Raw genomic sequence first — 57,671 nt, forward strand, 5'->3', positions numbered from 1 at the left:
ATCGGGACGAGCAACCGCAAAACTACCCAGAGCGCTCGTACGGTCACATCGGCGCGAGCTGATCCAGCCGGCGCAGGATCACGCCCTCCCGTCGCCGGCACGGGACCTGCCGGCGACCCGCGGCGGCCCGGGCATCGAGAACGGGGGACCCGACGACTCCGGCGCCGCGTCCCACCAACGGTACTCCGGGTATCGATGATGTGCCGCCCCGCCCCGAGCCAGACGCGCCGGTGACCCGTCACCTCTCGGCGGGCTGCCTCGTTCCACACCTACGCCCCGCCGGTGTCGGCTGTCACCGCACGGCAGGGCCGGTGGTGGTGACGCCGGACACGGCGTCAGGCTCGGTCCGGTCGAACGGAGAACTCCGACGAGGTGGCGGTCGTGGCCGAACTCATCTCTGATGTCGCGTCGCCCATGTGGGCGTACGCGCTGCTGCTGATCCTGCTGATCGTCGACGCCTTCGTCCCGGTGGTGCCGACCCAGCTCGTCATGATCACCAGCGGGGCGCTGACCGTGTACGGCGGGCTCAGCCTGCCGCTGACCATCGCGGTCGGGGCGGCCGGTGTGTTCATCGGGGACCTGGCCTGCTACCTGATCGGCCGCAGCACGCCGACCCGCCGCCCGGCACGCGCCACCACACCCGGGCGGGCACGCCGGGCCGCCACCCGGGTCACCCGTGGGCTGCGCGAGCCGGGGCCACTGGTGATCCTGCTCTGCCGCTTCGTGCCCGGCGGACGGATGGCGGCCTGCTTCTCGGCCGGGCGCAGCCGCTACCCGTACCGCCTGTTCCTGCCGTACGAGGCGGCGGCGGCCCTCGCCTGGTCCAGTTACGGCGCGCTCGTCGGTCACCTGGGCGGTACGGCGCTGACCCACTCCGCGTGGCGGCTGCTGCTGATCGGCGGGGTGGCCGCGACGGGATTCGCGCTGGCCGGGTGGGCGATGACCTGGATCAGCAACAACCGGCAGACCCGCGCCGAGGCCACCGCCGACTCCACCGGCACCTGACGCGCAGTTCGGAGCGTTGACCCCCGTCGCATATAAGTCCGGTTTTTCCGTTGGCGGACGAGCGGTTCCAGGAGCACCTGATCAACTTGAAGGAAGAGCAGCCATGAGCGGTGGGGCGAACTGGCGCGACGTCAAGGCGAAGGCCCGAAGTATCGACCCCTCGTGGGACGACAGCGAGCGTGTCGCCCGGCGGGGACAGCTCCGAGAGAAGATGCTGGCTTCGGTCAGCGGCGCGCAGCTGGCGGAGATCCGCAAGCAGCTGGGTATGACCCAGGCTCAACTGGCGGAAGCGGCGGGCTTGTCTCAGGCGCGGATCAGCCAGATCGAGAATGGCGAGAGCGTCAACCTGGAGATCCTTCGCGCCTATGTGACCGGACTGGGCGGACACCTTGATGTGGTCGCCCGGATCGGGAACATCCGCCTCGACGTAGCCTGACGCGGTTCTCGGGGGTCCGGTAGGGGACGACCCGGGTAGCGAAGTGGGTGGTGGTCCCGGATCCGTCTGGGGCGGTTGCGGCGACAGGCTGGCCGTATGGCTGGAACGCGGAGAAGCGGCCTGCTGGCCCTCGGCGGGATCGTCCTGGCGGCGGTACTCGCGGTGAACGGTCACCTCGAGGTGAGCGACGACCTGGATCCCTGGTCGCTGACCGTCAGCGACTTCGCCGTCTCCGACCGGGGCGGCGTGATCGACACCGCGATGGCGGTCCTTGCGGCGGCAAGTCTCGTGCTGCTGCCCGCGCTGCGCCGCTCCGGCGCGGGCCGGGCCCCGCTCGCCCTGCTGACCGCCTGGTCGGCCGGGCTGCTGGCCGCCGCCGTGGTGCCCACGAACGAGCCGGGTACGCAGATGGACACCGCCGCGTACGTGCACCGGTACGCCTCGGTGCTGTCGTTCCTGGCCCTGCCGGTGGCCGCCTGGCTGCTGGCCCGCCACCCGGTCAGCGACGCCGCCGCCTGGCTGCGCGGCCTGACCGTAGCCAGCCTGCTCCTGGCCGGCGCGATGATCTGGTCCGCCTATCCCGGCGACCGCGCGCTGCTCGGCCTGATCGAGCGCGCGCTCATCCTCACCGAGACGGCCGTCATAACCACCCTGGCGGTGCACGCCACCCGCCGCACCCCGGCCGAGACCGGCGATCATGCAGTTGCGGCCCGCACAGAACGGGCATACCGGCTGGATCGGGGGCCACAACTGCATGATCGACGAGCGAGGGCCGCTACTCCAGCTCGTGGAGCATGAGCTGACGGGCGGCCTCGGTGATGGAGCCGGACAGGCTGGGGTAGATGGTGATGGTGTGGGCCAGCTCGTTGACGGTGAGGTTGTTCTCCACCGCCATCGTGATCGGCAGGATCAGCTCGCTCGCCTTCGGCGCCACCACCACGCCGCCGATCACCTGACCGCTCGCCGGCCGGCAGAACAGCTTGACGAAGCCGTCGGCCAGGTCGTCCATCTTCGCCCGGGCGTTGCCGGACAGCGGCAGCATCACCTGGCGGGCCGGGGTCTTGCCGGCGTCCACCTCGTCCTGCGAAACGCCGACGGTGGCCAGTTCCGGGTCGGTGAAGACGTTCGCGGCGACGGTACGCAGCCGCAGCGGCCGGACCGCCTCGCCCAGCGCGTGCCACATGGCGATCCGGCCCTGCATGGCAGCGACGCTCGCGAGCGGCAGCACCCCGGTGCAGTCACCCGCCGCGTAGATGCCCGGCACATTGGTACGGGAGACGCGGTCCACAGTCACGTAACCGCCCCGGGCCAGCTCCACGCCGTACTCGGCCAGGCCCAGGTCGGCGGTGTTCGGAATCGAGCCGACAGCGATCAGCGCGTGCGAACCGGTGACCTGACGGCCGTCGGAGAGCACCACCTCCACCCCGTCGCCGGCCCGGCGGACCGCCTCGGCGCGGGAGTTGTTCAGGATGCTCATGCCCCGGGCGCGGAACACCCGCTCGATCGCCATCGCGGCGTCGGCGTCCTCGTGCGGCATCACCCGGTCCCGGCTGGAGACGAGTGTGACCTTGACGCCCATGGCCAGGTACGCGCTGGCGAACTCGGCGCCGGTCACGCCGGAGCCGACCACGATCAGGTGCTCGGGCAGCTCGGGCAGGTCGTACACCTGGCGCCAGGTCAGGATGCGCTCACCGTCCGGTACGGCGGTGGGCAACTGGCGGGGGGTCGCGCCGGTCGCGACGAGCACCGTCGACGCGGCGATCGAGTAGTCCGCACCGCCGCCGGCCGGGGTGACGATCACCCGGTGGGTGTGACCGAGCGTGTCCTCACCCAGCCGCGCGGTGCCGGCCACGAACTCGACGCCGGCCTTCACCAGCTTGGTGTGGATGTCGGCGGACTGGGCCAGGGCGAGCCGCTTGACCCGCTCGTGCACCGCCGAGGCGTCGACGGTGACCGCCTCCAGGCCGTCGGAGTGCACCCCGAACTCCTCGGTGTCCCGGTAGCCGGTGACCACCTCGGAGCTGGCGATGAACGTCTTGGAGGGCACGCAGTCGGACAGCACACAGGCGCCGCCGGCGCCTTCCGCCTCGACCACTGTGACATCGGCGTCCAGCTGCGCGGCGACCAGAGCCGCCTCGTACCCGGCCGGCCCGCCGCCGATGATCACGATCTGGCTCACAGAGCCGTCCCTTCGTCGAAACTCACAGTGACTTTCTTCTCCCCGCCGGGTTCGACACGCACTGTCGTATTCTCCCCCACCCGTCGGCCGGGCTATGGTCGTCGCCGTGGGTCTCTACGCTGCTTACGGCTCGAACCTGGATCCCGCCCGCATGCGCGCCTACTGCCCGCACTCGCCGATGGTGGGCACCGGCTGGCTGGAGGGGTGGCGGCTCACCTTCGCCGGCGAGGACGTCATCGGCTGGGAGGGCTCGGTCAGCACCGTGGTCGAGTCCCCGGGTGACCGGGTGTTCGTGGCGCTCTACGACATCCACCCGTACGACGCCGCGCAGCTCGACGAGATCGAGGGCGTGACCGCCGAGACGTACCGCAAGCTGACGGTCCGCGTCTCGACGCTGGACGGAGACGTGACAGCGTGGGTCTACGTGTTCGACGGGTACGAGGGCGGACTGCCCACCGCGTGGTACCTGTCGGAGCTGGCGAACGCCGCGGAGAAGGCGGGCGCGCCGGACGACTACGTCACCGAGCTGCGGTCCCGCCCCACCGGCACCGCGTCGGCGTAGCGCGTCTCCCACACCGACAGTGTGCGCCGCGCGGCCGCAGCCGCGCTCGGCGGCCCCGGTACGGGGGTGCCGGGTCACACCCGCGAGGCGGGCACACTCCGCTCGTACATGTCGACCCAGCGTTCCTCCACCAGCCCGACGGAGCGGTAGAGCGTGACCGGCGCGGTCGGGTTGGCCAGGTCGACGCCGAGCCCCGCCCCGGCGCGGCCCTTCGCCGCGTAGACCGCGAAGGCCCGGCGCAGCAGCGCCGCGCCCACCCCCCGGCGCCGGTACGCGGGCAGCACCGACAGCGTCCGCACCCACCCCCGGTCCTGGTCGAGCGCCTGGTCGGAGGACTGGAGCGCGCCGGCCGGCTCGCCGTCGACCTCGGCCAGGAACCACTCGTCCCAGACCTTGCCGTACGACGGCAGCAGATCCCGCCACTGCTCGAAGTCGAGCGGGTCGTGGTCCGGGGTGTCCCGGAACGCGGTGTCATAGATGCGGTGGAACAGCCGCAGGTCGCTCTCGTCGCCGGCGCGCAGCGGCCGGACGGTCACCCCGGGCGGGGGCGCCGGTTCGGCGGGCAGACCGGCCAGCGACCGGGTCATCCGGATGTAGCGCTTGAGCCGGGTGAACCCGGCCTCGGTCAGCTCGCCCGCCCAGCGGGTCTCCGGCGCGTACACCCCGGCGCGGGCGGTCAGCGCGGGCAGGCCGCGCTCGGCGGCCCGCTCGGCGACCCGTTCCAGCAGCCGGGCCAGCAGCGGGGCACGCAGGTCGGCGCCGCGGTCGGGGTCGACGAGCACGTCCACCCACTCCCGGCCCACGCCGCTCGGGTTGGCCAGGATCGACCAGGCCACCGCCGTACCGTCCGGGTCGGTGACCAGCCAGGAGTCGCGGGCCGGGTCGACGAACGGCGCGGTCAGCGCGGACCGCACGTCCTCGTCGTCGAAGTCGGGGTGGCCGACGGCGAACGTGTCGGCGGCGTGCACCACCGCCAGGATCGCGGGCACGTCGTCGAGGGTCGGGCGGCGGGCCGACCAGCCGGCGGGAAGCGTCACGGGCCAGATCCTGGCAGCCGGACCGGGCGCATCGCCTCCCATTTATCCGCCGCGGGCGCGCTGCCGCGCGGCACCGAGCAGACCCAGCAGCTCGGCGCCCTCGGCGGTGCTCAACGCGCGGAACGCCGCCGAGGCCAGCCGGTCGGTCACCGCCTCGGCCCACAGTCGGCGCCGTACCAGCGGCCCGACCGGCGGGTACGGGGGCGCCCAGCCGCACGCGGCCGCGCCCGCCTCGCCCTCCGGCCCGGCCAGCACCGCCTCCAGCGGCGTCAGTCCGGCCGCGCGCACCGCCAGGAGGTACGCCCCGGCGAAGTGCTCGCGCAGCAGCAGCATGCCGACCGCCGCCCGCGCGCCGGGTGACGGTTCGGGCACCGGCATGGCCCGCCAGGCGGCGAACAGCGGCATGCCGCTGGCGTCCGCCGCGTCGACCGCCCGGCCCAGCAGCGCGGCGAGCCGCGCCGACTCGGCGCCGTCACCGAGCCGGGCGGTGCCCCACCGGCAGCACTCGGCCAGGTTGGCGGCGGCCACCTCGATCGGCGGGACGGTCCGCGCGGCGGCGTCCCAGCCGTCGGTGACCGCCTCGGGCGCGATGAAACCGAGGGCCGCGGCCACCGTCTCGGCGCGGACGTCACCGAGGGCTCCGGCCCGCCCGGTGATGTAGAAGGCCCACCCGGAGATGCCGAGCAGCCGCGCCCGGCGCAGCGTGGACGGGCAGCGGGCGAACGCCTCTCCGAGTTCCAGCACGAGCGGCTTGCAGGCGGCGGCGAGCTGTTCCGGAGTCATCGGCGGCCCGCCACCGTCACTCCACCGTAGCCATTCATCACGCTCAGTCTGCCGGGTGCTCACCGGTGTCGGCATCCCCCTCTTCGGCGTCGAGCGCCTCCAACACGGCCTCCACCTCGCCGGCCCGGCGCCGAGCCGCGGTGACCGCCCGTTCCGCGCCACGGCGGGCCAGCCGGGCCCGGCTCAGCTCCTGCTCGGCCACGGCCCGGCGACGCTCCAGCTCGGCCAGTTCCGTCTCGATCCGGTCCAGCGCCGCGGCGCCGTCCCGCTCGGCCGCCTCGGCGGTTCCCAGCTCCTTCTCGGCCCGGTCCAGGTCCGCGCGGGCCCGGGTCAGCTCCCGGGTCGCGGTCCGCCGTCGCCCGGCCCGTTCGGCCCGCGCCGCCCGCTCGTCGCGGGCCCGGCGCGCGTCGGCCCGCTCGGCCGCCCGATCCGGTACGACAGGCGTCTCCCCGCCCTCGGTCACGAGCCGCAGCTGGGGGCGGGGCACCTCGCCGAACCCGGCGTAGTGGCTGGCCCGCAGCAGGCGTCCGGCGCGTACCTGCTCGGCCACCTCGGTGTCCGACAGCGCGGCGTTGAGTGTCGCCTCCACCTCGCCCAACGGCAGTTTCCCGGCCGGTGGCGCGGCGGGTTCGGCGGCGGCGAGCCGGCGTACCTCGGCCACCAGCGCGCCCACGACGGCGCGGCGCTGCGCGGACAGTTCCCGCAGTTTGCCGCCGCGCAGGTCGCGTTGCGCGGCGCGCAGCGCCCCGGCCAGCTGGGTGAGGTCGGCGACCAGCTCGGGACGGCGGATGGCCAGCAGGTTGACCAGCCAGGCCGCCACCGTCGGCCGGCGCAGTCTGCCGATCTCCCGGGCGGTACGCGGGTCGCCGGACTGCCGCGCCTGCGCGACGGCGGCGTCCCGGGCCGCGACGAACCGGTCCGGCGGGGTGGCGTAGAGCCGCCGGATCACCTCCGCGGGCACCTCGGCCATGGTCAGGCGTCGATCCGGGTGCCCGGCTCCAGACGGCGGTAGTCGGTCTTGGACAGCGCCGTGTACTGCCGGTCCAGCACGCCGAGGCCGTTGTCGTTCAGTAGCCCGTCGTGCAGCGCGTACGCCCGGCGCGGCGCGACCGCGCGGATGAAGTCGACCACCTCGGAGAACTTCGACCAGGGCGCGTGGATCGGGGCGAAAAGCGTGTCCACCCGCACGTCGTCGGGGACGAACAACGCGTCGCCCGGGTGGTACACCACGTCGGCGAAAAGGTAGCCGAGGTTCTGGATCACCGGGATGTCCGGGTGGATGACCGCGTGCTGCCCGCCGTACGCCCGCACCGGCACCCCGGCGACGGTGAACGACTGTCCCGGCTCGACCGTGACGAGCGCCTCGGCCGCGTCGCCGAGCACCCCGGCGAGCGAGGCCGGGCCGTGCACCGGCACCGGCCGCCGCTCCAGCGCCCGGGTCAGCGCGCCGACGTCCACATGGTCCGGGTGTTCGTGGGTGATCAGCACCGCGTCCGCACCGTCCAGCGCCGCCGGATCGCTGAAGACACCCGGGTCGACGACAAGCACCGCACCGTCGTGCTCCAGCCGGAGGCAGGAGTGGGCGTACTTGGTCACCTGCATCGTGATCCCTCGCTTATCGAATCGTGATGTCCTCAGCGCAGTCTGCCGGAACCGGCGCGACCACGCGTCACGTCCGAGGTATCGGTCCCGGCGGGCGGGGCCGTCGAGGATCGGAGTACGGGGCATGGGTGGACGGCGACTCCGGGGCGTGGCCCTGGTGGCGGTGGGGCTGATAGCGGCGCTGGGCGTGGGCGCGTGCAGCGCGGGCGGAGACGGTGGCAGCGACTCGGCCGCGCCAGCCGCCGACAGAGGCGCGGGGAGCGAGCAACTCGCCGAGGGCGGCGCGGACAGCGACCAGGCCGCTCCCGGCGGCACCGGCGGCGCGGACCTGCGGGTCGACCAGCGGTCCATCATCTACACCGGGACCATGCAGGTGCGGGTGGACGATGTGGAGGCCGCCGCGCGGGAGGCGACCACCGCGGTGACGGCGGCCGGCGGGTTCGTCGGCGCCGACCGGCGGTCGAGCCGGGCCGCCGAGGCGCGGGCCGCGCTGACGCTGCGGGTGCCGGCGGACCGGTTCACCGCGGTGATCGACCGGCTCGCCGGTCTCGGCCGGCAGGAGCGCCGGGAGATCCGCACCGAGGACGTCACCGAGCAGGTGGTCGACCTGGACGCCCGGATCGCCACCCAGCGGGCGCGGGTGGAGAGCGCCCGCAAGCTGCTCGCCCGCGCCACGTCGGTCGACGAGCTGGTCCGGCTGGAGAACGAGGTGGGCACCCGGCAGGCGGACCTGGCGTCGCTGGAGGCCCGCAAGCGCCGGCTGGCGGACCTGACCGCGCTGTCCACCATCACCGTGACGTTCCTCGGTCAGGACGCCAGCACCGCCGACGAGGAGGCCGACCTGGGCTTCCTGGCCGGGCTGGGCGGCGGCTGGTCGGCGTTCCTGGCCTCGGCCCGGGTCCTGCTCACAGTGCTCGGCGCGGTGCTGCCCTTCGCGGTGGTGATCGGCGTACCGCTGTGGTTGCTGCTGCTGTGGCGGCGCCGGGTGCGGGCCCGGAGGACGCCGCCGCCCGGCCCGGGCGCGATGCCGCCGCCCGGCCTGGGCCCGATGCCGCCGGGCCCGGCCGGGCCGGCCGACGGTCCGGTCAGCGCGCCGCCGCCAGTGCCCGCAGCGCGGTCTGGACCATGAGGCGTACGCCGGCTTCGATCGCGCGCTCGTCCACGTCGAACGAGGCCCGGTGCAGGTCCACGTTGGGCCCGCTCCGGCCGACGCCGAGGCGGGCGAGCGCGCCCGGCACGTGCTCCAGGTACCAGGAGAAGTCCTCGCCGCCCATGCTCTGCGGCGTCTCGGCGATGCCGTCGGGGCCGAGCGCCGCGGCGGTGGCGGCGGTGAGCACGCCGATGGCGCCGGCGTCGTTCGTCACCGGGGGCCGGCCGCGCAGGTATTCCAGGTCGACTGTGGCGCCGGTGGGCGCGAGCACGTCTCGCACCACCTGAGCGACGATCTCGGGCGCCCGGTCCCAGGTGTCGCGGTCCATCACCCGCAGGGTGCCGGCCGCGCACGCCTCGGACGGGATGACGTTGTAGCGGGTGCCGGCCGAGGCGTGGCCGAACACCAGCAGCAGCCCGCTGTTGGCCGGCACCCGGCGGCTGATCAGCGTCGGCACCTCGGTCACCAGCCGGCCGAGCGCGTCCACCAGGTCGACGGTCAGGTGCGGGCGGGCGGTGTGCCCGCCGGGCCCGGTGAGCCTGACAGTGACGTTGTCGGCGGCGGCGGTGATCGGGCCGACCCGCAGGCCGACCTTGCCCACCGGCAGGTTCGGGTCGCAGTGCAGCGCGAAGATCTGCACCACGTCCTCCAGGCCGCCGGCCTCGATGACCTCCAGCGAGCCGCAGGGCAGGATCTCCTCGGCGGGCTGGAAGATCAGCCGGACCCGGCCGTCGAGCCGGCCGGTGTCGGCGAGCTGGGCCAGCAGCATGCCGACGCCGAGCATCACCGACGTGTGCACGTCGTGGCCGCAGGCGTGGCAGACGCCCTCCACGGTCGACCGGTACGGCACGTCCTTCGGGTCGCTCAGCGGCAGCGCGTCGATGTCGGCGCGGAGCGCGATCACCGGCCCGTCCGGGCGCCCGTCGATGTCGCAGATGACGCCGTTGCCCTTCGGCAGCAGGCGCGGCTTGAGACCGGCGAGGGACAGCTCACGGTGCACCAGCGCGGCCGTCTCGAACTCCTCGCCGGACAGTTCCGGGTGGGAGTGGAGGTGACGGCGCGTTTCGATGAGGCCGGGTACGCGCAGCGCGAGCAGATGGTCGAGCTCGAAGGGCAGGGGCTGGTAACCGGTCGGCGCCTCGGGCCGGGACGACGCCAGCGGGCCGCCGGAAGGCAGCGTCAACGCACTCGTCACGTCGAATTCTCGATCACTAGAAGTGGATGGATCTTCGGGTCGGACAGCAGACAGCCTAGACCTCCGACGGTGACGCTGCGCAACATCTTTCGTGTAGCGGTCGGACCGCGCAGCGTCACGAATGCCCTGGTGGGAGGGCTTGAATATCTGCGGGACAGCAGGTAGATCGCGGTCAAACGCCGTCATCCGCCCCCCACCTCCTACAACGCGTAACCGTTTCAGCGGCCCCCAAATACCCGTCAGCCGTTCCGAATTGTCGCATTAGTCGTGGCAATTAACTGCCGCTCCGACAATTGCCCGACAACTGTCGGCTGCCGGAGGACTCCCGACGGTGACACGACCGCCCGACAGCCGCCCGCACACGCTGTCCGTCCCCGTTCACCCGATCGGGTTACCCGGATCGCCGGATCGCACACGCGCGACGGCGGCCCACGCCACGCACCGCAGTGCGCGGCGGGGCCGCCGCCGGACGGTTCAGAAGCGGTCGCTGGGCCGGTAGATCCCCCACACCTCGCGCAGCGTGCCGCAGACCTCGCCGACGGTGGCGCGGGCCCGCAGCGCCTCCTTCATCGGGTAGAGCACGTTGGCGTCCCCCTCGGCGGCGGCACGCAGCTCGGCCAGGGCCCGCTTCACCGCGCCCGAGTCCCGCTCGGCGCGCAGCCGGGCCAGCCGCTCCCCCTGCGCCGCCTCGATCGCCGGGTCCACCCGCAGCGGCTCGTACGGCTCCTCCTCGTCGATCTGGAACCGGTTGAGGCCGACCACCACACGCTCGCCCGAATCGATCTCCTGGGCGATCCGGTACGCGGACTGCTCGATCTCCCGCTTCTGGAACCCGGCCTCGATCGCGTCCACCGCCGAACCGTGGTCGAAGACCCGGTCCATCAACTCGGTGGCCGCCGCCTCCACCTCGGCGGTCATCGCCTCCACCACGTACGACCCGGCGAACGGGTCGACGGTGGCGGTCAGGTCCGTCTCGTACGCCAGCACCTGCTGCGTGCGCAGCGCCAGCCGGGCCGCCTTCTCGGTGGGCAGCGCGATGGCCTCGTCGAAGCTGTTCGTGTGCAGCGACTGGGTGCCGCCGAGCACCGCGCCGAGACCCTGCACCGCCACCCGGACCAGGTTCACCTCCGGCTGCTGGGCGGTGAGCTGCACACCGGCGGTCTGGGTGTGGAACCGCAGCATCATCGACTTCGGGTTCTTCGCGCCGAACTCGTCGCGCATCAGCCGGGCCCAGATGCGCCGGGCCGCGCGGAACTTGGCGACCTCTTCCAGCAGCGTGGTGCGGGCCACGAAGAAGAACGACAGGCGGGGCGCGAAGTCGTCCACGGCCAGCCCGGCGGCGAGCGCCGCGCGGACGTACTCCACGCCGTTGGCGAGGGTGAACGCGACCTCCTGCGCGGGCGTGGCGCCGGCCTCGGCCATGTGGTAGCCGGAGATGGAGATGGTGTTCCACTTCGGCACCTCGGCGCGGCAGTACGCGAAGGTGTCGGCGACCAGCCGCAGCGAGGGCTTCGGCGGGAAGATGTACGTCCCCCGGGCGATGTACTCCTTGAGGATGTCGTTCTGGATCGTGCCGTTGAGCGCCGCCCCCGGCACGCCGTTCTCCTCGGCCACGAGCTGGTAGAGCAGCAGCAGCACCGAGCCGGGCGCGTTGATGGTCATCGAGGTGGAGACCTTGTCCAGCGGGATGCCGCCGAACAGCGTGCGCATGTCCTCGATGGAGTCGATGGCGACGCCGACCTTGCCCACCTCGCCGTGCGCGATCGGGTCGTCCGAGTCGTACCCCATCTGGGTGGGCAGGTCGAACGCGACGGACAGGCCCATGGTCCCGGCGCGCAGCAACTGGTGGTAGCGCGCGTTGCTCTCGGTCGCGGTGCCGAACCCGGCGTACTGTCGCATCGTCCAGGGCCGGGACGTGTACATCGTCGGGTAGACCCCGCGGGTGTACGGGAACTCGCCCGGCTCACCCAGCCGGGCGTCCAGGTCCGCCGGAAGGTCTGCCGCCGTGTAGACGCCCTGGATCGGGAAACCCGACTCGCTTGACCGCGCATCGCTCATTACCGGATGGTAAGACGAGCAGACCGCCAGGTGGGTGAGGGATACCGCACACCTCACGGCGGCGTCCCACCGGAGGTGAGCGAGCGACCACATACCGTCGAGTAGGTAAACGCCCGCCGCGTCGGGTTTCGCATCGGGCGTCGGAACCAGCAAGATAGAGGGGTTGTGTCCCAGCCCCCTCGATATCCCCCGGTGGCTTTTCTGTGACTCAGATTCCGACGTGGAGCGGCGGACCGGCCAGTCCTCCCACTGGACGCGCGGCGCCCGGCACCACCATCGGTGGTCGCTACTCGCTGCGCTCCCCGGTGGGCAACGGAGGCATGGGCACGGTCTGGCGGGCCACAGACACGTTGCTGCGCCGTGATGTGGCGGTCAAGGAGGTCGTCCTCCCGCCGGGGCTCGCCCCGAGCGACCGCGACGCGCTCTACGAACGGACACTGCGGGAGGCCCGCGCCGCCGCCGCGATCCAGCACCCGGCAGTGGTGCAGGTCTACGACGTGGTCACCGAGGGTGGCCGCCCCTGGATCGTGATGGAGCTGCTGGACGCCCGCAGCCTGGCCGACATGGTGATCGAGGACGGGCCGGTCGCGCCGCGCGCCGTCGCCAAGATCGGGATCGCGCTGCTCGGCGCCCTGGAGGTGGCACACGCGATCGGCGTGCTGCACCGCGACGTCAAGCCGGCGAACGTGCTGATCTGCACCGACGGCCGCTGCGTCCTCACCGACTTCGGCGTCGCCCGGATGCCCACCGACGTGCAGCTCACCACGCCCGGCATGGTGCTCGGCTCGCCGCACTTCATCTCCCCCGAGCGGGCCATGGGCCAGGAGTTCGGGCCGCCCAGCGACCTGTTCTCGCTCGGCGTGACGCTCTACACGGCGGTCGAGGGCCGGCCACCGTTCGACAAGGGCGACCCGATCGAGACCATGCACGCGGTGGTCGAGGACCCGCCCGCCACGCCGCAGCGCAGCGGCCCGCTCACCGGCGTGCTGATGGGGCTGCTGGAGAAGGACCCGGCCCGCCGGATGGACGTGCACCGGGCCCGCGCCAACCTGCGCGAACTGCTCGCCGGGCCGCTGACCAGCACCGCCACCGCCGTCAACTCGGTCACCGACCCGTACGCGGTGGTGCCGGTGCCGCGCCCGACCACGCCGCCGGCGATCGCGGCGGAGCCGAAGCCGAGCGGGCAGATCGGCGGCCGGGCGATGATCGGCCCGGAAGAGTCGCTCACCGACCGGCTCGCCGCGCTGCGCCGCGGTGAGCGGCCCACGGCCGAGAAGCCGGCGACGACGGCCGCGCTGGACGAGACGAGCGCCGACGCGCTGGCCGGTCCGCTGCACACGCCGACCGGCGCGATGTCCGGGCCGGGCACGCCGGAGGCCGCCCAGCGCATCTCGCCGGACGCCACGGTCCGGCTCGGCCAGGGCGCCGCGGACGCGACCCAGGCGGTGCCCACCGCCGTGCCGGCCACGTACGGCCGCACCGTCGACGCCACCCAGCCGGTGTACGGCGGCAACCAGTGGTCGGTGCCCGGCACCGGCCAGCCGTGGACCACCCCGTCCACCGCCCCGGACACCGCCGGTGGCGGCGGCGCGAAGGGGCTGCTCGGCCGGGTGAAGGCGTGGCCGCGCAAGGTCCAGCTCGCCGCCGCCGGTGGCCTCGCCGTGGTGCTGCTGCTGGGCGTGATCGCGCTGACCAGCGGCGGCGACGACGCGCCCCCGCCGATCGTGGGCACGCTGCCGTCGAACTCGGCCGCCGCCTCCCCGGTGGAGATGCAGGAGCAGACCGTCAAGGGCGTGACCATCCAGGTGCCGAAGGGCTGGCAGCGGCAGACCGGCGGCCTCTACGTCGACTACGTCGACCCGGAGGACGAGGGCCGCAAGGTGCGGGTCATCGCCGAGCCGTGGGGCGGCACCTCGATCAGCTGGGCCGAGTTCGCGTCGCGGAACCTGAAGAAGAACAGCGCCAAGAGCAAGAACTGCCCCGCCCCCTACACCGAGGTGTCGGTCTCGGAGCAGCCGCTGGCCGGGCAGACCGGCGGCCAGCTCGAATACACCTGCGGCGAGGGTGAGTCCATGCGCCACGGCATCTGGCGGGGCCTGGTCAAGGACGGCAAGGTCTACTCGTTCTACCTCTCCTCGACCGACGCGCGGTTCGCCGAGAGCAAGCCGATCTTCGACGCGATGGCCGGCTCGTTCCAGCTCACGGCGGCCAACTGAGTCGAGGCCGACGGCCAGTGGTGATCCGCCGCCGTGCTTTCATGAGGCAATGGCGGCGGAAACCACTGACCTTGACGACCTTCGCGTACGGGCCGAGCGCTGGCTCGCCGACGACCCGGACCCGGCCGACCGCGACGAGCTGCGCGCGGTCCTCGACGGGCTGCCCGGCACGGCGGCCGACCTGGCCGACCGGTTCGCCGGTCCGCTGACCTTCGGCACCGCCGGGCTGCGCGGCCCGCTGCGCGCCGGGCCGAACGGCATGAACCTCGCCGTGGTCACCCAGGCCGCCGCCGGGCTCGTCGGCTGGCTCGCCGCCCAGGGCGGCGAGGGCCCGCTGGTGATCGGGTACGACGCCCGGCGCGGCTCGCGTGCCTTCGCCGAGCGCACCGCGCAGGTGGCCACAGGTGCGGGCCGTCCGGCGCTGCTGCTGCCCCGGCCGCTGCCCACGCCCGTGCTGGCGTTCGCGGTCCGGCAGCTCGGCGCGGTCGCCGGAGTGATGGTGACGGCCAGCCACAACCCGCCGCAGGACAACGGCTACAAGGTCTACCTGGGCGCACGGCTCGGCGGTGAGCTGGGCGCGGGCGCGCAGATCGTGCCGCCCGCCGACGCCGGGATCGAGGCGGCCATCCGGTCCGTCGGCCCGCTCGCGGCGGTGCCGCTCGGCCCGGCCGGTCAGGTGCTCGGCGACGACCTCGTGGCCGCGTACGTCGAGCGGGCCGCCGCCGTGGTGGATCCGACCGGACCGCGCGACCTGAGGGTGGCGTACACGCCGCTGCACGGGGTGGGCGCCGCGGTGCTGACCGCCGCGTTCGCGCGCGCCGGGTTCGGCGTGCCCGGGGTGGTGCCCGAGCAGGCCGAGCCGGACCCGGCGTTCCCGACCGTGAGCTTCCCGAACCCGGAGGAGCCGGGCGCGGTGGACCTGCTCGTCGCGCTCGCCGACCGCACCGGCGCGGACCTCGCCATCGCCAACGACCCGGACGCGGACCGCTGCGCGGTGGCCGTACGCGACGCCGGGTCCTGGCGGATGCTGCGCGGCGACGAGGTGGGCGCGCTGCTCGCCGACCACCTGATGCGGCGCGGCGTGACCGGCCTGTACGCCACCACGATCGTGTCGTCGGCGCTGCTCCGGGCCATGGCGGCGGCCCGGGGCCTGCCCTACGACGAGACGCTCACCGGGTTCAAGTGGATCGTGCGGGCCGGTGGCGGCCGGGAGCCGCTGGTGTACGGCTACGAGGAGGCGCTGGGCTACTGCGTCGCCCCCGAGCACGTGCGGGACAAGGACGGCATCACCGCCGCGCTGACTGTCGCCGAGCTGGCCGCCGGTCTCAAGGCCGAGGGCCGTACGCTGCTCGACCGGCTGGACGAGCTCGCAGCCGAGTTCGGCGTGCACCACACCGAGCAGCTCTCGGTGCGGGTGGAGGACCTGCGGGTGATCGCGGACTCGATGGCGCGGATCCGGGCGGCCACCCCGACCGCGCTGCTCGGGCAGCCGGTGACCGAGGCGTCCGACCTGCTCCCCGACGCGGACGTGGTGATCCTGCGTACCGGCGCGGCCCGGGTGGTGATCCGGCCCTCGGGCACCGAGCCGAAGCTCAAGGCGTACCTGGAGGTGGTGGAGCCGGTGAGCGGCGGCGACGTGCCGGCGGCCCGGCAGCGAGCGCGTGCCGCGGTCACGGAGCTGCGCAACGAGATCGCCGCCGCCCTAGGCCTCTGACCCCGGTGTAAGGAAGGGCCCCTTGTTAACGCCTGGCGTTAACAAGGGGCCCTTCCTCTACCGGAGGCGTTAAGAGGGGGCCCTTCCTTACCGCTTGCCGAGGGCGGCGTCGACGGCCTGGCCCAGCGCGGCGATGACCAGGCTGATCGACGGGCGTACCACGCTGTCGTCAAGGCTCACCGTGCCGGAGAACCCGGCCCCGGCGGCGATCTCCTCCAGCCGCCGGCCGGCGTCCTCGGCGGCCGGGCCGGTCAGCCCCAGCGCCGGTTCCATCCGCAGCACCGCGACGAGCGTGGCGAGCGCGGCGGTCCGCTCGTCCGGGAGCTGCCCGCTGGTCAGCGCGTCGGCGAGCCGCCCCCGGATGTCCGCCTCGACCGAGGCGTCGGCCACCGGGTAGCGGTGCACGTGGATGAAGCCCAGCTCGGTCTCGTCGACGTCCCGCACCACGCCCCGCTCGCAGAGGTCGGAGAGGATCCGGTCGCGCAGCCCGTGCCGCAGTCGCTGCACCCACGACGACGGCGTGTGCGGGGTGTCGGCGGCGATCTTGGCGAGTACGGCGTCCGCGATCGGCTCGCCGGTCGGCGCGGGGTCGACCACCGCCAGGTTCCCGTCCGCGTACGCGACCCGTCCGGCCAGGGCCAGCTCGACCAGCACCGCGGCGGCCATGCCCAGGTCCAGGCTGATCCGCGGCATGGTGGCCTTGCCGGTTTCGTCGTCATACGCGAGGAGCAGCAACTCCTCGGCGAGCGCAACACCAGTCATGGCCCGGAACGCTAGCGCCTCCCCGCACCCCCGCGCATCGACTCGCCGGGTGGGTCCGGCGCCCGGTGCGGAGGGCCGTCCCCCGCACCGGACCGGTCTCAGAAGCGGGGCATGCCGCCGAACTGGCGGTCACCGGCGTCACCGAGGCCGGGGACGATGAACTTCGAGTCGTTCAGACCCTCGTCGATGGAGGCGGTGACCAGGCGCAGCGGCAGGCCGGAGCGCTCCAGCCGCTCGATGCCGACCGGCGCGGCCAGCACGCAGAGCACTGTGATGTCGGTGCAGCCCCGGTCGGCGAGCAGCCGGCAGCAGTGCTCCAGCGAGCCGCCGGTGGCGAGCATCGGGTCGAGCACCAGCACCGGCAGTCCGCTGAGGTCGCGCGGCAGCGACTCCATGTACGCGCGGGGCTCGTACGTCTCCTCGTCGCGGGCCAGGCCGACGAAGCCCATCGACGACTCGGGCAGCAGGCCGAGCGCGGCGTCGGCCATGCCGAGACCGGCCCGCAGCACGGGCACCAGCAGCGGCGGGTTCGCCAGCCGGCTGCCCTCGGTGGCGGTGACCGGGGTCTGGATCGAGTACTTCTCGACCGGGAAGGAGCGCGCGGCCTCGTACACCAGCATGGTGGTGAGTTCGCGCAGCGCGGCCCGGAACGACGACGAGTCGGTCCGGGCGTCCCGCATGGCGGTCAGCCGCGTCTGGGCGAGCGGATGGTCAATGACGTGTACGTCCACGATCGCTCAACCTACCGTTTGGCGGCGCGGCGCAGGGCGGGTGCGGTACGACCAGCGACACCGCTCACGTATGACGCTCACGACCCGTGGATCGTGAGCAAGATCACCCGACTCGCTGGTGCGTACTATTCGGGGCATGACGGCGACAACGACGTCGGCCCGGTCGGACCTCACCGAGCTGGGACGATCCGAGACCGCTCTGCGGACCTTCCTGCACGGCCTGCCCGGCGTGGACCAGGTCGGCGCGGAGCAGCGGGCGGCAGCACTCGGCACCCGCTCCATCAAGACCACCGCCAAGGCCGAGGCGATCGACCTGGCGATCCGGATGGTCGACCTGACCACCCTGGAGGGGGCGGACACCCCGGGCAAGGTGCGGGCGCTGGCCGCCAAGGCGCTGCGCCCCGACCCGGCCGACCCGAGCTGCCCGCACGTCGGCGCCGTCTGCGTCTACCCGTCGATGGTCCCGTACGTGGCCGAGGTGCTGCGCGGCAGCGGCGTGCACCTGGCCAGCGTGGCGACCGCGTTCCCGTCCGGCCAGGCCCCGCTGGAGATCAAGCTCGCCGACGTGCGGGCGGCGGTCGAGGCGGGCGCGGACGAGATCGACATGGTGATCAACCGGGGCGCGTTCCTCGCCGGGCGCTACCAGGAGGTCTACGACGAGATCGTGGCCACCAAGGATGCCTGCGGGGCAGCCCACCTCAAGGTCATCCTGGAGACCGGTGAGCTGGCCACGTACGACAACGTGCGGCGCGCGTCCTGGCTCGCCATGCTCGCGGGCGGAGACTTCATCAAGACCTCCACCGGCAAGGTGCCGGTCGCCGCCACGCCGCCGGTGACGCTGGTGATGCTGGAGGCGGTACGCGACTTCCGCGCCGCCACCGGGCGTCAGGTCGGCGTGAAGCCGGCCGGTGGCATCAAGACCACCAAGGACGCGATCAAGTACCTGGTCATGGTCAACGAGACGGCCGGCGCCGACTGGCTGAGCCCGGACTGGTTCCGGTTCGGCGCGTCCAGCCTGCTCAACGACCTGCTCATGCAGCGCACCAAGCTGACGACCGGCGTCTACGCCGGCCCCGACTACTTCACCCTGGACTGAACGCGATGTTCGAATACGCACCCGCCCCCGAGTCCCGCTCGGTGGTGGACATCAAGCCCTCGTACGGGCTCTTCGTCGACGGCGCGTTCGTCGACCCGGCCTCCGGCGGCAGTTTCAAGTCGGTGAACCCGGCCTCCGAGGAGGTGCTGGCCGAGATCGCCGAGGCCGGCGCCGAGGACGTGGACCGCGCGGTCCGCGCCGCGCGCAGCGCGTACGAGAAGGTCTGGGGTCCGATGCCGGGCCGGGACCGGGCCAAGTACCTGTTCCGGATCGCCCGGATCATCCAGGAGCGCTCGCGCGAGCTGGCCGTGCTGGAGTCGCTGGACAACGGCAAGCCGATCAAGGAGTCCCGCGACGTCGACCTGCCGCTTGTCGCCGCGCACTTCTTCTACTACGCGGGCTGGGCGGACAAGCTCCCCCACGCGGGCTTCGGGCCGGAACCGAAGCCGCTCGGCGTGGCCGCGCAGGTCATCCCGTGGAACTTCCCGCTGCTCATGCTGGCGTGGAAGATCGCCCCGGCGCTCGCCGCCGGCAACACCGTGGTACTCAAGCCGGCCGAGACCACCCCGCTGACCGCGCTGCTGTTCGCCGAGATCTGCCAGCAGGCCGACCTGCCCGCCGGCGTCGTGAACATCGTCACCGGCGCCGGTGACACCGGCCGGGCGCTGGTCGAGCACCAGGGCGTGGACAAGGTGGCGTTCACCGGCTCCACCGAGGTCGGCCGCGCCATCGCCCGCGCGGTGGCCGGCACCCGCAAGAAGCTCACGCTGGAGCTGGGCGGCAAGGCCGCCAACATCGTCTTCGACGACGCCCCGATCGACCAGGCCGTCGAGGGCATCGTCAACGGCATCTTCTTCAACCAGGGGCACGTCTGCTGCGCCGGTTCCCGGCTGCTGGTCCAGGAGTCGGTGGCCGACCGGGTGCTGGAGTCGCTCAAGCGCCGGATGGCCCAGCTGCGGGTCGGCGACCCGCTGGACAAGAACACCGACGTGGGCGCGATCAACTCGGCCGCGCAGCTCGCCCGCATCCGGGAGCTGTCCGACGCCGGGTCCGCCGAGGGCGCGGAGCGCTGGTCGCCGCCGTGCGAGCTGCCCGAGCGCGGCTTCTGGTTCGCGCCGACCATCTTCACGGGAGTCACCCAGGCGCACCGGATCGCCCGCGAGGAGATCTTCGGCCCGGTGCTGTCCGTGCTCACCTTCCGCACCCCGGCGGAGGCCGTCGAGAAGGCGAACAACACGCCGTACGGGCTGTCGGCCGGGATCTGGACCGACAAGGGTTCCCGGATCCTGTGGGTGGCCGACCGGCTGCGCGCGGGCGTGGTGTGGGCCAACACGTTCAACAAGTTCGACCCGACGTCGCCGTTCGGCGGCTACAAGGAGTCGGGCTACGGTCGCGAGGGCGGCCGGCACGGGCTGGAGGGGTACCTCAGTGTCTGAGCGGGTCGCGGTACGCAAGACGTACAAGCTCTTCATCGGCGGGAAGTTCCCGCGCAGCGAGTCGGGACGGTCGTATCTCGTGCAATCCGCGAACGTGTCTCTTGCCTCCCGGAAGGACGCGCGGGACGCGGTTGTGGCCGCCCGCGCCGCGGTGAAGGGCTGGGCCGGGGCGACCGCGTACAACAGGGGTCAGATCCTCTACCGGGTCGCCGAGATGCTTGAGGGCCGGCGCGAGCAGTTCGTCGCCCTGGGCGTCCCGGCCGACGAGGTGGACGCGGCGATCGACCGCTGGGTCTGGTACGCCGGGTGGTCCGACAAGCTGCCCCAGGTGTACGGCGGCGCGAACCCGGTGGCCGGGCCGTACTTCAACCTGTCCGCGCCGGAGCCGACGGGCGTGGTCGCGGTGGTGGCCCCCGAGGAGCCCGCGCTGCTCGGCCTGGTGAGCGTGATCGCCCCGGCGATCGTCACCGGCAACACGGTGGTGGTGGCCGCCTCCCCGGCGGCGCCGCTGGCGGCGGTGACGCTGGCCGAGGTGCTCGCCACCTCCGACCTGCCCGGCGGGGTGGTGAACATCCTCACCGGCCGGCTGACCGAGACCGTGCCGACGCTCGCCGCGCACATGGACGTGAACGCGATCGACCTGACCGGCGTCGCCGACGCCGAGCTGGCGGCCGACCTGGAGGTCAGGGCGGCGGAGAACCTGAAGCGGGTGCTGCGGCCGGCGCCGGCCGGCCACGACTGGTACGCCGACCCCGGCGTCACCCGGATGACCACGCTGCTGGAGACCAAGACGGTCTGGCACCCGAAGGGCGTCTGACCGCACGCCGGGGGTCGGAAGGGATCTACTACCGGGGGTAGGATTGCCGGGTGACTCGGCTGGGGGACCTTGAGCGTGCGGTGATGGACGTGCTGTGGGACGCGGCACCCGCCTCGTCGGGCGGCGTGACGGTGCGCGAGGTCGCCGACGCCCTGGACGGCCGCGAACTCGCCTACACGACTGTGATGACAGTGCTCGACCGGCTCGCCGGCAAGGGCATGGTGCAGCGTGAGCGGGAGGGTCGCGCCTGGCGCTACCGTCCCGCCGCCACCCGCGAGGCACACATCGCCCAGCTCATGCTCGAAGCCCTCGACCTCGGCGGCAGCCGGGACGCCGCGCTGGTGCGCTTCGCCCGCTCGGTGACCGGCACGGAGGCGGACGTCCTCCGCGCCGCGCTCAGCGCCGAGGCCGGAGCGACCGGCCCCGCGACCGTCGAGGACGGACCGGTCGGCCGGGTCGAGGATCCCCGGCCCGGCCGGCCGGCGCTCGACGAGGCGACGGACCGGTAGGGCGGCTGCCGTGGCGTACGCCCTGCACTTCGCCGCGATCATCCTGGCCTGCTGGCTGACCGCGCAGGTCCTCGCCGTCGCGCGCTGGACCTGGCGGGCGCCCCGGGTGGCGATCGTCTGCTGGCAGGCGGTCGGGCTGGCGCTCGGCCTGTCGGCCATGGGGCTGCCGATGGCGCTGGGGCTCGACGCGTACGACCGGGCGACCGCGTGGGCGCTGCTGGCGCTGGCCGACGACCTGGCCCACGGCACGCTGCCGGCCGGGGTGGGCGCGGTGCACCTCAGCCTGGTGGGCGTCGGTCTCGGCATCGGCGTGGTGCTGCTCACCACGACGGTACGCAGCCTGCACGGCGCGGTACGCGCCCAGCGCCGGCACCGGGAGCTGCTGCACCTGGTGGCCCGGCACGACCCGACGGTGCCGGGCGCGCTGGTGCTCGACCACCCGAGCGCGGCGGCGTACTGCCTGCCGGGGGTGCGGCCCCGGGTGGTGGTGAGCGCGGGAACGCTCGATCTGCTCGATCCGGCCGAGCTGGCGGCGGTGCTCACCCACGAGCGGGCACACGCCCAGGAGCGGCACGACCTGGTGCTGCTGCCGTTCACCGCGCTGTGCCGGGCGCTGCCCTGGTTCCAGTGGGTGCGGGACGCGCACGCGCGGGTGGCGCTGCTGGTCGAGATGCGCGCCGACGACAAGGCCCGGGAACTGCACGCGGACGCGCCGCTCGCCGGGGCGCTGCGCCGGTTCGCCGCCGCCGAGCACCGGGTGCAGCCGGCCGGCACGCTCGGACTCGGCGACCGCGACCTGGACGTACGCGTGCAGCGGCTGCTCGACGCGGACCGCCCGCCGCGGGTGCTCGGCGCGATGGCGCTGGCGGTCGCGGGCACGCTCGTCTCCCTGCCGTTCGCCCTGTTCCTGAGCTGACCCCGACCCCTACGGGACTTCTCCGGGTTCGCGCACCTCTATAGGTAGCGATGCTACGTGTAGCTTGGCTACGACAAGAGAGCCAACCCATGGGAGGACGACAGTGGACCCGCTGCTCCTCGCCCGCCTCCAGTTCGCCACCACCACCTCGATCCACTTCCTGTTCGTGGCGGTCACGCTCGGCCTGGTCACGCTCCTGGTCGGGTTGCAGACGGCCGGCTACCTGACCGGCAAGCCGGTGTACGAGCGGCTGACCCGGTTCTGGGGCCAGCTCTACGTGATCAACTACGTGCTGGGCATCGCCACCGGCATCGTGATGGAGTTCCAGTTCGGGCTGAACTGGAGCGGGCTGTCGCGCTACGTCGGCAACGTGTTCGGCGCGCCGCTGGCCATCGAGACGCTCGTGGCGTTCTTCCTGGAGTCCACGTTCCTCGGCATGTGGATCTTCGGGTGGCACCGGCTGCGGCGCGGCGTGCACCTGGCGCTGCTCTGGGGCGTGGCGATCACCGCGTACGCCTCGGCCTTCTGGATCATGGTGGCGAACGCCTGGCTCCAGAACCCGGTCGGGTACGAGGTCCGCGACGGCGTCGCCCACCTCACCGACTTCGGCGCGCTGCTCACCAACCCCACGTTCGGCATGGCGTTCGGCCACGTCATCTCGGCGAGCCTGGTCACCGGCGGCATGCTGATGGCCGCGGTGAGCGCCTGGCACCTGCTGCGGCGCACCAGCGACTACGCGCTCTTCCGCACCTCGCTGCGGCTCGGCCTGGTCACCGCGGCGCTGGCGGTCAGCATGCTCCAGGGCTTCGGCTTCGCCCAGTTCGGTCCGGTCGCGCAGCTCCAGCCGACCAAGTTCGGCGGCGGGCCGGACCGGGACGCGCTCGTCGCCGACTGGACCGCGCGGTTCGGCCCCGGCGACTGGGAACCGCCGGTGTTGTCGAACGTCGGTCTCGGCTTCATGATCCTGATCGGCTTCACGCTCAGTGCCCTCTGGCTCCTGCTGCCGCTGCTATGGCGGGACTGGATCATCCGGCTGAAGGTCCCGCTCTGGCTGATCCTGCTCGGCCTGCCGCTGCCCTTCGTGGCGATGCTGCTCGGCTGGATCGCCCGCGAGGTGGGCCGCCAGCCCTGGGCCGCGTACGGGCTGCTGCCCACCGCGCAGGCCGTCTCGCCCGTCTCACCAGGGCTGATGCTCACCTCACTGATCGGGTTCAGTCTGCTGCTCGGCGCGCTCGCGGTGACCAACTGGACGCTGCTGGCCCGGCACGCCGCCCGGGGCGCGCACGATCCCGCGCTCGGCCGCCCGCCCGCGCCCGACACCGACGCCCACCACCAGTCCGTGTTCGTCTGAGGGAGCCCGCCGTGGAACTCGCCTGGTACGCCCTGCTCGGCCTCTTCTTCGCCACCTACCTCGTGCTCGGCGGCTACGACTACGGCGTCGGCCTGCTGCTGGCCCGGCGCGGCCCGGCACCGGGGAGCCGGGCCACGCTCGCCGCGCTCGGGCCGTTCTTCCTCGGCAACGAGGTCTGGCTGGTGGCGGCCGTCGGCATCCTGTTCGGCGCGTTCCCCCGGCTGGAGGGCGAACTGCTCTCCGGCTTCTACCCGGCCGTGCTCGCCGCGCTGGCCGGTGTGGTGCTGGTGACCGCCGGGGTGCAGTTGCGCAGCCGCCCGGTCTCCGCCAGCGCCCGCGCCGCCTGGGACCGGGTGGTGGTGGCCGGCTGCGTACTCGCCGCGCTGGGCTGGGGCGCGCTGCTCGCCGGGCTGCTCCAGGGCCTGCCGGTGGGCGCGGACGGCCATGTGGTCGGTGTCGGTCATCTCGCCACCCCGTTCGTCGCCGCCGCCGCGCTGGCGCTGCTCGCGCTGGTGGCGGTGCACGGTGCGACGTTCCTCACGCTCCGGCTGCCCGCCGCCGAGGCCCCGGCGCTCGCCCGGCTGGCGAGCGGCCTGGTGCCCGCCGCACTCGTCGCGGTCGGCTCCGCCACCGTCCTGGGCCTGCTCTCCGATCGGGTACGCGCCGCGGTGGCGCGGCCGGCGGTGGCCGTACTCCTGCCGTTGGCGCTCGTGGCGGCGCTGCTGACGGCCCGCGCGGCACTGCGGCGGGGCCGGGCCCTGGTGGCCTTCGCGGCGACCGCGACGGCGCTGGCGCTGCCGGCGCCGCTGGTCGGGGCCGCGCTCTGGCCCCGGATCCTGGTCTCCACCGCCGACCCGGCGGCGTCGCTGACGGTGGCCGAGGCGGCCGCCAGCCGCCCCACGCTGGCGCTGTTGGGATGGCTCGCGCTACCGCTCCTGCCGGCCCTACTAGGCTTTCAGGCAATGTGCTGGTGGGTGTTCCGGGGACGGATCGACGGCAGGGCACCGGTGTACTGGTGAACCGCCGCCCGTTCGACCCGCGTCTGCTGCGTCGGGTCCCCGCGGCCCGGCGCGACCTCGCCGTGCTCGCGGTGCTGGGCGGGCTCACCGCGCTGCTGGTGATCGCTCAGGCCACCGCGCTGGCGACGCTGCTGGCGACGGCGTTCGACGGGCGGCTGCACCGGCCGGCGCTGGCCGGGTTCGTGGCCGCGGTGGCCGGGCGGGCGCTGGTGAGCTGGGCGCAGGGCACTGTGGCGGCGCGGGCCGCCGCCACGGTCAAGGCGGCGCTGCGTGCCGATCTGCTGGGCGCGGTCGGCCAGCACGGCCCCACCTGGGTCGCCGGGCAGCGGGCCGGGCAGCTCGCCACGCTGGCCGGGCGCGGCCTGGACGCGCTGGACCCCTACTTCACCGGCTACCTGCCGCAGCTCGTGCTGAGCGTCACGGTGCCGGTGGCGGTGCTGGCCCGGATCGTGTTCGCCGACTGGAGTTCGGCGTTGATCATCGCGCTCACCATCCCGCTCATCCCGATCTTCGGCGCGCTGCTCGGCTGGCAGGCCCAGGCCGCCACCGAACGGCAGTGGCGGCGGTTGTCGCTGCTCGGCGGGCACTTCCTCGACATGGTGGCCGGGCTGCCCACGCTGCGCGCGTTCGGCCGGTCCCGGGGTCAGGTCGACGTGGTACGCCGGATGGCCGACGGCCACCGCCAGGCCACCATGAAGACGCTCCGGATCGCGTTCCTGTCCGCGCTGGTGCTGGAGCTGGTCGCCACGCTCTCCGTGGCGCTGGTCGCGGTGCCGGTCGGCATCCGGCTGCTCGGCGGCGGCCTCACGCTCTCCACCGCGCTGCTGGTGCTGCTGCTCACGCCGGAGGCGTACCTGCCGCTGCGAGCCGCCGGCAGCCGGTTCCACGCCAGCATGGAAGGGCTCACCGCGCTGGACGAGGCGCTCACGCTCTCCGCCACCGACACCCCCGCCGCCGACGAGCCCCGCCGGCCCGCGCCGCGCGGCCGGGGCGAGATCCGCTTCGAGGACGTCACCGTCGCGTACGAACGGACCACGGCGCTGCGCGACGTCACGCTGACCATCCGGCCCGGCGACCGCGTGGCGATCATCGGGCCCAGCGGCGCCGGCAAGAGCACGCTGCTCAACCTGCTGCTCGGCTTCGTCGCACCGACCTCCGGCCGGGTCACCGTCGACGGCGTGGACCTGGCCGGGGTCGACCTCGACGCCTGGCGGCGCGAGCTGGCCTGGGTGCCGCAGCGGGCGCACCTGTTCGCCGGATCGCTCGCCGACAACATCCGCCTCGGCGCACCGGACACCCCGGATGCCGCGCTCGCCGCCGCGGTCACCGGCGCCGCGCTGGACGAGGTGGTCGACGCGCTGCCCGACGGGCTGGACACCCGCCTCGGCGAACGCGGCCACGGCCTGTCCAGCGGCCAGCGGCAACGGGTCGCGCTGGCCCGCGCGTTCCTCCGGGACGCGCCGATCGTGCTGCTCGACGAGCCGACCGCGCGGCTGGACAGCGCCAGCGAGGCGATCGTGCTGGACGCGACCCGGCGGCTGGTCACCGGGCGTACCGCGCTGCTCGTCGCGCACCGGCCCGCGCTGCTCGCCGACGCCGACCGGATCCTGCGCGTCGAGGACGGCCGGGTCACCGAACTGCACCCGACCACCACCGGCCCGGCGGTGCCCCGATGATCCCCGTCTCCCCCGCCCGCCCGGCGGTGGCCCGGTGACCGCCGCCGACGGCGTGACGCCGGTGGGCCGCGAGCCCGCCGGGCCGGCGGGTGTGCCGGTGACGCCCTCCGGCGCGCCGGAGCCGCCCGCGCCCGCCCGGCCGGGTGCCGAGCGGGCGGTGCTGCGCCTGGCCCGGCCGTACCTGCGCCGGCTGCTCGGCGCCGGACTGCTCGCCGCGGCGACCGAGTTCGCCGGTCTGGCGCTGATGGCCACCGCCACCTGGCTGCTGATGAGCGCCGCCGGCCGGCCGCCGCTGGACAGGCTGACGGTGGCCATCGTCGCGGTCCGGGCGCTGGCCGTGAGCCGGGGCGTGTTCCGGTACACCGAACGGCTCGCCGGGCACGACGCCGTCCTGCGCATGATCACCGACGTACGGGCGCGCGTCTTCGCCACGCTCGCCGCCCGGCGCGACACCGGCCGGCGTACCGGGGACGCGCTGAGCCGGCTGGTCTCCGACGTGGAGGCGGCCCAGGACCTGCTCCTGCGCGTCCTCGTGCCGGGAGCGGCGGCGGCACTGGTGAGCGTGCTCGCCGTGGGCGTCGCCGCGCTGATCTCACCGCCGGCCGCCGGTGTGCTCGCAATCGGTCTGCTGGTGGCCGGCGTGGCGCTCCCAGCGCTCGCCACCCGGATCACCCGCCGAGCCGCCGACGAGGTGGCCCCACTGCGGGGCGCGCTCGCCGTCGACGCGGTCGACCTCACCCACGGCGCCGCCGACCTGGCCGCGTTCGGTGCGACAGGCGCCGCGCTCGCCGCCGCCGGGAACCGGGGCGCCCGGCTGGCGAAGCTGGAACGCCGGCTCGCCGCGACCGGCTTCGCGGTGGACGCGCTCGGCGTCCTCGTCGGCGGCCTCACCTCCGCCGCGGTGGTGGTCGTGGCGCTGCGGGCCGGGGTCGGCGGCGTGCTGGTCGGCGTCCTCGCGGTCGGCTCGCTCGCCGCCGTGGAGGTGGCACTCGCGCTCGTCGCGGCGGCCCGCCAGCGCACCCAACTGCGGGCCGGGCTGGCCCGGGTCGCCGACCTGCTCACCGAGCCCGGTCCGGCGACGCCACCGGACGCGCCGGAGCCCACTGTCGACGGCCACGACGTGCGGTTCGCCGACGTGACGGTCCGCTACCGGGCCGGTGCCGCCCCCGCGCTGGACGGGTTCGACCTCGACCTGCCGGCCGGCCGGCGCGTGGCGGTGGTCGGGCCGAGCGGCGCCGGCAAGAGCACGCTCGCCGCGGTGCTCACCGGCGCGGTGCACCCGGCCACCGGCCGGGTCACGGCCGGCGGCGTGCCGGTGTCCGAGATCCCGGCCGAGCACCTGCCCCGGGTCGTCGGCGGCCTGCTCGCCGAGGCGTACGTCTTCCACGCCACCGTCCGGGAGAACCTGCTCCTCGGCCGTCCGGACGCCACCGAGGCGGACCTGGCAGCCGCGACCCGGGCGGCCGGCCTGCTCGACTGGGTACGCGAACAGCCCGACGGCTGGGACACGGTGGTCGGTGAGCAGGGCGGGCAGCTCTCCGGCGGGCAGCGGCAACGCCTCGCGCTGGCCCGGGCGTTGCTGGCCGCCCCGCCGGTGCTGGTGCTCGACGAGCCGACCGAAGGGCTCGACCCGGCGGCGGCCGACACCGTGCTGGACTCCGCACTCGCCGCCACCCCGGCCGGGCACTCGGTGCTGCTGATCAGCCACCGGCTCAGCGGCCTGGCCGGGCTGGACGAGATCGTGGTGCTCGAAGGCGGCCGGGTGGTGCAGCGCGGCCGGCACGACGAGCTGGTGGCCCGCCCCGGCTGGTACCGGGAGCAGTGGCTGCGCCAGGAGGCGGCCGAGCGCGGCTACCTGGCCGTCACGCCCTGACACCCGGCCGGTCGGGGTTTTCCCTGACGCGGGTGTCGGCCGTCGATGGCAGGCTTACCGCATGCGGGTGCATGAGGAGGCGGTGGTCGACCGCCGGCTGCACGAGTTGTCCACGCGGTTGCACGGGCCGGGCCGGCTCAAGACCGACCTGCTGACCGAGGCGCGGCACGCGCTGGAGGACGCCGTCGAGGCGTACCGGGACCGGGGCCTGCCGCCGACGGAGGCGCAGCGGCGGGCGGTCGCCGAGTTCGGCAGCGACGCCCAGCTCGTGCCGGGTTTCCAGGCCGAGCTGGCCGCCGGTGCGCTGCGCGGGCTGGCGCTGCGCACGCTCGTGGTGGCGGTGGTGCTCCTGGCCACCGGTGACCTGACCTGGCAGGGGTCGAGCTGGAGCGGCGGTCCCCCGCCGCCGGCCGCCTATCTGCTGCTCTCCGCCGCGCTGAACGTCATCTGGGGCGTGGTCGCCGCGCTCGCGCTCGCCGCTCTGCTGGCCGGTCCGCTCGTCGCCCGGTGGGGAACGGCACGGCTCGCCCACCCGGCCCGGCTGATCGGTTTCGGTCTGACCGGCAGCCTGCTGCTCGGCGCGGCCGCCGGAGGCGCGCTGTTCGGCTGGTCGCTCGGGCTGTGGGACGCCGCGCTCACCTGGCCGCCGATGATCATCGGGATGGTGGTGGTCTCGGCGGCCTGGTTCGCGCTGGCCCGGGCGGCCCGCTGCTGGGTGCTCGCCGACCGCCGGCTGGCCGGCTGAGCCGCCGGCGCTGGCCTGACCGCTCCCGGCACGGCCGGGACACTGCCGGCACGGCCGGGCGCGGTCAGGCCGGCGCCGTGGGCGGCTCGTCCGCGCCGAGGAACCGCCCGACCGTGGCGCTGAACTCGCGCCAGCCGGCCCGCTCCCCGGCCAGCGCCCGGCCACCGGCCTCGGTCAGCTCGTAGGTGCGGCGCTCCCGGCCGTTCACAGTGCTCCACGTGCTCGCCACCAGCCCGGCGCGCTCCAGCCGGCGCAGCGCCGGATAGATGGTGCCGGTGGGCAGGTCCAGCGCGCCGCCGCTGCGGGCTCGCAACGCCTCGATGATCGCGTAGCCGTGCAGCGCACCCCGTTCCAGCACCGCGAGCAGCAGCGCGTCCAGGTGTCCGTGCAGCGCCTGCGCCTTCATGTGTAGCAACGCTACTTGTCGGCCCGCCGCGACGCCATGGGGTGCACCTCCCGGCCGGAACGGTCGCCCACTAGGGTATGTGCCCAGAGTCACTCGGCGGCGCGACGCCGCCGGGTGGGCAACCCGAACGCACACGGAGGTCAGCGTGGCCCGCCAGTCGCCCCAACGGCCCGACGCCGACGAGCCCGAGCTCGACGACACCGACGCCGCCGTCGCGGCCGACGAGGCCGAGGAGGACCGTCCGCCGGCCGACCGCGCGCTCTGGGACGAGGTGCGGATCGACCCGGTGGAGATCGCCCTGCCCGCCGGCACCGGCTTCACGCTGCGGGCGTACCGGCAGGCGCGCGAGCTGACCCCGACCGACGTCGTCGAGCGCGACCAGGACGACCCGTTCCTGGCCCGCCGCCAGGTCGTCGAGACCGAGGACGACGAGGAGGTGGTGATCCTCGACGAGGAGTTCGCCGCCCTCTCCGCCGAGGAGGACGACGAGGACGAGGAGAAGGACGCCAAGTCCCGCCGCAAGGGCAAGGCCGACGCCTCGGACGACGAGGCCGCGGCCGAGGCCGACGACGAGGCCGAAGACGACGAGGACGCGGACGAGGACGAGGCGGGCGACGAGGAGGTGCCGGTCTTCCTCACCCACAAGGGCCGGCTCCTGCTGTTCAAGACCCCCGAGTCATTGGTCACTTTCATCCGTTCCGGTGCGCCGAACGACATGTCCCAGCTGGACAGCTGGAATGAACTGTCCGAACGGCTGGAGCCGGCCGACATCGCCCCGCTGGACGAGGACACCTACGAGCTCGACCTGGTGGTGGAGAACCTGCGCGGTGGCCACGACGCGTGGGACCACGAGCTGCTGATCGAAGCCGGTGAGATCGCCCGTGACCTGGCGTACGCCCTGCGGCTACCGGCGGTGCTGGACATGCTCTCCGCCGGCTCCAGCCTGGACGACCTGGACGAGGCGCTGCGCGCTTCCGTGAACGGTGGCGTCGGTGGTTTCCTGGGTCGTCGCCGGCTGAAGAAAATCGGGGCACAAACCGCAAGTCTCGGTTGGCGCACCATTGTCGGGAAGATCTCTGCGGTTGTGGACTGGCGCGACTGACCCGGAGCGGGGAGCATCAGTCTCTGGCAGTGCAAGACCTGTGTCCCGGGAGGAGGACGACGCCGTGGCGCTCGTGCGCGTGTACTGCGGTCTGGCCTCGGCAGATCCGGCCGACCGAACGGCTTCGGCCGGAACGACGCTGACGTCCGCTGTGGTCGACGACGCAGGCCGTCTGCTGCACGTCTGCGAGATCGGTGACGATCCCGCCGGTTACGCCCGGCTGGTCGCGCTGCTGGTGGAGCGGTCCGGCGGTCCGAGCGGGGCGGCCATCGCCGCCGACAGCGACGACCACATCGTCACCTCGCTGCTGAGCGCCGCCGGCCGGCCGCTGGCGATCGCCGACGACGACTCGGTCGACGACTTCGCCGAGCGCTTCGCCGACGACGACTCCCTGGAGGAGATGCAGTCCCCGCCCGCCGAGCGCCGGGCGGTCGGGCTGGCCCGCGCGCTCCAGGCCGGCGCGCTCTCCGCGGTTACCCTCCCGGCCCCGCGTGAACTCGCCGGATACACGCAGGTCCTGGCCGCGCACGCGGCGCTGGCGAGTGGCCGGCACTCCGCTGCGGTGACGCTGCGCGAGGTGCTCCGCGAGCTCTATCCGGCCGCGCTGCGGGCCTATCCGGACCCCGCCGACCGGGTCGCCCTGGCGGTGCTCGACGCGCTGCCCGAACCGGGCACGCTCACCGGCCCCGCGGCCCGTGGCGGCCGCGACGGCGGGCTGACCGCCGACGCGGTGGTCGCCCATCTGGCCGGCGAAGGGGTGGCCGACGCCGACGCCGTCTCCGACGCGGTGACCGCGCTGCGCGTCGCCATCTCCGAGACGCCCCGGCGGGCCACCGTGAACCGGACGCTCACCGCGGCCGTCGCCGAGACCGTACGGCAGGCCGTCGCCTCGGTCCGGACCTGTGACGCCGGCTGCGACGCGCTCGTCGGCGCGCTCGCCGAACGCACCGCGCCCACTCCCGCGACCGGCCGCCGGGCCGCCGCCCGACGGGGAGAGCAGGTCGACGAGCTGGCCTCGACGTCGGCGGCCGACCTTCGGCCGGTGCGCTCCCTCCAGCCCGGCCCGGCCGCCGAGCCCCACCACGGTCGTCCCGAGCCGGCCGGGGCACCCGAGCCGGCCGGCCGTCGCGGCCGTCCCGAGCCGGTCCCCGGTGGGCGGCGCAGCCGCCCGGAGCCGGTGTCCGGTCCGGCCGCCACGACGACACCCCGGCCGCTCGGCCCGCCACCTGTCGCGCCCGCACCGGTGACGCCGCCGCCCGTCGCCCCGGCCCCGGTCACGCCCGTCGCTCCGGCGGCCGCACTGGGCCGGCCGGCGTCTGCTCCCCCGGCACGGCCCGAGCCGACCGGCGTGCCACTGCCGTCGCGGGTGGACGGCCCCACCAACCGGCCGGTCTCCGCGCCGCCCCCGCCGCCGCCGGGCATCACGCCGATCGCGCCCTCCCCGCGTGGCGCCGTCCCGCCGGCCGAGGCCGGCGAGCCGTTCCGCCCGACGCTCACCACCGCGGCGATCAACAAGGCCCGGGCCGAGCGGCAGCGCACCGTCATCCCGCCCCGGCCCAAGACCAACCAGCACCAGGAACCGCCGACCGGTGGGTTCAGCGCCACCGACCTGAGCATCCCGGTGCCGGCCCCGCGCCCGCCCGCGCCGGAGGCGGCTCCGCCGGGTTCCCGGGCGAACTGGCCGCTCGTGAACAACGAGGACGACGCCGCGCGGGAGCGGGAGGGCACCACCTACCCGTACGGGCGGGGCGTGGACGCGCCGAGCGACCCGGGCCGCGTCACGCCGCCGTGGCTCGCCGACGACCTGCCGCAGGAGCCGCCGATGCTGCGGCTGGTGGAGCCGCCGCCGCTCGCCGACCGCGCGTTGCGCGACGAGATGAGCCCCGGTCTGGAGACGCCCCCGCTGCGTCTGGTCGACCAGGGCGACCCGGGCCGGGTCCCGCTGCCCGCCGCACCCGAGCGGCGTCCCGCGCCGAAGGAGCACCGGCCGCCGCCGGTCTCCGACGAGGGTGACGGCGATCTGCTGATCTTCGCGCAGGCCAAGTCCGCCTGGTTCGTCGGGCACGGCGACGAGGCCGACCTGGACTGGTCGACCACCGCCGACACCGGCTGGCAGGCGGCCGAGCAGGCGGCCCGCCCGGCCGTCGGCGCGGAGACCAAGGCCGGTCTGCCCAAGCGCGTACCGCAGGCCAACCTGGTGCCGGGTTCCCCGCTGCGCGAGGAGCGTCCACTGCGCATCGTCCGGAACGCGGCGAGCCTCGCCGAGAACACCACCGGCTACTTCCGGGGGTGGCGGCGCGGTCAGGAGATCGGCGGCTTCGCCGTGGGCGGCCGTCCGGGCCGTGAGGCGGCCGGGGGCTGGGACTTCACCCGCGACACCGGTGACCGCGACGACGACCGGGAATACGAGTACCGTTCGGCGGGCTACCGCTCCTGACCCGGGCTCGCCGGGTGTTTCATCCCACACCGGGGCGATTTGACGCTGGGCTGGACCGGCCGGGAACATACCCGGCGGACCAGCGGCGGCGCCTGTTCGCCGGGGTGGGAAGGCGATTCCATTGGCGACACCGGCGTTCGACTCCACTGTGCTCACCCGGCGGGGTGTCCTCGCCGCCGCGGCCGGGAGCCTGCTGCTCGCCGGTTGCGCGCCGCAGGGCCAGCGGCCGGACGACGGCCCGTCCAGCAGCGCGCCGGCCGACCAGGACCTGATCGTCGGGGCGAGTCTCGAGCTGACCGGCGCGGGGGCGCTGCTCGGTGCCGCCCAGCGGCAGGCCCTGCAACTCACCGCCGACTCGCTGAACCGCGCCGGCGTACCGGTCGGGAACCTGGTCCGATCGGTCCGGCTGCAGATCCTGGACAACGGCAGCAATCCCGAGGTCGCCGCGCGCCATGCCGCCGATCTGACCCGGGTCGGCGCCCAGGCGCTGATCGGCGGTGTGCTCGGCGAGACCTCAATGGCCCTCGCGGCGGCCGCCCAGCGGGTCAAGACGCCCTTCCTGTCACTCGGCTACGGTGACCGCATCGTGCAGCCGCTGGACGAACGCACGTTCACCTACAAGCTCACCCCGGACGCCGTGGACATGGCCGGGCGCCTGGTGGAGCTGTTCGAGTCCAAGAAGATCCGGCGGGTGTCGGTGCTCGCCGCCGACGGGATGCACGGCGACTCGGGTGTGCGGGCGATGCGGGAGGCGCTCGCCGACAGCACCACCGACCTGGTCCGCACGGTACGCCTGCCGGCGACCGGTCGGCGCTTCCGTGCCGCCGCCGAGCGCGTCGCCGGGGGCCAGCGGGACGGCGTGGTGGTCTGGGGTACCGCGCCCGACTCCGGAGTCGCCGCGCGGGAGCTGCGTGCCGCCGGCCACCGCGGGCCGATCTTCTTCGACGCCGGGGCGGTCGCCGACGACACCGTGCAGGGTGCCAACGCCGCCGCCGTGGAGGGCGCGTACGCGGTGCACCCGGCCTGCCTGGACGTCTCCGCGGCCACCGCCACCACGACGGCGCAGCTGGCCCGCCGGGACTTCGTCAACCGCTACACGCAGCGCCACGGCGTCAGCCCGGACTTCGCCCCGTACGCCTCGGACGCGCTCCAGCTCCTCGCCACGTCGGCGCGGATGGCGACGAGCCTGGACCGGGGCCGGCTGCGTGCCCTACTCCAGGCGCAGACCGTCGAGGGCATCGCCGGCGGGTACGCGTTCAGCGCCGACCGGCACGGCGGCATGGAGCCCGACTCGCTCGCCGTGTACCAGGTGTTCCGGGGCACCTGGACCCGGTACGCCTGACCGCAGACGCCACCCGGCGACCGTCCTGCCTGGAGGGTCACCGGGTGATCGCTTACCGTGTCCGTCCCCAGACGCCAGGAAGCGCCCGGTGGCCTCAGGCCGCCGGGCGCTTCCGCGCGTCGGTCAGGCGGGCGCGACGGCCCGCGAGCGCCGCATGGTGAGCACGTACTCGACCAGCGAGATCAGCACGTGCTTCGTGGACTCCCGGTTACGGGCGTCGCACGGCACCACCGGCACGTCGCGGGAGATCGCCAGCGCGTCCCGGACGTCCTGCGGATCGTGGTACTGCATGCCGTCGAAGCAGTTGATGGCCACCAGGTACGGCAGCCGCCGGTGCTCGAAGAAGTCGATGGCGGCGAAGCAGTCGGCGAGCCGCCGGGTGTCGACCAGCACCACAGCGCCGATCGCACCACGGACCAACTCGTCCCACATGAACCAGAACCGCGTCTGACCCGGCGTACCGAAGAGGTACAGGATCAGGTCACGGTCGATCGAGATACGACCGAAGTCCATCGCCACCGTGGTCGTCGTCTTGCCCGGCACCTGCCGGGTGTCGTCGACGCCGACACCGGCGGAGGTCATGATCGCTTCGGTGGTCAGCGGCGTGATCTCCGAGACCGAGCCGACCAGCGTCGTCTTGCCGACGCCGAACCCACCGGCGATAACGATCTTCGCCGACGTCACGCGGCCGCTCTGGGCCGGCGGCCGGTGCGACATGTCAGAGCCTGCGAAGTCCACTCAGCACCCTCTCCAGCAGTTCAGTGCCCACCGCGTCGTCGGAGTCGTCCAAAATGGTCGGCTCGTGGACCGCGACCAGGCCGTCCGTCGCCATGTCGGCGATGAGCACCCGGGCCACGCCGAGCGGAAGCTGCATCCGCGCCGCGATCTCGGCGAGCGACTGCACACGTCCGTCACACAACGCGGCGATGTACTGGTGTTCACGACCGTGGCCACCATTGCCAGTGGCAACCGCTCGGCCGCGCACCGTCGTCTCGACGAGCGCCTCCAGGGCGATGTCGAGCCGGGGACGGGTACGACCGCGGGTAACGGCGTACGGCCGGACCAACGCTCCGGTCGGCTCGTCACGATCCGCCATTTCGCCGCTCACCTCCCTCGTACCCGGCACCGGCTCGCCCCGGTGGCATCCGTCGCTGTATTTGTCGTTCCCGCACCTGACCCACCGGCCAGCGCGTCATTCAGCCCATCATCCCCACAGCCGTTCGCGGCTGCGGCGTCAGGGCATCGCCCACCCGGTCCACGAGCAGGGCCATCTCGTACCCGACCTGACCCACGTCGCAGCTCCGCGCCGCCAGCACCGCGAACGACGAGCCGTCCGAGATGGACATCAGGAACAGGAAACCGTTGTCCATCTCGACGACTGTCTGCAACACCGCCCCGCCCTCGAAGCAGCGGGCCGCGCCCTGGGTCAGGCTGACCAGACCGGACGCGATCGCGGCGAGCTGGTCGGCGCGGTCCCGCGGAAGGTCACGGGACGAGGCGAGAAGCAGGCCGTCGGCCGACACCGCGACCGCGTGCGCCACACCGGGCACCCGGTCGGCGAAGTTGGCGAGCAGCCATCCGAGATCCTGCGTAGTAGTCATCCTTGTTGCTCCTTCTGCCCGCTCCCGGCCGCCGGGCCTGAGTCAGACTGCGAGGACTGCTGCCCGCCCGGAGTGCCCTCCGGGCCGGTCGTGTTGCTGTCGGTGTTACGCCCGCGCTGCACGCCTCGATGGTAGGCCGAGAGCAGGCCCCGGACTCCCTCCGGCGTCCGTCGCTGCACCGACGCGGAGGGCTTCTCGATGCTGCCCGGCACGAGCTGCGCCATCGGCTTCCGCTTCGGCAGACCCTTCTGGGTGGTCTCCGCGACCGGCACCTCGGTGGCCGCCGAGGCGGCCCGCCAGCCGTCGTCGGCGGCGGTCTGCCACGGTGAGGACTGCGGTGACGCGGCCGGCTGCCGGGTGGGCAACCCCCCGGTGTACGCCGGACGGGTGTTCCCGTTCGCCGCGCCGTTGTCACGCGGTGCTCCGCCGGCCGTCGGAGTGTGTGCCATCGGTGTGTTACCTGTCGTTGCTGGTGTCGTCTGCGGCACGGGCCGGCCGGCTGTGTCCACCTTGGCGAACTGCTGGGTGGCGGCGGCGCCACCGTTCGTCGCCGGGGCCGGGGCCGCCGCCTCCTCGTTGGGCCCGGGCCGGCGGGTACGGAACCACGCCGACTCCAGCTCCCGGAAGATCGGCAGCTCCATCGTCTCGTCCGCGTACCGCTGGCGGTTGCCCGGCTGCTGCGGCGCGGCCGGGCGCGACACCGGCGCCGCGGGGGTGGCCGGGCGGCCCGCCGCCGGTGCGGCGGCCTGCTGGCCAGCCGCCGGCTGCGGGTTGGCGGGCATCTCCGTGCGCGGCACCCGGGGCAGCTCGGTGGTCATGTCCATGCCACTGGCGGGCCGTTCCGGCACCGGCGGAGCCGGCGTCGGCGCGACCGGGGGCCAGACCGGCGGGGCGCTGACACCCGGGGCGGGCATCGGGCGCGTCGGCAACTGGTTCGCCGGCGGCGCGGAGGCCGGGTGACCCGAGGTGGGCTGCCCGGAGACCGGGGCGGCCGACGCGGGGTGCCCGGAGACCGGCGCCGCCGAGACCGGGCGGTACGGCAGCGGGTCACCGGAGACCGGCGCCGCGGACACCGGACGGCCCGAGAACGGGTCGCCGGAGACCGGGGCGGCCGAGACCGGGCGGTACGGCATCGGGTTGCCGGAGACCGGCACGCCGGAGACCGGCGGCAGCGGCGGCGCCGACACCGGCGGGACGGGCGGCGCGGAGACCGGCGGCGGGCTGTAGGGCCGCGCCTCCGGGCTGCTCGGGAGCTGACGCGGGATCGCCGGCTGCTGGCCGGTGCTGCCCGGATCGCCGTCGGCCGGGTTGCGCCGCTGCGGCAGCGGGTCCATCGACTGGCCGTTTGCGGGCCGGGGACCGAAGCCACCGTCCCCGCCGGCCGGGTTGGCGCCGGTCAGGTCGGACCAGGCCGGCATGGCCCGGCCGCCGCCGGCGGCGTTCGCCGGGGTGCCCGCGCCGTTGCGCGGCGCCGGGTCGAAGGCGCGTCCGCCGAGCGTGACCTGGTTGCCCGAGGAGCCCGGGTGCGCCGCGGGCGGCAGGCTCGGCGCGTTGTTGCCGAAGGCGGCCAGGGCGCCGAAGGCCGGCGCCGGGCCGTTCTGCTGCGGGCCGGCGGCCGGCAGCGCCGGTCCGGGCTGTCCGCGGCCGGCCAGGGCGCGCGGCACCAAGACCGAGGTCGGCAGCGTCACGTCGGCGACGGTGCCCCGGTCGGCGCCGGGCCGCAGCTCGACCCGGACTCCGTGCCGGGCGGCCAGCCGCGCGACCACGACCAGGCCCATCATCCGGGAGACCGCGACGTCCACCTGCGGCGGCGTGGCCAGCCGCTCGTTGAGGTCACGGATCTGCTCCGGGCTGATGCCGATGCCCCGGTCCTCCACGTAGAGGGAGGCGCGGTCGCCGACCCGCCGGGCCTCCACCATGACCTGGGAGTCCGGCGGGGAGAAGGCGGTGGCGTTGTCGAACAGCTCGGCGACCAGGTGCACCAGGTCGTTGACAGCGTGCGCGGCGACCTCGATGTCCCGGTCGATCACGCCGAACTCGATCCGGGTGTAGTGCTCGACCTCGGACTGGGCGGCGCGGAGCACGTCGATCAGGGCGGCGGGCTCGCGCTGCACGCGGGTGGAGTCCGCTCCGGCGAGGACCAGCAGGTTCTCGTCGTTGCGGCGCATCCGGGTGGCCAGGTGGTCGAGCTGGAACAGCTCGGCCAGCCGGTCCGGGTCCTCCTCGCCGCGCTCCAGCCGGTCGAGGTGGCCGATCAGCCGGTCGACCAGGATCTGCGAGCGGCGGGCCAGGTTGACGAACATGGTCGCGACCGAGGCCCGCAGGGCGGCCTGCTCGGCGGCGGTACGGACGGCCTCCAGGTGGACGGCGTTGAACGCCTCGGTCACCTGGCCGAACTCGTCCTTGCTGCGCACCGGCAGCGGCTCGGCGATCTGGTTGGCCAGTTGGACCGGGGAGAGCTGGCCGGTCACCTGCGGATCCCGCAGCCGGGCGACCGCCTGTGGCAGCCCGTACTGGGCCACCGCCAGGGCGCCCTGGCGCAGGTCGCGCAGCGAGCGGGCCATCGACCGGGCCACCAGGTAGGCGAAGAGGATGGCCAGCAGCAGCATGGTGAGCAGCAGGCCGGTCTCCAGGAACACCTGGCGCTGGGTGTCCGAGCGCAGCGCGTCGGCCTGCCGGACCACGTTGCCGTCGAGCCGGGCCTCCACGGTCCGGATCAGCTTGGCGTTGGCGACCATGGTCTGGTCCCACTGGTCCGACCCGAACGGGGCGTTCTCCATCGAGCCGTTGTTGTTGCCGGAGATGAAACTGGTGAAGCGGTCGGCCTTGCGCAGGTCGGGCCCGGAGACGGTCTGCTCGTAGAACAGCTTGTCGGGCTCGGTGGCGACGGCCTGGAAGGTGGCCAGCGACTGCGACTGGCCGGTGCCGCTGGCGATGAACTGCTCGCGCAGCGCGGCGGTGTACTGGTTCTGGGTGAGCGCCTGGTGGACGACGACCCGGCGCTGGGTCAGGTATTCCTTCTGGCGGGCCACGGCGGCCGACGCGCGCATCCGGTCACTCAGGTCGTTGTTGCCGGCGAGCTGGGTGGCCGAGTCGCGGATGGTCAGCAGGTCCTCGATGAGCTGGCGGTACGCCTGATCGGCATCGTTGATCTTGAGCTTGCCGTTCAGCACCTGGCTGCGCGTCGCCGGCAGGTCCTTCAGCTGGGTGTCGATCGTGTCCAGCAGCCCGACGAAGTTGCGGGGCAGGTCGTCGATCTCGCCACGCTGCCGCAGGTAGGGCGACTTCGCCTGGTCCACCCGCTGGTTGGCCCGGTTGTAACCCTCCTGGTACTGCGCCCGGGTCTGGAACTCCTTGGCGCCGAGGAAGAGCACGGCGCCGACCCGCTCGTCCTGCACGGTGTCGACCAGGTCACCCGAGTAGCCGATCAGGTTGGCCAGATCCCCCGCCCGGTTGGCATTGTTGAGCGTCTCCAGGTGGTCGACCAGACCACTGGTGCCCACCACGACCGTGGCGATGGTCGGCACGATCATGATCAGACCGAGCTTGGACCAGATCGGCATGTCGCGTAGCCGGCTCATCGGCCGGCGCAGCCGCGACAGGAAGGAGCCCGCCGTCGTTGGCCGTTTGCTCACGTCACCGCCCTCGCATTACCGCGCTCCGCGCCACCCTGAGGGCAACGCCGAGCGACCGACCCGGCGGGTCGGACCTCCGAGATTCCATCACGCCGCTCCGCAAAGAGAAAGACCAGGTTGTCCCTCGCCGGAGGTGTGATGAGATGTTGATGCAATTTGATAGCAATCCGTCTGGCCGGAGTCACTGAAGGTAATGAATCACCCGCACCGCGTCGTCTTGCTAGCCGGCCCCTCCGGGTCGGGAAAGTCATACATAGCCCAGCGAACCGGACTTCCGGTGCTCTGCCTGGACGACTTCTACAAGGACGGCGATGACCCTACGTGTCCACGTCGAAACGGACAGGTGGATTGGGAGTCCCCACTGTCCTGGGATGCGGACACAGCGGTGCAAACAATCACCCGACTGGCCCGTGAGGGCAAGGCCGAAGTGCCGGTTTATGCGATCGGCGCGGACCGCCGGGTAGCCACCCGGCCATTCGATGTCGACGGATCGCCAATCTTCGTCGCCGAGGGGATCTTCGCGGCCGAGATCGTGGCCGAGTGCCGGCGACGCGGGCTGCTCGCCGGGGCGTACGCGTTGCGCCGCCCGCGTGGCGCGACGTTCCTGCGCCGCCTCGCCCGGGATCTCGCCGAACAGCGCAAGGCGCCCCGGGTGCTGCTCCGGCGCGGCGTCGCGCTGCTGCGCGCCGAACCAGCCGTGCTGCGCCGGCAGACCGGACTGGGCGCCGAGGCGGCCCGGGCCGGGCAGGTGCTGCGCGGGGTGGCCGCGCTGCTCTCCGGCCACCCCCGCCAGTCGTGATCAGCCGATCAGCTCGGCGTACGCCGGCTTGATCACCTCGTCGATGATCCGCAGCCGCTCGTCGAACGGGATGAACGCGCTCTTCATCGCGTTGATGGTGAACCACTGGAGTTCCTTCCAGCCGTAGCCGAAGGCCTCCACCAGCAGCGCCATCTCCCGCGACATCGAAGTGCCGCTCATCAGCCGGTTGTCGGTGTTCACCGTCACCCGGAACCGCAGGTCGCGCAGCAGCCCGATCGGGTGGTCGGCGATCGAGGCCGCCGCCCCGGTCTGCACGTTCGACGACGGGCACAGCTCCAGCGGGATGCGCTTGTCCCGCACGTACGCGGCCAGCCGGCCCAGCACCGGCGGGTTGCCCGGGGTGATGTCGTCGACGATGCGGACGCCGTGGCCGAGCCGGTCGGCGCCGCACCACTGGATCGCCTGCCAGATGGACGGCAGGCCGAACGCCTCACCGGCGTGGATGGTGAAGTGGAAGTTCTCCCGCTGGAGGTACTCGAACGCGTCCAGGTGCCGGGTGGGCGGGAAGCCCGCCTCGGCGCCGGCGATGTCGAAGCCGACCACCCCGGTGTCGCGGTGCCGCACGGCCAGCTCGGCGATCTCCTGCGAGCGGGCCGCGTGCCGCATCGCGGTCAGCAGGGTGCCGACCCGGATCGGGGTGCCCGCCTCGGCGGCCAGCGCGCTGCCCTCCCGGAAGCCGGTGACGACGGCGTCGACCACCTCGTCCAGGGTCAGGTTCTGCTCCAGGTGCTGCTCCGGCGCGAACCGCACCTCGGCGTAAACCACACCGTCGGCGGCCAGGTCCAGCGCGCACTCCCGGGCGACCCGGCGCAACGCGGCGGGGGTCTGCATGACCGCCACCGTGTGCGCGAACGTCTCCAGGTAGCGCTCCAGCGAGCCGGAGTTCGCCGCCTCGGTGAACCAGAGGCCGAGCGCAGCCGGGTCGGTGGTGGGCAGTTCGTGACCGACCTCGGCGGCCAGCTCCACGATCGTCGCGGGCCGCAGGCCGCCGTCGAGGTGATCGTGCAGCAGCGCCTTCGGGACCTTGACGATGTCCTCGTACGAGATTGCGACCATGCTCAGACCCTAGTCACCCCCGGTGCCCGCCGGGCGGCCGACCGGGCCGGTCAGGGACGCCAGCCGTACACCCGCTCCACCGCGAGCCGCAGGACCACCCGCCCGTCGGCCACCATGGCGGCCCGGTACTCGGCCCAGTCCGGGTGCTCGCCCCGGATCCGCCGGTAGACCTCGACCAGTTCCTCGACCGTGGCGTCGTCGGTGGCGGCGGCCGGCCGGGTGAGCGTCACGGTGCCCTCGGCCACCGCGTACGCCGCGCCGTCGGCGGTGGTGACGTGGAAGCTGGCCCGGGGGTCGCGACGCAGGTTGCGCACCTTCGCCCGGTCGCCGGTGGTGGAGCAGCGGATCAGACCCGGCTCGGCCAGGTAGTCGAGGTTCGACAGCTGGGGCCGGCCGTCCCGGCGCAGCGTGGCGAGCACCCCGCGCCCGCGCTCACCGAACAGCTCCCAGAGCCGGGCGCTCACCGCGCTCACCGCGCCACCTCGGACCGCAGCGGCGCGAGCGCGACGGCCAGCCGCGCGAGCCGGTCGAGCATGAGCGCGGCGGCCTCCTCACGGCCGGGGTCGGGTCGCAGCTCACCCGACTCGTCCAGCGCCTGCCGCAGGAAGACGACCACCTGGTCGTTGACCGGCGTCATGTTCAACGTGGTCACCACCTGCTTGATCATCTGCACCGCACGCAGGCCCCCGGAGGTCATGCCGTAGCTGACGAAGCCGACCGGCTTGTGCTGCCACTCGTGGTAGAGGTAGTCGATCGCGTTCTTCAGCGGCGCGCTGAAGCCGTAGTTGTACTCCGGCATGACCAGGACGAAGGCGTCCGCCGCGTCGATCTCGGCACTCCAGGCGCGGGTGTGCTCGTGCAGGTAGTCCCGTTCGGACGGGTGCTGCGGCTCGTCGTGGAAGGGCAACCCGATCTCGGCCAGGTCGACCAGGCGTACCTCGTCGAAGCCGGCGTGGCGGACGGCGGCGGCGGCGAACCAGTCACCGATGCGACGGCCGACCCGGCCGGGGCGGGTGCTGGCGACGACGACGTTCAGGCGGGGCATGGTGAGGTCACTCCTGTCGGGACGGCGGCCGGGGCCGGCGCGGTGAGCCGGGGAACGAGCCAGGCGACGATCGGCCCGATGCCGATCGCGTAGAGCAGGGTGCCGGGGCCGACGGCACCGCCGAGCAGCCAGCCGACCGTCAGCACCGTCACCTCGATCCCGGTGCGTGCCGGGCCGAGTGGCAGGCCGCGGGCGGCCAGGCCGGTCATCAGCCCGTCCCGCGGACCGGGGCCGAGGCGGGCGCCGAGGTAGAGCGCGGTGGCGAGGCCGTTGAGCAGGACGCCCGCGACCAGCAGGCCGATCCGGCCGGCGAGCGGGTCGACCGGCGGCAGCAGGGCTAGCGTCGCGTCGAGGGCCAGGCCGACGAGCGCGACGTTCGCGACGGTGCCGACGCCCGGGCGTTGCCGCAGCGGGATCCACAGCAGCAGCACCAGCAGCGCCACGCCGTTCACCAGCAGGCCCATCGGCAGGCCGGTGCGGTCGGCGAGGCCCTGGTGCAGCACGTCCCAGGACGCGAGCCCGAGGTCGGCGCGGACCATCAGCGCGACGCTGCCGCCGAACAGGGCCAGGCCGGCCGACAGCCGCACCAGCCGGGACGGCAGTTTGGTTGACATGTCATCAACCTAGGTCGCAACTTGGTGACATGTCAACAACACCGGTAGGATCGGTTCGTGGACGAACCGCGCTGGCTGGACGAGCAGGAGGACCGCGCGTGGCGCGGCTACCGCCGCATGCGCCGCCTGCTCGACCTGGAACTGGCCCGGGAGCTGATGCAGGACGCCGGGCTCTCCGAGCCGGACTACGACGTCCTGAGCGACCTCTCCGAGACCCCGGAGCAGCGGCTACGGCTCAGCGAGCTGGCAGACCGGATGCTCTGGTCCCGCAGCCGCCTGTCCCACCACATCTCCCGCATGCAGCAACGCGGCCTGGTCACCCGGGAGGAGTGCGCCACCGACGGCCGCGGCTCGGTCGTCGTGCTCACCCCGGCCGGGCGCCGGGCTGTCGAGGCCGCCGCGCCAGGGCACGTGGCAGCCGTCCGCCGGCACCTGATCGACCGGCTCACCCCGGCCGAGGTGTCCGCGCTCGGCACGCTCAGCCAGCGCGTGATCGGCCACCTCACCGGCCGCCCGGCTGCGGAGCACTGAGCCGTGGACGATCGCATCCTCGACCGGCTGCGCTGCCCGGTCTGCGCCGAACCGCTCACCGAGACCACCGCCGGCACCGCACGCGCGCTGCGCTGCCCGCGCGGGCACAGCTTCGACATGGCCCGGCAGGGATACGTCAACCTGCTCGCCGGCCGCACCCCGCACACCGGGGACAGCGCCGAGATGGTCGCCGCCCGCGCCGGCTTCCTCGCCGCCGGCCACTACGACACCGTCGCCGCCGCGCTCGCGACCACAGCGGTACGCGTCGCGGGCGTCGAGCCGTACCCCCTGGTCGTCGATGCCGGCGCCGGGACCGGGCATTACCTCGCGGCGGTGCTGGCGGCGCTGCCGGACGCCGCCGGCCTGGCCCTGGACGTCTCCAAGCCGGCGCTGCGCCGCGCGGCCAAGGCGCACCCGCGGGCCGCCGCCGCGCTGGCCGACACCTGGCAGCGGCTACCGCTGGCCGACCGGTCCACCGCCGTGCTGCTGAACGTGTTCGCGCCGCGCAACGGCCCGGAGTTCCACCGGGTGCTCGACCCCGGCGGCGCGCTGCTCGTGGTCACCCCGGCCGCCGACCACCTGACCGAACTCGTCGACGCGCTGGACCTGCTGCGGGTGGACCCGGACAAGGCCGAGCGGGTCGCCGGGAGCCTCGGCGCCCGCTTCACCGAGGAGTCCGCCACCGGGCACCGGACCCGGCTCGCGCTGACCCGCGCCGAGGTCGCCACGCTCGTCGGGATGGGACCGAGCGCCTGGCACGCCGACCCGCAACGGCTCGCCGCGCGCATCGCCGCGCTGCCCGAACCGGTGCCGGTCACGCTCTCGGTCCGGCTCACCGTGCACCGCCCGCGCTGACCGCGCTCAGGTGGACAGGTCGACCTCTTCCCAGCCCGGCGGCTCGTCGTGGTACGGCCCGCGCAGCACCACCGCCCACTCCAGCGCCCACCGGCGCTGCCCGATCGCGTTGGCGTCCACCAGCCCGGGCAGCGGCCCGCCGGCCTTCTCCGTCTCCAGGTACGCCCAGTCCAGGCAGTAGTGCAGGTCGAGCAGGGCCGCCGCGTCGCCCGGATGCTGCGGCGCGGCCAGGATCCGGGCCTGCCACTGGCCGAACGTCTCCCCCGCGACCAGGTTCGGCATCCGCTCGACCAGCCGCTCGTCCACCGGCACCGTCGGGTCCAGCTCCTTCGCCAGCCCGAGCACCCAGGCCAGCGAGAACAGGGCGTCGTGGTGCAGCACGAACGACCTGTGGTCACCCCGGCCGCCCATCACGAACTGCCACTCCGGCGGCGTCACCGAGTCGACCAGGTGCGACTCCAGCAGCCAGCTCATCGCCGCCTGCGCGGGCATGCCGAAGCAGCGGGCCAGGATCACGTGCAGGACCGCTATCCGGGCCTCGATCTCCGCTGTCGGACGCAGCTCGATCTCGTCGTCCGGCTCCCACACCAGCGGGAACTGCGGCGGTGGCAGCGGAAGGCCCAGCCGGGACAACTCGTCCAGGCTCGCCTCCCGGACGGCCCGGGGGTCGGGAGCGGGTACGCGCACGGTCAGTCCCTGTCTGTTCGGGTCCTCGCCGGTCGGTCCCCCCTGGCCTGGGAGGATAGCGACTCCGACCGGGGCGGCACCATGGCCCTCAGCCGATCCGCTCGACGACGAGCGGCGTCGCCTCCGGCGCGTGCGGCGCCACCCGCACCGCGGCGCGTGCCTCGGCCAGCGCGGCGGGCATCCGCTCGGCGTGCTCGGCGCGCAGCTCGAACAGCGGGTCGCCGACCCGCACCCGGTCACCGCGGCGCTTGTGCAGCACCACGCCCGCCGGGATGCTCACCGGGTCCTCCTTGCGGGCCCGGCCCGCGCCGAGCCGCCAGGCGGCGACCCCGATCGCGTACGCGTCGATCTCGGCGACCCAGCCGTCCTCGGTGGCGGTGACCAGCTCGACCTCGTTCGCGGCGGGCATCGGCGCGTCCGGGTCGCCGCCCTGCGCCCGGATCATGGTGCGCCAGGCGTCCATCGCCCGGCCGTCCCGCAGCGCCGCCTCCGGGTCGGCGTCCGGCAGGCCGGCCGCGTCGAGCATCTCCCGGGCCAGCGCCAGCGTCAGCTCCACCACGTCGGCCGGACCGCCACCGGCGAGCACCTCCACCGACTCGGTCACCTCGACCGCGTTGCCCACGGCCAGGCCGAGCGGGGTGGACATGTCGGTGAGCAGGGCGACGGTCCGTACGCCGTGCGCGCCGCCCAGTTCGACCATGGTGCGGGCCAGCTCGCGGGCGTCGTCGACGTTCTTCATGAACGCGCCGGAGCCGACCTTCACGTCGAGCACCAGCGCGCCGGTCCCCTCGGCGATCTTCTTGCTCATGATCGAGCTGGCGATCAGCGGGATCGCCTCGACGGTGCCGGTGACGTCGCGCAGCGCGTACAGCTTGCGGTCGGCCGGGGCGAGCCCGTCACCGGCCGCGCAGATCACCGCGCCCACGTCGCGGAGCTGGGCGATGAACTCGTCGTTCGTGAGCGCCGCCCGCCAGCCCGGGATCGACTCCAGCTTGTCCAGCGTGCCGCCGGTGTGGCCCAGGCCCCGGCCGGACAGCTGCGGCACCGCCGCGCCGCAGGCCGCCACCAGCGGGGTCAGCGGCAGGGTGATCTTGTCACCGACGCCGCCGGTGGAGTGCTTGTCCACTGTCGGCCGGGACACCGGCGACAGGTCGAGCCGCTCGCCGCTGGCGATCATGGCGGCGGTCCACCGGGCGATCTCCGGAGCGGTCATGCCGCGCAGCAGGATCGCCATGGCCAGCGCCGACATCTGCTCGTCGGCGACCAGACCCCTGGTGTACGCGTCGACCACCCAGTCGATCTGCCCGTCGCTCAGCACACCCCCGTCCCGCTTGGCCCGAATGACATCAACCGCCGTAAAAGCACTCACCTTTGAGTTCCCATCAATAGATCAACAACGTCGGCCGCACTCGCCGCGTTCGGTGCCCACGTCGGGCCGGGGCCGACCGTGCCCGGCGGAGGGATCAAGCCTGACCGCCCGGAGCCGGGCGCGGTCGGCCCCGGCCCCAACCGCAACCCCGACTCAACCGGCTCAACCCCAACGGACCGGAATCTCCGTAGGAGGCTCACCCTCACCAGCCCAGAAGATCGTCCCCGAAGCGTCCACCACCACCACGCGCGGCGTCCGCGCCAGCCCCCACTCGATCGCCCCGGCCGGGTCGTCCCAGGTCGAGCCCTCCTCCAGCACGCCGGTCTCGGCGCCGGTCTCACCGGACGACCGCTCCCAGTACGCGGTCCACACCTGCTGCCCGGCCGACAGGTCGGGATGCACGAACACGGTGCCCCGGCCCCGCCAGGCGGCCAGCCGGTCCGGCACCACAGGCACCGGGTGCTCGCCGGTCACCGCCTCGATGTCGGCCACGTCGAAGGCGTGCGGCAGCAGCTCGGCCATCCGCAACGGCCCGCCCTTCGCCTCGACCAGGCACTCCGGCCCGCCCTGCTCCCAGAGCAACTGCCGGCACCTGCCGCACGGCATCAGCGGCTCACCGGTGGCGTCGACGCAGGACAGCGCCACGATCCGGCCGCCGCCGGTGGCGTGCAGCTGCGAGACCACGCCGCACTCGGCGCAGAGGGTGACCCCGTAGCCGGCGTTCTCCACGTTGCAGCCGACCACGACGCGGCCGTCGTCGACGAGCGCGGCGGCGCCCACCGGGAACTTCGAGTACGGCACGTAGGCGTGCCGCATCACCTCGGTGGCGGCGGCCCGCAGCCGCTCCCAGTCGATCTCCATCACAATCCCCATTCTGCCCAGTCAACGCCGATCGGTCGCGGTTGCGGCCGGAGACGACGATGCCCGGCGGGTCGCCCCGCCGGGCATCGGTGTCGCGGCGGGCGGTCAGCCCTTGATGTACGGCTTGCCGTCGGCGGCCGGTGCCCGGACCTTGCCGACCAGCCCGGCCACGGCCAGGATCGTCGCCAGGTACGGCAGCATCGCCAGGAACTGGCTCGGGATGCTGCTGCCGATCGCGCCCAGGTAGGTGGCGAGCTGGTCGGCGAAGCCGAAGAAGAGCGCCGCCAGCAGCGCGCCGGTCGGGCTCCACCGGCCGAAGATCAGCGCGGCCAGGGCGATGAAGCCCTTACCGCCGATCATGTTCTTGGTGAACGAGTAGAGCGCCAGCGTGTACGAGGCGCCGCCGACACCGGCCACCAGACCGGCAAGGATCACGTTGCGGTAGCGCAGCCGCAGCACCTTCACGCCCAGCGTGTCGGCGGCGGTGGGGTGCTCGCCCACCGAGCGGGTCCGCAGGCCCCACCGGGTGCGGAACAGCGCCAGGTGGATGACGAGCACCAGCAGCAGGCCGAGGTAGAGGAAGATGTTGCCCCGGAACAGCGCCGGGCCGAGCAGCGGGATGTCGGACAGCAGCGGGATCTCCCAGTTGCCGAACCGGGGCGCGCTGTTGTACTTCGCCGCGTCGGTCTGCATCAGCCGCTCGTAGAGGAAGCCGGTGATGCCGACCGCGAGCAGGTTGAGCACGATGCCCATGACGACCTGGTCGACCAGGTAGCGGATGGAGAACACCGCCAGCAGGAACGAGATGAACGCGCCGCCGACGGCGGCGGCCACCAGGCCCACCCAGACGCTGCCGGACATGCTGCCGAACAGCGCGCCGGAGAACGCGCCCATCAGGAGCTGACCCTCGATGGCCACGTTGACCACGCCGGAGCGCTCGCACAGCACACCGGCGAGCGCGCCGAAGATCAGCGGCAGGGCCAGGATGAACGTGCCGCGTACGACGTTCACCAGCGGCATGAAGTTGCGGCCCTCGGGCGCGGCGGAGACCTGCCAGCACAGGAAGCTCAGCACGAAGGCGACCAGCCCGGCGCCGAGCAGCAGCGTGAACCAGCGCTTCGGCACGCCGGCCAGCAGCGCGCCTCCGGCCCCGGCGGTGATCAGCCCGAACAGGATCGCGCCGACCGTGCCGTTGATCTCCAGGGCGGCCCCGCCCTCGGTCTCGCTGAGCGTGAACCGCGCGTGCTGGTCGGTCGCGAGCGCGCCGAACAGCACCGCCGCGAGCACACCCAGCGCCAGCAGGACCGCGCCGATCTTCCGGTTACGGGTCCAGAAACCCTCGTCGACCGCGGTAACGGCGACCTCGGGGACAGCGGTGGTGGACATGCTCACCAGCCCTTCGCGAGGCTCGTCTGCAACCGGGCGGCGCGGGCCGCCCGGAGCTGGAAGATCGTCTTCACCAGGGCAGGCGCGGCGATGAAGATGACGATGAGCGCCTGGAGCACGGTGACCAGTTCCAGCGAGATGCCGGAGTAGGACTGCATCCGGTTGCCGCCGGCCTGGAGCGCGCCGAACAGCAGCGCCGCCAGCAGCACGCCCCACGGCTTCACGCGGCCGAGCAGCGCGACCAGGATGCCGTCGAACCCGATCTGCGCGATCACCAGCGGGGTCAGCGCGGTGGCGGTGGTGCCGAGCACCATGGTCGAACCGCCGAGACCGGCCAGCATGCCCGCGAGCACCATCACCAGCACGTACGTCTTCGTGACGCTGATGCCGGCGGTCCGGGCCGCGTCCGGGTTCGCGCCCACGGCCCGCAGCTCGAAGCCGAGCGTGGAGCGGTTGAGCAGCCAGGCGATGAACCAGGTGGCCGCCACCGCGAGCAGGATGCCGGCGTGCACCCGCAGGTCCTCGCCGAGCAGCCGGGGCAGCTGCGCGGAGGAGTCGACCGGCTTGCTGATCGCGTCCGACCGGTTCGGGTTCTGCACCCCGTTCTGGACGATGATCCAGGACAGGAAGTAGACCGCCACGTAGTTGAGCATGATCGTGTTGATCACCTCGTGCGCGCCGGCCCGGGCCTTGAGAATGCCGGGGATGAAGCCCCAGAGCGCGCCGCCGAGCGCGCCCGCGATCAGCGCCACCAGCAGGTGCACGAAGGGCGGCAGCGGCAGCGCGAAGCCGGCCACGGCGGCCAGGATGACGGCGATCGTCGCCTGACCCTGGGCGCCGATGTTGAACAGGCCGCCGCGGAAGGCGAGCGCCACCGACAGGCCGGTGAAGACGAGCGGCGCGGCGTAGGTGAGCGTCTCCGAGATCGGGCTCATGGCGGCGGTGAAGCCGACCGCGTCCGGGTCGAAGATCGCGCCCTTGAACAGGTTCGCGTACGCCTCGCTGACCACCGTCCAGCTGGCGTTCAGCGCGTCGGAGGGGCGGGCCGTGATGTAGCTGTAGGTGGCGAGCACCTCCGGGTCGGACACGATGATCAGCACCGCGCCGACCACCATGGCCAGCAGCACCGCGAGCACTGTCACGGTGACCGTGTTGGCCGCCCAGAGGTTGTCCAGGAACATCCGGCCCATGTCGCGGCGGGATTCGCCCGGCGGGGCCGGCTTCTTGGCGGTCGCGGTGGCCGGGACCGTCTGCTCGGTGTCACCGGCCGGCTGCGTCGGCGTCGCCCGGGCCTCGCTCAGCGACTCCTGCGCCTCGGTCGCCGGTTCCTTGTCCGGCGAGCCCGAGACGGGGTTCGGGTTGGTCATGCCTCGTCCTCGTTGCCAGGGCCGTCGTCGGTAGCGGTGGCGGCGTCCGGGGTGATGCCGGCCATCAGCAGGCCGATCTCCTCACGCGGGGTGTCCGGGCCGACGATGCCGATGATCCGGCCGCGGTACATGACCGCGATCCGGTCGGCCAGGCCGATCACCTCGTCCAGCTCACTGGAGACCACCATGACCGCGGTACCGATGTCCCGCTCGCGGATGACCCGGCTGTGGATGAACTCGATCGAGCCGACGTCCACGCCCCGGGTGGGCTGGGCCGCGATGAAGAGCTTCAGCGGCCGGGACAGCTCCCGCGCCACGATCACCTTCTGCTGGTTGCCGCCGGAGAGCGTGCCGACCGCCGCGTCGGCCGAGGAGGTACGGACGTCGAACTGCTCGATCCGTTCCCGGGCCGACTTCGCGATGGCCTCGGGCTTGAGCGACAGGCCCTTGCCGAAGGGCGGCCGGTCGTAGATGTCCAGCACCAGGTTCTCCGCCACGGAGAACTCCTTGACCAGGCCGTCCACGCTGCGGTCCTCCGGCACGTAGCCGACGCCGGCGTGGAGCACCTTCTTCGTCGACCAGCCGGACGTCGGCTCGCCGTCGAGGCTGATCGTGCCGGCGAGCGTCGGGCGCAGGCCCATGATCGCCTCGATCAGCTCGATCTGGCCGTTGCCCTGCACGCCCGCCACGCCGAGCACCTCACCGGCGTGCACTGTCAGGTCGACGCCGTCGACAGCGCGTACCTGCCGGTCGTCGTCCACAACCAGGCCGGCGACCTCCAGGACCGGCCTGCCCGGCGTGGCCGGCTTCTTGTCCACCGTCAGCCGGACGCTGCGTCCCACCATCAGCGCGGCCAGTTCGTCCCGGCTGGCGCTCGGCTCGGCGGTGCCGACCGTCTTCCCGCGCCGGATCACGGTGATCCGGTCGGCGATGGCCTTCACCTCGCCCAGCTTGTGGGTGATGAACACGATCGACTTGCCGGCGGCCTTGAGCGACCGCATGACCGTGAGCAGCTCCTCGGTCTCCTGCGGGGTGAGCACGGCGGTCGGCTCGTCGAGGATCAGCAGGTCGACGTCGCGGGTGAGGGCCTTGACGATCTCCACCCGCTGCTGGATGCCGACCGGCAGGTCCTCGATCACCGCGTCCGGGTCGACCCGCAGGTTGTACCGCTCGGACACCTCGGCGACCTCGCGCCGGGCCCGCCGCCGGTCGAGGATCCCGGCGAAGGGCCCCTTGACCTGCTCGGCGCCGAGCATCACGTTCTCGGCCACGGTGAAGACCGGCACCAGCATGAAGTGCTGGTGCACCATCCCGATCCCGGCGGCGATCGCGTCCGACGGGCCCTTCAGCTTCAGCGGCTTGCCGTCGACCAGGATCTCGCCCTCGTCCGGCTGGTAGAGGCCGTAGAGCACGTTCATCAGGGTCGACTTGCCGGCGCCGTTCTCGCCGACCAGGGCGTGGATCTCTCCAGGCTCCACCGTCAGGTCGATCTGGTCGTTGGCGACCAGATCACCGAACCGTTTGGTGATGCCGCGCAGTTCGAGTCTCAGCGCAACCTCCTGGAGTGCGAGCGATGGTGCAGCGTAGCGACCTGCCGCGCCGCCACCACGCCGGGTGGGGATGTCGGGGGGAGTCAAGCTGATCGGCCGCCCCGGCGCCGGGGGTACCTTCCCCGTTGCGCCGGGACGGCCGGATCGTCAAACCTGGTGTCCGCCGGCCCCCGCTGCCGATGATCGCACCGTGGGGGCCGGCGGAACTGTCACTTGGTCGGCTGGGCCTTCGAGGTGACGGTGATGGTGCCGGCCGCGATGTCCGTCTTGATCTTGTCGACCTCGGCCTTCAGGTCCGCCGGGACCTTGCTGTCGAAGTCGTGGTACGGCGCGATCGAGACGCCGTTGTTGGCGAGCGTGCCGACGAAGCCCGGGGTGGCCTGGAGCTTCTCGCCGCCGGCGGCCTTCAGCGCGGCCTCCTTGACGGCGTCCGGGATGTTCTTGACGACGGTGGTCAGGATCGCCGAGCAGTCCGGGGTGCTCTCGCAGCCGTCGATGTCCACCCAGACGGTCGAGTACTTGCCGCCCGAGGCCTTGGCCGCGGAGGTGGTGCCCAGACCGGCGCCGCCGGCGACCGGCATGACGATGTCGGCACCCTGCGCGACGAGCGCGTCGGAGACCTTCTTGCCCTCGTCCTGCTTCTCGAACGAGTTGGCGAAGGAGCCCTTCTGGGCGGCCTTGTCCCAGCCGAGAACCTGGACGTTCTTGCTCTTGGCCTTGTTGTAGTACGCCACGCCGTCGGCGAAGCCGTCCATGAAGATGGTGACCGGCGGGATCGGCAGGCCACCGTAGGTGCCGACCTTGCCGGTCTTGCTCATCCCGGCGGCCAGGTAGCCGGCCTGGAACGCGGCCTGCGCGGTGTCGAACTGCATCGGGAAGACGTTCGTCACACCCGGGTTGGCGTCGACGATGGCGAACTGCTGGTTCGGGTTCTTCTCCGCCGCCGCCTTGGTGGCGTCCGACATCAGGCCACCGACGGCCAGGATGAAGTCGCACTTCTGGTTGACGAACCCGGTCAGGTTGACCTCGTAGTCCGCCTCGGCCTTCGACTGGACGTACTTGATGTCGATCTTGTCGTTCTCCTTCTGCGCCTCCTGCAGGCCCTTCCAGGCCGAGGCGTTGAAGGACTTGTCGTCGACGCCGCCGACGTCAGTCACCATGCAGGCGCTGAACTTCTTGCCGCCGTCGCCACCGGCGTTGTTGTCGTCGTCCGGAGCCTCACCACACGCGGCAGCGCCCAGCACGAGTCCACCCGCCGCAATGACGGAGGCAATCCGCATCCCACGCACAGAGCGCAAGACGTCTCCTTCCCCTTGCACACCGCGTCGTGCACGGTGCGCAGCCCTTCGCCGACCTGCGATGTGCGGCCGGCGTCCCACGTTACGGACGGGAGCGTACGCCCGCGCCCACCCACCGGCCGACAATCGTGCACGACTGTTGAGCGTCCGTTACCCCGGTGTAACCCTTGCGTGGGGCAGGTCACTTATCCGGCCGGCGGGCGTGCGCGGTGGTGTCGCGAACGTCCGTTTTCCCGAGCTTCCCCGACGCCTGGCGGACTAACGCCAGAACACTGCGACGGCGGCGTTGACCAGCGTCAACCCGACGATCGCGAGGAAGTGGCCACGGTTGACGGTCTCCCGCTTCCGGGAGAAGAAGACCATGACGAAGATGACCAGCGCGAGCACCAACTTGGTAACAAGTTTTGCCGGCGCCGGCTCGTCGCCGTCACGCAGCGGGGCGGACAGCCCGATGCCGGTGAGGACCTGGATGATCGCGCCCCAGAGCATGGCCGCGTTGATGCGCAGCCGGCCGCTGACGTACTGGGCGATCCCACCGCCGAGCAACAGCGCGAAACCGATCAGATGGACGTAGAGAAGAATCAGTCGAAGAGCTTCCACGCGCCCCATCCTCCCTCATCAACGACGCTTTGTAGTAATGACCCGGCCGAGCTGCCGTCATACCGTGACCACCTCCCCCGCGATCTTGCGGTTACCGCCCCGACACAACGGGACGAAAGCCGCGCCGCAAGGGCCGCAACCGCAAGATCGCGAGAGGTCAGGGCTGGTGCAGGCGCCAGACCTGGAAGGTGGGGCCGTCGGCGGGGAGGGTCACCGCGCCCTCGGCGTCGGGGTGGAGGGCGGGGGCGTCGCCGTAGACGTTCTCGGCGGCGGGCAGGCCGGCCAGGCGGACCGGGGTGCCGGGGGCGCGTCTCGCCAGCACCAGCACCGTCGACCCGGGCGCCTCGCGCAGGAAGACGAGCGTGTCCGCGTCCGTGTGCACCCACCGCAGGCCGCCGTGCCGCAGCGCCGGCTCGTCGCGGCGCAGCGTCAGCAACGACCGGTACGCGTCGAACGTGCGCCGGTCCCAGCTCTGGGGCCGGTGCCACGGCATCGGGGTACGCGAGCCCTCCCCGTTCGTACCGGTCAGGCCCAGCTCGTCCCCGGCGAAGACCACAGGCGTGCCGGGCATCGTGGCGAGCAGTCCGGCCGCCACCTCCTGCCGGGCCGCGTCGCCGACCACAGTGCGGATCCGGGCCGAGTCGTGCGAGCCGAGCAGCTGCCACGAGTGCGTGTACGACCGCCACGACACCAGCGACCGGTAGGTGTTCATGGTGGCGAGCACCGCGTCCGCGTCGCGCCGCCGGACCCCGCCCGGGGTGCCGAGGAAGTTCGGCACCGGGTCGTCGCCGTGTCGCAGCCAGGACCAGACCGGGTCGGTGAAGCCGGCGTAGTTCATCGTCCCGTGCCAGCCGTCGCGGTCCAGGTCACCGGTGTGGTCGTGGCCGTGCTCGGCCAGCAGCAGGCCGTCCGGCCGGGTTTCGGCGACCACTTCGCGCAGCAGCCGCGCCACCTCGTGGGTGTACGCGTCCGCGCCGCGCCGGCCGGTCATGTTCGCCACGTCGACACGCCAGCCGTCCAGCCCGTACGGCGGGCGCAGCCAGCGGCGCAGCAGCGAGTCCTCGGCGGTGGCGAACCGTCGGCGCAGCTCCGCGCTGCCCCAGTTGAGCTTGGGAAGCGACTTCACCCCGTTCCACGACTCGTAGTCGCCGCCGGCCAGGTCGAAGTAGTACAGGTCGCGTTCCGGCGCGTGCACGTCGGAGACGGCTGCGGTGAACCAGTCGTGGGCGTCGCCGGTGTGGTTGCTGGTGATGTCGCCGAGCAGCCGCCAGCCCCGGGCGCGCACCGCGTCGGCGAGCCGGGCCAGCGCCGCGTCGCCGCCGAGCAGCGGGTCGACGGTGTCGAAGCTCGACGCGTCGTACCTGTGGTTGGAACGGGCCGGGAAGACCGGCGTGAGGTAGACGGTGTTGACGCCGAGCCGGTCCAGGTGGTCCAGGCGCTCGGTGATCCCGTCGAGGTCGCCGCCGTAGAACTGCCGGGGCGTCTCCGGGCCGCGTCCGATGACAGGGGTGTCCCAGTCGCATCCGATGGCCCAGTCCGGCACGGTCCGGCCGTCGGCGGCGGCCGAGCGGGCGAACCGGTCCGGGAAGATCTGGTAGATCACCGCGTCGCGGGCCCAGGCCGGCGGCGGAGCGTAGCTGACCAGCTTGAAGTCGCCGTTGTCGGGCACGTCGTGCCCGGCCAGGCCGGCGGCGTTCAGCCAGCGGGTGCCGCGTTCGCCGTCGAGCAGGAAGCGGTAGTTGCTGACCGGGTTGCGGACCTCGACGTCGGCCCGCCACCACACGTCGCCGCCGTCGGTGCGGTCGATCCGTGCCTCGGCGAAGCGCGGTTCGCCGTCGCCTGTGGTGCGCACGTGCACCTGGGAGACGCCGGTGCCGGCCGGGACCCGGACGAGGACCGGCACCGTCTGCCCGAGCGCGGGCTCCTGCTCCGGGACGTAGGTGGCGGAACCGTCGTGGTGCGGCTGAAGGGACATGGTGCTGCCTTTCGCGTCGTACCGACAGGGAGAGGGGCGGGCACCCGCCGCGGCCGGTTTCACCCGACCGCGGCGGTCCGCCCGAGAACCGCTCCGGTGTACGCCGACACGACGCCCTTGCCGCAGCGTGAGCCGAGGAGGCTCAGCCCTTTACCGCTCCGGAGGTAAGCCCGGAGACGATGTAGCGCTGGAGCAGCTGGAACACCAGCACCGTGGGGATCGCGGTGAGCAGCGTGCCCGCCGCGAACATCCCGAAGTTGTTGTTGCGCTCGCCCGCGACCAGGCCGAACATGCCGACCGCGAGGGTCTTCGACTCGGGTTCGGTGAGGAACACGTTGGCGATGATGAACTCGTTGATCGACCCGATGAACGCGAGCAGGCCGGTCACCGCCAGGATCGGCGCCACCAGCGGCAGCATGATCCGGAAGAAGACCTGCACGTGCGACGCGCCGTCCATGGTGGCCGACTCGTCCAGCTCCTTCGGCAGCGTGTCGAAGAAGCCCTTCATCAGCCAGGTGTTCGCACCCAGCGCGCCACCCATGTAGAGCAGGAACAGGCCCCACGGGGTGTTGAACCCGATCGCCGGGTAGAGGTCGGTGAGCGTGGTGAAGATCAAGAAGATCGCCACGATCGCCAGGAACTGCGGGAACATCTGGATCAGCAGCAGTGCCAGCAGGCCGACCCGGCGCCCGGCGAAACGCATCCGGGAGAACGCGTACGCCGCGAGCGACGACAGGAAGATCGACGCGAAGCTGGCCACGCCCGCGAGCAGCAGCGAGTTGAGGAACCAGTGGCCGAACGCGGTGTTGTCGAACAGGTTGGTGAAGTTCTCCAGCGACGCCCCGGTCGGCAGCAGCTCGGTGGAGGAGAGCGTGCCGAGCGGGTTGAACGCCGCCGAGATCACGAACAGGATCGGGAAGAGGCTGAACGCCACAGCCACCACTCCGACCAGGTGCCGCCAGCCCACCTGGGCGAACCAGCGGCTGCGCGAGCGGCGGGCCGGCGTGCGGGTGCCAGTGGGTGTGGGCGTCTCCGCGATGGTGGTCACGAGTACACCTCCTCCTGCTTGCGGGTCCGCCGGAAGCTGATCGCCGACACCGTCGCCACGATCGCGAAGATGAAGATCGAGACGGTGGCGGCCAGGCCGAACTCGGCGCCCTGCGCGCCGAACGCGAGCCGGTACGTGTAGGTGATCAGCAGGTCGGTGGCGCCGTTCGTCGGGTTGTCCGGCGCGAACGGGCCGCCCTCGGTGGTGAACAGGATCGCGTTGACGTTGTTGAAGTTGTACGCGAACGACGCGATCAGCAGCGGCGACAGCGCCACCAGCAGCAGCGGCAGGGTGACCGCCCGGAACGACTGCCAGGGCGACGCGCCGTCGACCGAGGTCGCCTCGGTCAGCTCCCGGGGGATGGCCTGCAACGCGCCGGTGGCCACCAGGAACATGTACGGGTAGCCGAGCCACAACTGCACCAGCAGCACGGCGATCCGGGCGGACCAGTTGCCGCCGAACCAGTCGACGTTCAGCCCGAACAGGTTGTTGAGCAGGCCGAAGTCCGTGTTGAACATGTCCCGCCAGATCAACAGCATGGCGAACGACGGCATGGCGTACGGCAGGATCAGCACCATCCGGTAGAGGTTGGTGCCGCGCATCCGGGGTGAGTGCAGCGCGAGCGCGATGGCCATGCCGAGCAGGAAGGTCAGCCCGGTGGAGCCGATCGCGAACGCGAAGTTCCAGGCCAGCGTGCCGAAGAACGGGCCGGAGATGTTCGGGTCGGTGAGCACGGCGCTGAAGTTCTTCAGCCCGACGTCGACCTTCCAGCCCTGGGCGAGGCGCTCACCGTCGGCGGCGACGAAGGAGCCGGACCTCTCGTCCGCGGTCCACGTCTTGCCGGTCTCGCTGTCCTTGACGCAGTCGCATCCGGCGTCGTACGCCCGGATGGCCTTGCCCTCGTACGCCCGGGTCAGGCCGTTGGAGCGGATGGCGCCCTCGTCGGTGGGCACGACGAGCGCGGTGACCGCCTCGCTGCGGGCGCTGGCCTGTCCGATGTTCAGCAGGGTGTAGCCGTCCGCGGCGGTGATCTTGCCGCTGAGGCTGCTCACCTCGACGTCGGCGGCGTCGAGCTTGCGCAGCCCGCCCGCGTCGCCGGCGAAGACCTCCTTGGTCTTCGGGTCGCCGAGCAGGAACACCAGGTCACCGGTCGCCGGGTCGCCGGTGGTGGCGACGGTGAGGTTGTACTCGGTCGAGCCGGGCACCTGCTTCACCGAG

The 57,671-nt window shown here is 73.1% G+C and carries 52 protein-coding genes (1 of these 52 running past the window's edge); 23 read left to right on the plus strand and 29 right to left on the minus strand.

Going from position 1 to position 57,671, the window contains the following annotated elements:
* Window positions 1-381: 381 nt before the first annotated feature.
* From AB0B20_RS22080 to AB0B20_RS22090, 3 genes are all read left to right on the plus strand, one after another.
* Window positions 382-1,005, plus strand: a complete 624-nt coding sequence (locus AB0B20_RS22080) for a DedA family protein (protein WP_357473019.1) — start codon at window positions 382-384, stop codon at window positions 1,003-1,005.
* A gap of 103 nt (window positions 1,006-1,108) precedes the next feature.
* Complete coding sequence (locus AB0B20_RS22085) at window positions 1,109-1,441, plus strand: helix-turn-helix transcriptional regulator (protein ID WP_260037602.1); 333 nt, start codon at window positions 1,109-1,111, stop codon at window positions 1,439-1,441.
* 96 nt (window positions 1,442-1,537) lie between these two features.
* Complete coding sequence (locus AB0B20_RS22090) at window positions 1,538-2,239, plus strand: DUF998 domain-containing protein (protein ID WP_357473022.1); 702 nt, start codon at window positions 1,538-1,540, stop codon at window positions 2,237-2,239.
* Here AB0B20_RS22090 and AB0B20_RS22095 read toward each other — a convergent pair.
* On the minus strand, window positions 2,217-3,620 hold the full coding sequence (locus AB0B20_RS22095; protein ID WP_357381530.1) for an NAD(P)H-quinone dehydrogenase: 1,404 nt from the start codon (window positions 3,618-3,620) through the stop codon (window positions 2,217-2,219). The two genes, AB0B20_RS22090 and AB0B20_RS22095, sit on opposite strands and share 23 nt — an antisense overlap.
* Before the next feature lie 106 nt (window positions 3,621-3,726).
* On the opposite strand from AB0B20_RS22095, the gene AB0B20_RS22100 reads away from it, so the two are divergent.
* Window positions 3,727-4,182, plus strand: a complete 456-nt coding sequence (locus AB0B20_RS22100) for a gamma-glutamylcyclotransferase (protein ID WP_354864796.1) — start codon at window positions 3,727-3,729, stop codon at window positions 4,180-4,182.
* 74 nt (window positions 4,183-4,256) lie between these two features.
* Here AB0B20_RS22100 and AB0B20_RS22105 read toward each other — a convergent pair whose 3' ends face one another.
* The 4 genes from AB0B20_RS22105 to AB0B20_RS22120 are packed head-to-tail and all read right to left on the minus strand — an operon-like array spanning window position 4,257 to window position 7,604.
* Entirely contained in the window at window positions 4,257-5,219 is a 963-nt protein-coding gene (locus AB0B20_RS22105) for a GNAT family N-acetyltransferase (RefSeq protein WP_357473027.1), read from the minus strand.
* A 42-nt stretch (window positions 5,220-5,261) separates the two neighbouring features.
* Window positions 5,262-6,002 (minus strand): hypothetical protein, encoded by a 741-nt coding sequence (locus AB0B20_RS22110; RefSeq protein ID WP_357381524.1) that lies wholly within the window; start codon window positions 6,000-6,002, stop codon window positions 5,262-5,264.
* Window positions 6,003-6,045: 43 nt separating this feature from the next.
* Window positions 6,046-6,972, minus strand: coding sequence for a hypothetical protein (locus tag AB0B20_RS22115; protein WP_357473030.1), 927 nt, complete (start codon window positions 6,970-6,972; stop codon window positions 6,046-6,048).
* Between the two features lie 2 nt (window positions 6,973-6,974).
* Window positions 6,975-7,604: an MBL fold metallo-hydrolase gene (locus AB0B20_RS22120; protein ID WP_357381520.1), complete on the minus strand. Its 630-nt coding sequence runs from the start codon at window positions 7,602-7,604 to the stop codon at window positions 6,975-6,977.
* Between the two features lie 124 nt (window positions 7,605-7,728).
* Between AB0B20_RS22120 and AB0B20_RS22125 the strand changes: the two genes are divergently transcribed.
* The gene (locus AB0B20_RS22125; protein WP_357381518.1) at window positions 7,729-8,733 is read left to right on the plus strand and encodes a DUF4349 domain-containing protein; all 1,005 of its coding nucleotides are present in this window, start codon (window positions 7,729-7,731) and stop codon (window positions 8,731-8,733) included.
* On the opposite strand, the gene AB0B20_RS22130 is transcribed toward AB0B20_RS22125, so the two are convergent.
* The gene (locus AB0B20_RS22130) at window positions 8,690-9,949 is read right to left on the minus strand and encodes an amidohydrolase (protein ID WP_357381516.1); all 1,260 of its coding nucleotides are present in this window, start codon (window positions 9,947-9,949) and stop codon (window positions 8,690-8,692) included. The two genes, AB0B20_RS22125 and AB0B20_RS22130, sit on opposite strands and share 44 nt — an antisense overlap.
* 474 nt (window positions 9,950-10,423) lie before the next feature.
* A complete protein-coding gene (locus tag AB0B20_RS22135; protein WP_357381513.1) occupies window positions 10,424-12,007 on the minus strand; it encodes a methylmalonyl-CoA mutase family protein in 1,584 nt (527 codons plus the stop codon).
* Window positions 12,008-12,210: 203 nt separating this feature from the next.
* Here AB0B20_RS22135 and AB0B20_RS22140 point away from each other — a divergent pair, with 203 nt between their 5' ends.
* Entirely contained in the window at window positions 12,211-14,223 is a 2,013-nt protein-coding gene (locus AB0B20_RS22140) for a protein kinase (RefSeq protein WP_357381511.1), read from the plus strand.
* Window positions 14,224-14,272: 49 nt separating this feature from the next.
* Window positions 14,273-15,937 (plus strand): phospho-sugar mutase, encoded by a 1,665-nt coding sequence (locus tag AB0B20_RS22145; protein ID WP_357381509.1) that lies wholly within the window; start codon window positions 14,273-14,275, stop codon window positions 15,935-15,937.
* Between the two features lie 87 nt (window positions 15,938-16,024).
* Here the strand turns inward: AB0B20_RS22145 and AB0B20_RS22150 are convergent, their stop codons facing one another.
* Window positions 16,025-16,699: a GPP34 family phosphoprotein gene (locus AB0B20_RS22150; RefSeq protein WP_357381507.1), complete on the minus strand. Its 675-nt coding sequence runs from the start codon at window positions 16,697-16,699 to the stop codon at window positions 16,025-16,027.
* 98 nt (window positions 16,700-16,797) lie between these two features.
* A complete protein-coding gene (upp, locus tag AB0B20_RS22155; RefSeq protein ID WP_013284009.1) occupies window positions 16,798-17,430 on the minus strand; it encodes a uracil phosphoribosyltransferase in 633 nt (210 codons plus the stop codon).
* Between the two features lie 136 nt (window positions 17,431-17,566).
* Here upp and deoC point away from each other — a divergent pair, with 136 nt between their 5' ends.
* From deoC to AB0B20_RS22205, 10 genes are all read left to right on the plus strand, one after another.
* Window positions 17,567-18,526 (plus strand): deoxyribose-phosphate aldolase, encoded by a 960-nt coding sequence (gene deoC / locus AB0B20_RS22160; RefSeq protein WP_357381505.1) that lies wholly within the window; start codon window positions 17,567-17,569, stop codon window positions 18,524-18,526.
* A 5-nt stretch (window positions 18,527-18,531) separates the two neighbouring features.
* Window positions 18,532-19,962: an aldehyde dehydrogenase family protein gene (locus tag AB0B20_RS22165; RefSeq protein WP_357381502.1), complete on the plus strand. Its 1,431-nt coding sequence runs from the start codon at window positions 18,532-18,534 to the stop codon at window positions 19,960-19,962.
* Window positions 19,955-20,779, plus strand: coding sequence for an aldehyde dehydrogenase family protein (locus AB0B20_RS22170; RefSeq protein ID WP_357381500.1), 825 nt, complete (start codon window positions 19,955-19,957; stop codon window positions 20,777-20,779). Before AB0B20_RS22165 ends, AB0B20_RS22170 begins: the two co-directional genes overlap by 8 nt.
* A gap of 50 nt (window positions 20,780-20,829) precedes the next feature.
* The gene (locus AB0B20_RS22175) at window positions 20,830-21,288 is read left to right on the plus strand and encodes a BlaI/MecI/CopY family transcriptional regulator (protein ID WP_357381498.1); all 459 of its coding nucleotides are present in this window, start codon (window positions 20,830-20,832) and stop codon (window positions 21,286-21,288) included.
* 10 nt (window positions 21,289-21,298) lie between these two features.
* Window positions 21,299-22,204, plus strand: a complete 906-nt coding sequence (locus AB0B20_RS22180) for a M56 family metallopeptidase (RefSeq protein WP_357381496.1) — start codon at window positions 21,299-21,301, stop codon at window positions 22,202-22,204.
* Between the two features lie 103 nt (window positions 22,205-22,307).
* On the plus strand, window positions 22,308-23,555 hold the full coding sequence (locus AB0B20_RS22185; RefSeq protein ID WP_357381494.1) for a cytochrome ubiquinol oxidase subunit I: 1,248 nt from the start codon (window positions 22,308-22,310) through the stop codon (window positions 23,553-23,555).
* Between the two features lie 11 nt (window positions 23,556-23,566).
* Entirely contained in the window at window positions 23,567-24,574 is a 1,008-nt protein-coding gene (locus AB0B20_RS22190; RefSeq protein ID WP_357381492.1) for a cytochrome d ubiquinol oxidase subunit II, read from the plus strand.
* Entirely contained in the window at window positions 24,571-26,250 is a 1,680-nt protein-coding gene (cydD, locus tag AB0B20_RS22195) for a thiol reductant ABC exporter subunit CydD (RefSeq protein ID WP_357381490.1), read from the plus strand. Before AB0B20_RS22190 ends, cydD begins: the two co-directional genes overlap by 4 nt.
* 34 nt (window positions 26,251-26,284) lie before the next feature.
* Window positions 26,285-28,123, plus strand: a complete 1,839-nt coding sequence (gene cydC / locus AB0B20_RS22200; protein ID WP_357473035.1) for a thiol reductant ABC exporter subunit CydC — start codon at window positions 26,285-26,287, stop codon at window positions 28,121-28,123.
* Between the two features lie 61 nt (window positions 28,124-28,184).
* Entirely contained in the window at window positions 28,185-28,868 is a 684-nt protein-coding gene (locus tag AB0B20_RS22205; RefSeq protein ID WP_357381486.1) for a permease prefix domain 1-containing protein, read from the plus strand.
* A 64-nt stretch (window positions 28,869-28,932) separates the two neighbouring features.
* Here the strand turns inward: AB0B20_RS22205 and AB0B20_RS22210 are convergent, their stop codons facing one another.
* Window positions 28,933-29,274 (minus strand): helix-turn-helix transcriptional regulator, encoded by a 342-nt coding sequence (locus tag AB0B20_RS22210; protein ID WP_354864763.1) that lies wholly within the window; start codon window positions 29,272-29,274, stop codon window positions 28,933-28,935.
* A gap of 145 nt (window positions 29,275-29,419) precedes the next feature.
* Between AB0B20_RS22210 and AB0B20_RS22215 the strand changes: the two genes are divergently transcribed.
* The 3 genes from AB0B20_RS22215 to AB0B20_RS22225 all read left to right on the plus strand — a co-directional run bounded on the left by AB0B20_RS22215 (window position 29,420) and on the right by AB0B20_RS22225 (window position 34,155).
* Window positions 29,420-30,376 (plus strand): DNA primase, encoded by a 957-nt coding sequence (locus AB0B20_RS22215; RefSeq protein WP_357473038.1) that lies wholly within the window; start codon window positions 29,420-29,422, stop codon window positions 30,374-30,376.
* Between the two features lie 40 nt (window positions 30,377-30,416).
* Complete coding sequence (locus AB0B20_RS22220) at window positions 30,417-32,813, plus strand: transposase (RefSeq protein ID WP_357473041.1); 2,397 nt, start codon at window positions 30,417-30,419, stop codon at window positions 32,811-32,813.
* 121 nt (window positions 32,814-32,934) lie between these two features.
* Window positions 32,935-34,155 (plus strand): ABC transporter substrate-binding protein, encoded by a 1,221-nt coding sequence (locus tag AB0B20_RS22225; RefSeq protein WP_357381480.1) that lies wholly within the window; start codon window positions 32,935-32,937, stop codon window positions 34,153-34,155.
* A gap of 123 nt (window positions 34,156-34,278) precedes the next feature.
* On the opposite strand, the gene AB0B20_RS22230 is transcribed toward AB0B20_RS22225, so the two are convergent.
* The 4 genes from AB0B20_RS22230 to AB0B20_RS22245 all read right to left on the minus strand — a co-directional run bounded on the left by AB0B20_RS22230 (window position 34,279) and on the right by AB0B20_RS22245 (window position 39,391).
* Window positions 34,279-34,872 (minus strand): ATP/GTP-binding protein, encoded by a 594-nt coding sequence (locus tag AB0B20_RS22230; protein WP_269702284.1) that lies wholly within the window; start codon window positions 34,870-34,872, stop codon window positions 34,279-34,281.
* Between the two features lies 1 nt (window position 34,873).
* Window positions 34,874-35,251: a DUF742 domain-containing protein gene (locus AB0B20_RS22235; RefSeq protein WP_030501200.1), complete on the minus strand. Its 378-nt coding sequence runs from the start codon at window positions 35,249-35,251 to the stop codon at window positions 34,874-34,876.
* Window positions 35,252-35,351: 100 nt separating this feature from the next.
* Complete coding sequence (locus AB0B20_RS22240) at window positions 35,352-35,756, minus strand: roadblock/LC7 domain-containing protein (RefSeq protein ID WP_013283992.1); 405 nt, start codon at window positions 35,754-35,756, stop codon at window positions 35,352-35,354.
* Window positions 35,753-39,391 (minus strand): nitrate- and nitrite sensing domain-containing protein, encoded by a 3,639-nt coding sequence (locus AB0B20_RS22245; protein ID WP_357473044.1) that lies wholly within the window; start codon window positions 39,389-39,391, stop codon window positions 35,753-35,755. The genes AB0B20_RS22240 and AB0B20_RS22245 overlap by 4 nt, the downstream gene beginning before the upstream one ends.
* A 385-nt stretch (window positions 39,392-39,776) precedes the next feature.
* Between AB0B20_RS22245 and AB0B20_RS22250 the strand changes: the two genes are divergently transcribed.
* Window positions 39,777-40,190, plus strand: coding sequence for a hypothetical protein (locus AB0B20_RS22250; protein ID WP_357473046.1), 414 nt, complete (start codon window positions 39,777-39,779; stop codon window positions 40,188-40,190).
* Here the strand turns inward: AB0B20_RS22250 and AB0B20_RS22255 are convergent, their stop codons facing one another.
* From AB0B20_RS22255 to AB0B20_RS22270, 4 genes are read right to left on the minus strand one after another with little or no spacing between them, the layout of a single operon-like run.
* On the minus strand, window positions 40,191-41,267 hold the full coding sequence (locus AB0B20_RS22255) for an adenosine deaminase (protein WP_357381474.1): 1,077 nt from the start codon (window positions 41,265-41,267) through the stop codon (window positions 40,191-40,193).
* Window positions 41,268-41,317: 50 nt separating this feature from the next.
* Window positions 41,318-41,740, minus strand: a complete 423-nt coding sequence (locus AB0B20_RS22260) for a PPOX class F420-dependent oxidoreductase (protein WP_357381472.1) — start codon at window positions 41,738-41,740, stop codon at window positions 41,318-41,320.
* Window positions 41,737-42,312 carry an NAD(P)H-dependent oxidoreductase gene (locus tag AB0B20_RS22265; protein ID WP_357381470.1) on the minus strand — a complete coding sequence of 192 codons (576 nt, stop codon included), beginning with the start codon at window positions 42,310-42,312 and terminating at the stop codon, window positions 41,737-41,739. The genes AB0B20_RS22260 and AB0B20_RS22265 overlap by 4 nt, the downstream gene beginning before the upstream one ends.
* Window positions 42,300-42,926, minus strand: a complete 627-nt coding sequence (locus AB0B20_RS22270) for a hypothetical protein (RefSeq protein ID WP_357381468.1) — start codon at window positions 42,924-42,926, stop codon at window positions 42,300-42,302. The genes AB0B20_RS22265 and AB0B20_RS22270 overlap by 13 nt, the downstream gene beginning before the upstream one ends.
* 57 nt (window positions 42,927-42,983) lie before the next feature.
* On the opposite strand from AB0B20_RS22270, the gene AB0B20_RS22275 reads away from it, so the two are divergent.
* Both AB0B20_RS22275 and AB0B20_RS22280 read left to right on the plus strand, forming a co-directional pair.
* Entirely contained in the window at window positions 42,984-43,457 is a 474-nt protein-coding gene (locus AB0B20_RS22275) for a MarR family transcriptional regulator (protein ID WP_357381466.1), read from the plus strand.
* Between the two features lie 3 nt (window positions 43,458-43,460).
* Entirely contained in the window at window positions 43,461-44,312 is an 852-nt protein-coding gene (locus AB0B20_RS22280; RefSeq protein ID WP_357473049.1) for a putative RNA methyltransferase, read from the plus strand.
* A gap of 6 nt (window positions 44,313-44,318) precedes the next feature.
* On the opposite strand, the gene AB0B20_RS22285 is transcribed toward AB0B20_RS22280, so the two are convergent.
* From AB0B20_RS22285 to AB0B20_RS22335, 11 genes are all read right to left on the minus strand, one after another.
* Window positions 44,319-44,999 (minus strand): DUF4272 domain-containing protein, encoded by a 681-nt coding sequence (locus tag AB0B20_RS22285; RefSeq protein WP_357381462.1) that lies wholly within the window; start codon window positions 44,997-44,999, stop codon window positions 44,319-44,321.
* 88 nt (window positions 45,000-45,087) lie between these two features.
* Window positions 45,088-46,368, minus strand: a complete 1,281-nt coding sequence (locus tag AB0B20_RS22290) for a thymidine phosphorylase (protein WP_357473052.1) — start codon at window positions 46,366-46,368, stop codon at window positions 45,088-45,090.
* A gap of 162 nt (window positions 46,369-46,530) precedes the next feature.
* Window positions 46,531-47,241: a cytidine deaminase gene (locus tag AB0B20_RS22295; RefSeq protein WP_357381458.1), complete on the minus strand. Its 711-nt coding sequence runs from the start codon at window positions 47,239-47,241 to the stop codon at window positions 46,531-46,533.
* A gap of 93 nt (window positions 47,242-47,334) precedes the next feature.
* Entirely contained in the window at window positions 47,335-48,615 is a 1,281-nt protein-coding gene (locus AB0B20_RS22300) for an ABC transporter permease (protein ID WP_357381456.1), read from the minus strand.
* Between the two features lie 2 nt (window positions 48,616-48,617).
* Window positions 48,618-49,982 carry an ABC transporter permease gene (locus AB0B20_RS22305; protein ID WP_357381454.1) on the minus strand — a complete coding sequence of 455 codons (1,365 nt, stop codon included), beginning with the start codon at window positions 49,980-49,982 and terminating at the stop codon, window positions 48,618-48,620.
* A complete protein-coding gene (locus AB0B20_RS22310; RefSeq protein WP_357473055.1) occupies window positions 49,979-51,619 on the minus strand; it encodes an ABC transporter ATP-binding protein in 1,641 nt (546 codons plus the stop codon). The genes AB0B20_RS22305 and AB0B20_RS22310 overlap by 4 nt, the downstream gene beginning before the upstream one ends.
* A 122-nt stretch (window positions 51,620-51,741) precedes the next feature.
* Entirely contained in the window at window positions 51,742-52,812 is a 1,071-nt protein-coding gene (locus tag AB0B20_RS22315) for a BMP family ABC transporter substrate-binding protein (RefSeq protein ID WP_357381794.1), read from the minus strand.
* A 276-nt stretch (window positions 52,813-53,088) separates the two neighbouring features.
* Window positions 53,089-53,430 carry a hypothetical protein gene (locus AB0B20_RS22320; protein WP_357381450.1) on the minus strand — a complete coding sequence of 114 codons (342 nt, stop codon included), beginning with the start codon at window positions 53,428-53,430 and terminating at the stop codon, window positions 53,089-53,091.
* Window positions 53,431-53,587: 157 nt separating this feature from the next.
* Window positions 53,588-55,405 carry a glycoside hydrolase family 13 protein gene (locus AB0B20_RS22325; RefSeq protein ID WP_357381448.1) on the minus strand — a complete coding sequence of 606 codons (1,818 nt, stop codon included), beginning with the start codon at window positions 55,403-55,405 and terminating at the stop codon, window positions 53,588-53,590.
* A 142-nt stretch (window positions 55,406-55,547) separates the two neighbouring features.
* A complete protein-coding gene (locus AB0B20_RS22330) occupies window positions 55,548-56,453 on the minus strand; it encodes a sugar ABC transporter permease (RefSeq protein ID WP_357381446.1) in 906 nt (301 codons plus the stop codon).
* A protein-coding gene (locus AB0B20_RS22335; RefSeq protein ID WP_357381444.1) for an ABC transporter permease subunit crosses the window boundary here: on the minus strand, window positions 56,450-57,671 show its 3' portion. 422 nt of this gene lie beyond the right edge of the window; the window shows 1,222 of its 1,644 coding nt (coding positions 423-1,644); its start codon lies beyond the right edge, outside the window; its stop codon occupies window positions 56,450-56,452. Before AB0B20_RS22335 ends, AB0B20_RS22330 begins: the two co-directional genes overlap by 4 nt.

Origin of the sequence: Micromonospora sp. NPDC049151 (assembly GCF_040648395.1) — a bacterium.
Taxonomy (GTDB): Bacteria; Actinomycetota; Actinomycetes; order Mycobacteriales; family Micromonosporaceae; genus Micromonospora.

Excerpts from the sequence above, each read along its gene's own strand:
- AB0B20_RS22085 (WP_260037602.1), top strand. The coding sequence starts at position 1,109 with ATGAGCGGTGGGGCGAACTGGCGCGACGTCAAGGCGAAGGCCCGAAGT.
- AB0B20_RS22090 (WP_357473022.1), top strand. The coding sequence starts at position 1,538 with ATGGCTGGAACGCGGAGAAGCGGCCTGCTGGCCCTCGGCGGGATCGTC.
- AB0B20_RS22110 (WP_357381524.1), bottom strand. The coding sequence starts at position 6,002 with ATGACTCCGGAACAGCTCGCCGCCGCCTGCAAGCCGCTCGTGCTGGAA.
- AB0B20_RS22115 (WP_357473030.1), bottom strand. The coding sequence starts at position 6,972 with ATGGCCGAGGTGCCCGCGGAGGTGATCCGGCGGCTCTACGCCACCCCG.
- AB0B20_RS22120 (WP_357381520.1), bottom strand. The coding sequence starts at position 7,604 with ATGCAGGTGACCAAGTACGCCCACTCCTGCCTCCGGCTGGAGCACGAC.
- AB0B20_RS22125 (WP_357381518.1), top strand. The coding sequence starts at position 7,729 with ATGGGTGGACGGCGACTCCGGGGCGTGGCCCTGGTGGCGGTGGGGCTG.
- AB0B20_RS22135 (WP_357381513.1), bottom strand. The coding sequence starts at position 12,007 with ATGAGCGATGCGCGGTCAAGCGAGTCGGGTTTCCCGATCCAGGGCGTC.
- AB0B20_RS22145 (WP_357381509.1), top strand. The coding sequence starts at position 14,273 with ATGGCGGCGGAAACCACTGACCTTGACGACCTTCGCGTACGGGCCGAG.
- AB0B20_RS22150 (WP_357381507.1), bottom strand. The coding sequence starts at position 16,699 with ATGACTGGTGTTGCGCTCGCCGAGGAGTTGCTGCTCCTCGCGTATGAC.
- deoC (WP_357381505.1), top strand. The coding sequence starts at position 17,567 with ATGACGGCGACAACGACGTCGGCCCGGTCGGACCTCACCGAGCTGGGA.
- AB0B20_RS22165 (WP_357381502.1), top strand. The coding sequence starts at position 18,532 with ATGTTCGAATACGCACCCGCCCCCGAGTCCCGCTCGGTGGTGGACATC.
- AB0B20_RS22205 (WP_357381486.1), top strand. The coding sequence starts at position 28,185 with ATGCGGGTGCATGAGGAGGCGGTGGTCGACCGCCGGCTGCACGAGTTG.
- AB0B20_RS22210 (WP_354864763.1), bottom strand. The coding sequence starts at position 29,274 with ATGAAGGCGCAGGCGCTGCACGGACACCTGGACGCGCTGCTGCTCGCG.
- AB0B20_RS22230 (WP_269702284.1), bottom strand. The coding sequence starts at position 34,872 with ATGTCGCACCGGCCGCCGGCCCAGAGCGGCCGCGTGACGTCGGCGAAG.
- AB0B20_RS22235 (WP_030501200.1), bottom strand. The coding sequence starts at position 35,251 with ATGGCGGATCGTGACGAGCCGACCGGAGCGTTGGTCCGGCCGTACGCC.
- AB0B20_RS22240 (WP_013283992.1), bottom strand. The coding sequence starts at position 35,756 with ATGACTACTACGCAGGATCTCGGATGGCTGCTCGCCAACTTCGCCGAC.
- AB0B20_RS22255 (WP_357381474.1), bottom strand. The coding sequence starts at position 41,267 with ATGGTCGCAATCTCGTACGAGGACATCGTCAAGGTCCCGAAGGCGCTG.
- AB0B20_RS22265 (WP_357381470.1), bottom strand. The coding sequence starts at position 42,312 with ATGCCCCGCCTGAACGTCGTCGTCGCCAGCACCCGCCCCGGCCGGGTC.
- AB0B20_RS22270 (WP_357381468.1), bottom strand. The coding sequence starts at position 42,926 with ATGTCAACCAAACTGCCGTCCCGGCTGGTGCGGCTGTCGGCCGGCCTG.
- AB0B20_RS22295 (WP_357381458.1), bottom strand. The coding sequence starts at position 47,241 with ATGGGGATTGTGATGGAGATCGACTGGGAGCGGCTGCGGGCCGCCGCC.
- AB0B20_RS22300 (WP_357381456.1), bottom strand. The coding sequence starts at position 48,615 with ATGTCCACCACCGCTGTCCCCGAGGTCGCCGTTACCGCGGTCGACGAG.
- AB0B20_RS22305 (WP_357381454.1), bottom strand. The coding sequence starts at position 49,982 with ATGACCAACCCGAACCCCGTCTCGGGCTCGCCGGACAAGGAACCGGCG.
- AB0B20_RS22315 (WP_357381794.1), bottom strand. The coding sequence starts at position 52,812 with ATGCGGATTGCCTCCGTCATTGCGGCGGGTGGACTCGTGCTGGGCGCT.
- AB0B20_RS22325 (WP_357381448.1), bottom strand. The coding sequence starts at position 55,405 with ATGTCCCTTCAGCCGCACCACGACGGTTCCGCCACCTACGTCCCGGAG.